The sequence below is a fragment of the Saccharopolyspora sp. NPDC045839 genome, assembly GCF_056431645.1.
The window spans coordinates 176159-233329 of record NZ_JBWKKH010000007.1 but is presented as its reverse complement, the minus strand read 5'-3'; the positions used below and the strand labels follow the sequence as shown (position 1 = coordinate 233329).

Sequence of the window (57171 nt, the reverse complement as noted above, 5' to 3'; positions counted from 1 at the left end):
GACGTCCAGGCACAACTGGGTTCCTGACCCGAACGGACGCGGCCGGGGCGCAGCTGCAGCGCCCCGGCCGCGTCATGCCGGGCGTCAGGTGGCGGTCAGGCGGAGCCGGGGGCCGAGCTCCCTGGCCAGGCTGGCGGCCAGCGAGCGGAACGTGCGCACGGCCGGGTTGCGGTCGTCCGCGCGGGCGGCCAGGACGCTGTGCTCCGGCGGTGCGTCCAGCACCGGCACGCAGACCGTGCCCGGCCAGGGGTAGTAGCGCTGGAAGGATTCCAGCGCCGATCCGGCGCCGCGCCCGGCCGCCGCCGTGGTCAGGACCTCGTGCGGGGTCACGGCGTGCGAGCTGCTGCGGTGCGGCGACAGGCCGCCGCGCGCCTCGGCGAAGTAGAGGTAGTCGGAGAACTGGCGCGGGGTGTGGTCGGGCAGCGCGACGAACGGCAGGTCGAGCACGTCGGCCAGCCGCACCGACGGTGCGTCTGCCAGCTCCCACGACGCGGGCACGACCACGATCCGCCGCTCGGTGGTCAGCACGTCCACCGCTACCCGCTCGTCGTCCGGCGCGGGCCGCACGAACGCCACGTCGACCTTGTGCCGCAGCAGCGCGGAGACGTGCTCGGTGAAGTCCAGCGCCACGAACTCGACCCGGATTTCCGGGCAGGCGCGGTGGAAGGCCTGCACCACCGCGGGGGTGAGCTCGGCCGAACCGTTGCTCATCACGCCGATCCGCAGCGTCGACTCGGCGGCCGCCTCGGCCACGTCCGCGACCGCGGCGTCCATCGCCGCCAGCAGCGAGCGCGCGTGCCCGACGAACCGTTCGCCGGCCGGGGTGAGCCGCACCGGGGAGCGGTCGAGCAGCCGCACCCCGAGTTCGCGCTCCAGTTGCTGGACGTGCGCCGTCACGGACGCGGGCGACCGGAACAACCGCGTCGCGGCCTTGCCGAAGTGGCCTTCTTCGGCGACCGCCAGGAACGACGCCAATCGCCGCAAATCCATGCCTGCAGCGTACGAAGCGCGGGAAGGGGCGGCACCGGCCCGTTTTGCCCCAGGGCGCGTGCGAAGCGCCGTGCCGAGCCGGCGTTTTCCGGCAAAACGGGCCAAAGCGCGGCGGGTTTCCGCAGCGCGGAAGGAATGGCGAGGCGCAGATCACGGCCGCGTTCACGAATCCTGAACGGCCGGTGCGGTCGCACGTTCGACCGGCATAGAACCGATGCCGTGCGGAACAAGTGGTTGCCTGCCGCGTTCCTGCTGACCGCGGCGGGCTGGGGCGCGAATCAGTTCTCCTCGCTGCTCGGCGGTTACCAGTCCGAGTTCGGGTTGTCCGGGCAGGCCGTGACCGGCCTGCTCGTGCTCTACGTGGTCGGGCTGCTCCCCGGGCTCCTGCTGGGCGGCCCGATGGGCGACCGGTACGGCCGGCGACCGGTCGTGTTCGGCGCGATCGCCACCAGCGTGGCCGGGACAGCCGCGCTGATGGCCGGGGTGATCGCCACGCCTTGGCTGGTGGTGGGGCGGCTGCTGGCCGGGGTCAGCACGGGAGCGGTCCTGGCTGCGGGCAGCGCCTGGGTGCGGGACCTGTCGCACCCGCCGTTCGGCATCGCCGTCGAGGACGGCGTGGGGGCTCGTCGCGCCGGGGTGCTGCTGTCGCTGGGGTTCAGCGTGAGCGGGCTGGTGTCCGCGCTGATCGCGCAGTGGGGGCCGAACCCACTGGTCATCTCCTATGTTCCGCACCTGGTGCTGAGCGTCGCGGGCCTGGCGCTGGCGCTGTCGTGCCCGGAGACGCGGCCGCGCGAGGTCCAGCGCAGCTCGCAGGCCAGCGGCATCCGGGACCCGCGGTTCAGGCGGTTGGTGCTGCCGGTCTCGCTCTGGGTGTTCGTCGGGCCGACGGTGGCATTCGGCGTGCTTCCCGCGCAGGTCGCCGCCGAGGTTCGCGGGTTCGAGCTGGTCTACGCCGGAGTGGCGGCGCTGCTCGCGCCGGGGTTCGGGGCGGTGGTGCAGCCCCTGGCCCGGCGCGTTGCGCAGCGAGGTGAGCGCGCACCGGCGATCGTCGGGCTGCTCGCGATGACCGCCGGGCTCGCGTTCGCGGCCGTCGCGGCGTGGCTGGTGCGGCCGTGGCTGGGGCTGTTCGCGGATCTCCTGCTGGGCATCGGCTACGGCTTCTGCGTGACCTTCTGCCTGACCGTGGTCGGCCGCATCGCGCCACCGTCCGCCCTGGCCAGGCTGACCGCGGCGTTCTGGGTGATCGCCTACCTCGGCTTCTGCACGCCGCTCGTGGTCAGCCTGCTGGAGCCCGTCGTCGCGGTGCCGGTGGTGTTGGCGGTGCTGGGCGGCCTGGCGCTGGTCACCTGCGTCGTGGTGTCAGCCGGCGACCAGCCCGACCGAGATGGTCAGGAACGCCGCCGCGCTGACCACATCGAGCGACTTCGCGACGCTGGGGTGCTGTAGCCGGGTGGCGATCTTGGCGGCCCCGAGCACGATCGTGAGCTCCCAGATCGCCGCCAGCACCAGGAAGACCACGCCGAGCAGGACCAGCTGCAGCGCCGGTTGCGCGGCGGCGCCGACGAACTGCGGCAGGAACGCCAGGCTGAACAGCAGCATCTTCGGGTTGGTGAGGTTGCTGAACAGGCCGCGCAGGTAGGGGTTCGCGGCATCCGGCGGGGCAGTGGTGAGCGTGCCCGCGGCGGATTCCTTCCTGGTCAGCCACAGCCCGCGGATGATCGTCGCGGCCAGGTAGACCAGGTAGGCGGCGCCGATCCACTTCAGGACGGAGAGAACCGCCGGGTTGCTGGTGATCAGCGCGCCGAGCCCGGAGATCACCACCGCGACCTGGATGATGCTCGCGGTGTGGATGCCGGCGAGCGCGAACAGTCCCGCCCGGCGGCCGGAGTTCAGCGACGTGCGCAGCAGCAGGAAGACATCCACGCCGGGGGTGAGGATGACGACCATGCTGGCGAGCAGGAATGCGGGCAGCGGGGTCAGGTCCAGGAGCACAGCGTTCCTCCTTCGCGGCGGCATGCGGCAGCAGTGATCACTTGATCGGTCGTAGTTCTGTCACCTGTTCAGGCGCAATTCGCGGGCACGGCGCTGTGTGCGTTCCGGACCTGCGATGGATCGGGAAGGATGAGTGGCCGCCCGTAGCGGCCTGGGCCATAAAATTTCCCGATGTCATCCATATTAACGAAATATTTTCCTGCTGACGTGTGAGTTGCGCCTCGTGATGTTCCGGTATCGGGGTGACTACGGTGTGCGCTCGGCAAGATCGGCGACGGCTGGAGGCACGACGTGGGGCGTGGCAGTGAGCGCAAGACCGGAGCGGCACGCGGCGGTGCGCTGCTGCGCCTCGTGGTCACCGGCGCGGTGACGGCGCTGGCCGGCCTGCACCCGGTCGCGGCGAGCGCCGAAGAACGCCCCGAAGCGCGGGTGCTGGGCGGCACCGATGTCGCGGCGGACGACGCGCCCTGGGCCGTGGCCCTCACCGACGAATACGGCCGCCAGTTCTGCGGCGGCACCCTGGTGAGCCCGATCAAGGTGATCACGGCAGCGCACTGCGTGGTCTCGCCGATGACAGGTGCCAAGCGGGCCCCGGAGGATCTTCGGGCGATCGCGGGGCGCACCGACCTGCGCACGGAACACGGCACGGTCGGCGAGGTCGAGGGGATCTGGGTCCACCCCGGCTTCCGGGACTACACCAGCGGCGACGACGTGGCGGTGCTGACCCTGCGGACGCCGATGCCGCAGCGCCCGCTGGAGATGGTGGGCGCGGGCGAGACGGAGCCGTACCGGACGGGCAAGATGGCCCGGGTCTACGGCTGGGGCCGGACGAGCGAGTCGGGGCCGCCGTCGGACACCCTGCGCTCGGTGGAGGTGCCGGTCACCACCGAGGAAGCGTGCCGGAAGGCCTACCCGAACTACGACGGCCGGAGCATGTTCTGCGCGGGATTCCCGGAGGGCGGCACGGACGCCTGCGGGGGCGACTCGGGAGGCCCGATCGTGGCGGACAACCGCCTGATCGGCGTGGTCTCCTACGGAACGGGCTGCGGCCGGCCGAACTCGCCGGGCGTGTACACGAGGCTGTCGAGCTACAGCGGCGAGCTGTGATCGCGGGAATCTCGGTTGAACGATCCTGCGGCCTTGCCGCAGGATCCGGGATGTGAAAGATCAGGAAAACCCGTACCGCGCCGTCCGGGCGCGGTATTCGGAGTCCACCATCACCGTGTACCAGGCGTATTCGCCGGCAATCGCGGAAGCGGCCCTGGCGGCGGGGAAGTTCGTGCCGCCGTTCAAGCGCGAGCGGATGACGTGGATCAAGCCGTCGTTCCTGTGGATGGCATACCGGTGCGGCTGGGCGACCAAGCCGGACCAGGAGCGGGTGCTGGCGGTGGAGATCACCCGGGAAGGCTTCGAGCGGGCGCTGGAACACGCGTGCCTGAGCCACTACGAGCCCGACGTCCACGGCAGCCGAGAGGTGTGGACGGAGGCGAAGCGGGTGAGCCCGGTCCGGATCCAGTGGGACCCGGAACGCGACCTCCACCACCGCCCGCTGAACTACCGGTCCATCCAGATAGGACTAGGCGGTGAGTCGGTCGACCACTACGTCGACGACTGGACCGTGTCGATCGAGGACAGCACGCCGCTGATGCGGAGGACGGCCGAGCTCGTGGCGGCAGGGGACCTGGAAGCGGCAGAAGCAATGCGCCCAGTGGAGACGCCGTACCCGCTCCCAGAGCACATCGGCCGCCGCCTCGGTGCGATCCGATAGTGCTGCGCCTTTCGACGCGGCGGAAGTGTTCTTCTGGGCAGCGCGGGGTTTCTTAAAGATTGTATTTTTCGCGAATTGCCTGCTCTTCCTTGGCTTGGGTGATCAAGAAATCGCGCAAGCTTGGCCAATTGCGGCGTGGGCTGTCGTCGTTTTCGATGTACAGAAAAACAGGACCCGATGGTTCACCTGGCTCCATCCAGTAAAGCTCACCGCCCTGGTGCATGCCAAGAAAGACTGATCCAGGCTGGACCAGGTGTGCGGCACCGCATTCTTCCAAAAGTTCGTGCATCTCATCGGCGAGCTGCACGATGCTGGGATAGAAGAAGTCCGTTCCGTGGAGCAGGTCCCCGGCCCTTCGCCCCATGGTCAGCAAGAAATCTTGGTACTGCGCGGGAAGGTGCTCAACTCCTGCGGTCTTCCGTACCTCCTCTACCTCGCTGGTAGTGCACGGCACGATGTTCTCGGGTGTGGCCATGCCGCTGGAAATGAGCAAGCTCGCCAAGTCTTTCATGTTTTCCGGAGTCTGGCTGTCTGTCATGGTCCTTGCTATCGCCCTAGGTCGGAGGTGGTTACTTCAATTCCAGGAAATGCCCGTCGGAACTGCTCGATGACGCCCTGGCAGGACGTGCAAACCGGACGTTCGGAGGTTATATGTATCCTTCCGCTCGCGGAAGGATCAAGGTTTTGCGCTACGTGTTCGAGGATCTTGTGCTCCGCGTCAGAGGCGCGGGCTGCGTCGAATCGAGGGTTCTCAAACATCGGTACGGCGCCGGGGTACTGGTGTGCCCTGCTGGTGCCGATCAACTCGCCGGACGACCCATTGATCTCGTAGTCGGCCACCGCGATGTTCCGCCCCTTGCCAACTTTGTGTTCCTCTCGATAGTTATCGATCTTCTCTTCGCAAGACATGAGCCCCAGCGGGTCCATGCCGGTCAGTGGGTTCGGTGCGTACCCGTAATGTTTGGGACCTGCAGCCAAGCCCAACGGATCGCTGCTCGCGTAGCGCCCCGTCTCCGCAGCGTAGTGACGCTGGAAGTTGTAGTTGAATCCGGTTTCGGGGTCATGGTACTGGCCGGGGAAGCGCAGTGGGGTGTAAGCGCCTGTGCGACTTTGGTCCGTTGTGTTGCCCCACAGGGTTGTTCGGTGAAACCAGGCGATGCCGCCTTGGTCGTTGATCAGCTCGGTGGGAGATCCGACGAGGTCCGTGACGATGGAGTAGAACTGCTCGTCCACCCACTGCTGCGGGGCGTGGCGCAGTGGTGATCGTTCGGTTTGGGTGATCGGCCGGAAGGTCCCGGGCTCGTAGTTCCAAACGGTGACGCGGCGGTCGCCGAGTTGGGGGCCGTTCGGCACACCGTCGGTGTGCGCCTGTTCGGCCAGGACCAGGCCGTCCCAGATGAACTCGGTCTGCTCGACCACTTGCGTACCGTCGGAGGTCAGGCGTTGCTTGGCGACGCGGCGACCGAGGGGGTCGTAGCGGTATCGCCAGCGGGAGCCGTCCGGGGTGAGAACCTCGATTAGCCGGTCATCGGAGTCCCAGAAGTACCGCCACGTTTCGGGCTTCTGGGACAGGCGTTTGCGCTGCCGGAGCACGACCCGGCCCTGCGCGTCGTGTTCGTAGCGGACGTTTCCCGTGCGGCGCACGAGGGTTCCGTTGTACTCCCGTTCGCCCATTGCTTCGGCGTCCGGCGAGCCTTGCGGCACCGGCCAGGAGGCGTTCGCGATGTTGCCTGCGGAGTCGTAGGCGTAGCGCTCGGTCCAGCCCGCACCTTGGACGACAGTGACCCGACCTACCTGGTCGAGTTCGAACGTGCGTGGGCCGGTGAGCTGGTCGTCGATTCCGGTCAGGTAGCCGTCCGAGCGGTAGGTGTACGTCCGTTGCTGGATGGGCCGGCCACCAAGTCCGTTTAGTTCCTGCGACAGCAGTTGGTGGTTGGCGTCCCACACCTGGGACAGGACGGTGTTCGGGCCGAGGGCTCGTTGGATCTCTTGGCCTGCCGCGTCGTAGCCGAAGCGGAGGGTGCGGCCGGAGATGTGCAGTGCAGTTGGGCGGCTGTTCGCGTCGTATTCCCAGATGCTTTCCGCGCCTGATGGTGTGCGGCGGTGGGTTCTCCTGCCCAGCGCGTCGTAGGCCGAGGAGACCGTTCGGCCGTTGATCGTTTCGGAGAGGACTCGTCCGAGCGGGTCGCGGTGGAAGGTGACCTGTGTGTCGGTGTCCAACGCTTCGACGAGTCGACCCAGCTCGTCGTAGGTGTACGTCGTCGTCTTCGAGCTGTCCCGGCGCTCGATGACGTTGCCCAGCGCGTCACGTGCGAAGTAGGTGACCTCTCCTGCGCCGTTGGTGCGTTGGAGGAGTTGCCCAGCCGCGTCGTGCTGGTAGGTGACGACTCGGTCGTTGAAGTCGGTTTCGCGGACCACGTTTCCGGCCGGGTCGTAGTCGTAGCGCCAGACCAGCCCCTGCTCGTTGGTAACGCCGATCAGGCGCAGTTCCGTGTCGTAGGTGAATTCGAGGCGGGTTCCGTCCGGCTTGACCTCGACCGATGGAAGGTCGAAGTGGGTGACTTCGGTGTGCGTCTCCTGCTTCAGGGCGTTCACGTGGGTGCGGAGGTTGCCCTCGCCGTCGTAGATCCACCGCTCGGTGGCCCCGTTCGGCAATGTGCGCCACGCTGGTTTGCCTTCGACCGTCCAGCCGAACCGGGTGGTTCCGCCCAGCGGGTCGACGATCGCCCTAACACGGCCGAAGGCATCGCGCTCGTATCGCGCGGTGCTGCCGAGCGGGTCGGTCACCGACGACGGCAGCCCGGCTGCATCTGTTTCGATTCGTCGGGTGCTTCCGAGCGCGTCGGTTGCAGCAGTGAGACGCCCGTCCTCGTCGTAGCTGTAGCGCGTGACCGCCCCCAACGGGTCAACGATGCTGGTCAGGTTGCCGCGTTCGTCGTACTCGCGGCGGGAGATCGAGCCGTCCGGGGTGATGACGGTGATCGGCAGGCGGAGGTCGTTGTATTCGAAGCGGGTTTGATCGCCGTCCGGGCGGGTGACCGCGACGAGGTTCTCGGCGTCGTCGTAGGCGAAGCGGACGGTGCGGCCGAGTGGGTCCGTCCGGGAGACCAGGCGGTCGTAGGTATCCCACTCGGACAGCGTTTCTCCGCCGAGCGGGTCGATTTCGCGGACCACCTGGCGCTTTTCGTTCAGGCGGAACGTTGTGACGTGGCCGAGGGAGTTGGTGAGGCGGGTGACTCCTTCTTCGTACTCGAACGTTCCCGTCAGGAAGCCGCCGGAGCCTTCCGTGCCGATGCAGCGGCCTTGGCGGTCGTAGGTGTAGCGATACCAGTGGGCGTTTCGGTCCGTCCAGCTGGTTATCCGGCCCGCTTGGTCGTACTCGAACTTCAGCGGTAGGCCCGAGGCGTTGACCACGCCCGTCAGGCGCTGGTCGGTGTACTCGTAGCGCATCAGCAGGAGGTCTTCGCCGTTGTCCGCTTCGCGCAGGTAGAGCGCCGTGATCAGGTCGTTCTCGGACTCGACCCGGATTCGGTAGCCGCCCGTGTGGCGGATCTCCACCGGCGTGCCGGCGTCGTGGTCGAACTCGATCCGGTTGCCGTTGCGGTCGGTGATGCTGGTCAGCGGGAGGACGCGGTTTCCCGGCGCGAAGTGGTAGCGCCTACCGGACTCGATCTCGGTCAGCGTGTAGCCGTCGTCTTCATGCCTGGTGAGCGTGTTGCGCGAGCCCTCGAACCGGACGGTCGAACCGACCGCGGGATTCGGGCCGAACAGGAGTTTTCCGTCTTCGGCGGCGAAGGACACGCCCGCGCTGCCGACCTCCAGGCGCTGGTCCAGGGTGGACGTCCAGGACGGGCCGAAGTGCAGTCCCACCCGGTACGAGGACAGGTGTGTCCGCTTCAGCACCAGCGGGAGAACTGCCGCGATCTCCACATCGGTCTGCGGCAGGATCATCTCTCCGGTGGCGACGTCGATCGGGTCGTTCTCGCACTTCCGGTTGCCCTCGTCGCGGTTGGGGGTCTCCGGGTCGTCGGTCTTGTTCTGGAGATTGCCGTCTTCGCTCTTGGACTTCGGGTTGTCCGGCGACGTGCCGTCCGGGCTTGAGGACGTGCTGTCGGGAGAGGTGCTCGACGGGGACGTGTCGGGGGAGTTGGGGGTGGCGTCGGGTTTGGGGCTCGGGGCGTCCACGCTGGACGGGCTCGTGCCGGCCGGGCCGTCGACCTTTCGGAGGCCCTTCAGGGCGTCCTTGATGCCTTCCCAGATCTCGTCGAGCTTCTTCAGCAGCGGCTGCAGCTTGTTCAGGGAGCGGGTCAGCTTGGTGATGACGTCCGAGATCTTGCTGACCCACTTGGCGATCAACCCCGCCGCTTCCGCGACCACCGCCGGGGTGCCGATGCCGAGGGTGCCGCCGATTTCCGCGATCCAGCGCGGAATCCGGGTGATCAGCGCCGCCACGCACTCGGCGACCAGGTCGCGCACCAGCTCGCGGACGATGCCGACCAGCACGCCGACGATCTCGACGACCGTGCTGATCGTGTTCGCCGCGCCGCCCGCCGCCTTGATCTGCTCGGCCTGCTTCGTCGTGGCGTTCTTGTAGGCGTCGGCCGCCTCACCGGTCCAGGTGCCGGTGATGTTGTTGACCTCGTTGGTGAAATCGGCCGCGACCTGCTCCACCGACTTCGCGACGTTGCCCCACGTCTGCGCGTAGGCGGAGATCTGATCCGGGTCGCCGGCCAGCCAGTCCAGGGCGTCCGACAGCGGCTTGACGTGCTCCATCAGCCAGGACACCGCGTACGAGACCAGCGTGCCGACCGGGTCCATCACCATCGACAGCGCTTCCAGGCCCGCGCCGGCCGCGCCGAGCGCGATCTCCGACCAGGAACCCGATTCGATGCCGGACTGGAGGTCGCCGACGGACTCGAGGATGCCGATGCCGCTCACCGCGGTGGTGGAGTCCTCACGCTGCGCGACCAGTGGGTTGTCCGCCATCGTCACACCTCCCAGCCGGAGAAGCCGTCGGCGTTCGCCTGGTCACCGGATTCGTAGGTCTGCGCGGTGTCCTTGACGTTGCCGGCCTGGTCGCTCATGGACTCCGACGCGGTGGACAGGGCGTCGACCCCCGGCTGCGAGACCGCCTGCACGATCGGCACGAAGAACGAGCAGATCACCCCGTAGGCCTCGGTGCCCATCGTGACCTGGTTCGCCGCGTCCAACGCGGTCTTCAGCTGATCGGAAAGCGCGTCGAGCTTGCTGGCGTGCGACCGGAGTTCCTCCGGCGACACGTCGAATGCGTTCGTCATCGTCATCCCCCAGGCGACGGTCAGCGCAGGTAGGAGTCGTCCTCGAAGTCTTCGTCGTCGGGTGGCCGGCGCTCCGCACCGTCCTCGGCCTCGGGATCGGGGAAGCGCTCCCGGTACGCCGACACGACCGCGTTGACGGTCTCGGTGTCGTCGCCGACCGTGGCCGACATGACCTCGGCCACCTGGTCCCGGATGCCCGCCTGGGCCTGCCGCATCGTCGTCAGCACCGACTCCGCCAGACCCGCGCCGGACATCCGGCGCGCGTCGTCGGTGATCTGCAGGTCGGTGACCGCGCCGGCGCTGTCGACCGTCACCCGCACCACCCCGTCGCGGGACTCCGCGGTGGCCTTGACCGCCGTCACCTCCTGCTGCATCTGCTGGTAGCGGTCGGCCTTCGCCTGGATGCCGGCGGCCCAGCGCCTGATCTCCTCCTCGGTTCGCGCGCCGTCGACGCCGAAGACAGGTTCGCTCACGAAATCCCCCATGACCGCTCGGTTCCCGATCTCGCGCAGGCTAGCCGCGGCGTCGGCGGCGGGTCAGCGCTTCGGTGCGAAACTGGCCCGAACAGAGCAGCGCCCGCCCACCGTCGGCAGGAGTGGCGTTGACTACTCCCGGTGCTGGTGGATGAGGGTTTTGAGACCTCGCTGTGATATCCAGGTAAGGGTGACCCTCCAGCCGCTCGCGACCGCCGTCCACCGCGCCTACACCGCGGATCTGGACGCCGAGGACTTCTACCGGATGCTGCGCCTGCGCGTCGACGTGTTCGTCGTCGAACAGGAATGCCCCTACCCGGAGCTGGACGGTCGCGACCTGGAGGAGACCACTCGCCACTTCTGGATCGACTCCGCCGACGGCTACGTGCTCGGCTACCTGCGGCTGCTGGAAGACCCCGACGGCACGTTCCACATCGGCCGGGTCTGCACCGCCAAGAGCGCGCGCGGGCTGGGGCTGGGGCGCAAGCTGATGCGCGCCGCGGTCGCCGAGGTGCAGCACACGCCTGCCGTGCTCGCCGCCCAGGCCCACGCCAAGGAGTTCTACCGCTCCTTCGGCTTCGTCGAGGACGGCGAGGAATACCTCGAGGACGGCATCCCGCACGTCGACATGCGCCGGGAGCCCCGCCGGCGGGCGTGATCGGCGCTACTCGGGATTTGACCTCCGCCATCCGGGCTGTCGCGCTCCCCGCGTCCAGAGCCTGTTTCCACCGCTACATCACCGACGGGCTGCACGCCGCCCGCCGGTGACAGTGGACGGCGTTTTCGCGCGAGATCGCCACCCCGCGGGCCCCGGCCGCAGTGGTGCTGGTCTCGTCGCCGCCGCGGCCGGTTGGTCCGCCGGGCCGGTTCTGCGACGATGCACCTTGATCCGAATGCAAGGGGTGCGCCAGGAAGCCGGTGGGAATCCGGCACGGTCGGCGCCACTGTGACCGGGGAGCGGCCCTCCCTCGCGAGCCACCGGGGAGACCTGGGAAGGCCGGAGGGGCGCGGTGATCCGGGAGTCAGGACACTGCCGCCCCTTGTTCCCGCCACCGGGGCGTCCGAACCCCGAGGAAGGAACACCGGCATGACCGCTGCCCCGCGCTTCCCCTTCTCCGCCGTCGTCGGCCACGACGACCTCCGGCTGGCGCTGCTGCTCAACGCCGTGCACCCGGCCATCGGCGGCGTGCTCGTCCGAGGGGAGAAGGGCACGGCGAAGTCGACCGTGGTGCGTGCGCTGGCGTCGCTCTTGCCGCCGCTCGACGTGATCACCGGCTGCCGCTTCGGCTGCGCCCCGCAGGCCGCCGACCCGCAATGCCCGGACGGCCCGCACGGCTCCGAAGCCGCGCAACGACCCGCCCAGCTCGTCGAACTCCCCGTCGGCGCCACCGAAGACCGGTTGATCGGCTCGCTCGACCTGGAACGCGCCCTGACCGAAGGGGTCCGCGCCTTCCAGCCCGGCCTGCTCGCCGCCGCGCACCGGGGCGTGCTCTACGTCGACGAGGTGAACCTGCTGCACGACCACCTCGTGGACCTCCTGCTGGACGCCGCGGCGATGGGCCGCGCGCACGTCGAGCGGGAAGGCGTTTCGGTGTCGCACGCGGCGTCATTCCTGCTGGTGGGCACCATGAACCCCGAGGAGGGCGAGCTGCGCCCGCAGCTGCTCGACCGGTTCGGCCTCACCGTGCACGTCGCCGCGTCGCGGGATGTGACGACCCGGACCGAGGTGGTGCGCCGCCGCCTGGCGTTCGAAGCCGACCCGGCCGGGTTCGCCGCGAGGTGGGCCGACGCCGACGCTGAACTGGCCGAGCGGATCGCCGCCGCCCGCGCCCGGGTGGACTCGGTGGACCTCCCGGACGCCGAGCTCCGCCGGATCTCCGCGCTGTGCGCGTCCTTCGACGTCGACGGCATGCGAGCCGACCTCGTGCTGGCGCGTACCGCCACAGCGCACGCGGCCTGGCGCGGCGCCGAGGCGGTCGCCGAGGAGGACGTCGAGGCGGCGGCCCGGCTCGCGCTGCCGCACCGGCGCCGCCGCGACCCGTTCGACGAGCCCGGCATCGACGAGGACCAGCTCCAACAGGCCCTGTCCGAGGCGGCGGAGCACGCCGACGACGGCGACGACGAACCGCCGGAGGGCCCGGACGGCGGCGGTCAGCCGCCGGAAGGGCCCGAAGGACCCACCGGGCCGGACGGCGGAGCCGACGGCTCGGAGGAGCGCAGCGACGACCGGGCGCCCGCGGAGCGGCCGCCGGCGGCGCCGGCGCCGGCGTTCCAGGCGCGGCTGCTGGAGGTGCCGGGGCTCGGCGACGGCGCGCCGGGGCGGCGGTCGCGGTCCCGGGCGCGGAGCGGCCGGACGACGGGGGCATCCACTGTGGAGGGCCACGGCATCCACCTGGCGGCCACGCTGGCCGCCGCGGCGCCGCATCAGGTCACGCGCGGGCGCAGCGGCCCCGGGCTGGTGCTGCGCGGCGACGACCTGCGGCGCGCCATCCGGGAGGGGCGCGAGGGGAACCTGGTGCTGTTCGCGGTGGACGCGTCGGGATCGATGGCCGCCAGGGAGCGGATGTCGGCGGTCAGCGGCGCCGTCCTGTCGCTGCTGCGGGACGCCTACCAGCGGCGCGACAAGGTCGGCGTGGTGACCTTCCGCGGCGACTCGGCGGAACTCGCGTTGCCGCCGACGTCCTCTGTGGACATCGCGGCCGCGCGGATGCGCCGGCTGCGCACCGGTGGCCGCACGCCGCTGGCCGACGGATTGCTGCGCGTGCACCGGGTGGTGCAGACCGAGCGGATGCGGGACCCGCAGCGCCGGGCCCTGGTCGTGCTGCTGACCGACGGAAAGGCCACCGTGCCGCTGGATTCCGGGCTCACCGGGCGGATTCGCACGCAGCGCGCCGTCGATGACGCGCTGCGCTCGGCGGGCCTGCTCGCCGAGGCCGGCGTCGCGTCCGTCGTGGTGGACTGCGAGAACGGACCGGTCCGGCTCGGCCTGGCCGGCCGGCTCGGGGCCGCGCTGGGCGGTCCCTGCCTGCGGCTGGAGGAGCTGTCCGCGGACAACGTCGCCGGCGTCGTCCGCGCGGTCCGGGACGAGCGGCCCCGCGCCGCTTGATCTCGTTTTGATTACGAGATCCGGCGTTCCGTCTTCTGGCCCACCCGACCGATTGGTACGGTGACGCCGTCCACCTGACCCCCAGGGGTGGACCCGCAAGATGCCCCCGCGCTCCCGGTAACCCCCAGGCCGGTCGAGTGCGGGGGCTCTTTTAATCGCGCCTCACGCGGCCCGGTCGCCGACCGGGGACGCGACGACGCGGGTTTGGTAGCGGTGGCGGCAGGCGGCGGCGACGATCAGCAGCGGAACCGCCGTGGCGGCGGCGATCCCGAAGATCAGGCCGTACGAGCCGCGCTCCGCGAAATGGCCGGCCGCCGCCGATGCGGCCGCGCTGCCCAGGAACAACGCCGACGCGAACAACGCCACGGCGGTGCCCCTGGCCTCCGGGGCCACCGAGGTCACCCAGGTCTGCAACGACGAGTGCATGAACGACCAACCACCGCCGAGCAGCAACGCCGTGACCACCACCGTCGCGATGCTCGTGGTGGCGGTCACCACCAGGTAGCCGACGAACATCGAGGCGCCGCCGATCGCGATCAGCTGCCAGACCGCCAAGCGCCGCCCCAACACCTTCACCAGCCGGGAGAACACCCACACGCCGACGCCGTACGCGGCGGTGGCGAGCCCGGCCACCGCGACGTCCACGCCCTCGTGAACCAGTGCCGACGCCAGGAACGTCATGGTGCCCAGCAGCACCGCGCCCTCGACGAAAACCAACCCGAAGACCAGCAGAGCCCAACGATTCGTCAGCACCGCCATCAGGTGGCTGCGCACACCCTGGGCCTGAGCCCGCTCCGGCTCCGGCAGCTTGCGGAGCAGGACGACGCAACCCGCGGCGCAAACGGCAGGAAGCGCGAAAACCGCGCGCCAGTCCAGAAAACCGGCCAGCAGTCCACCGACGGCGGTCGCCAGCGCCGTGCCCATCGCCGAGGCCGCCATCAGATCGGAAAGCGCGCCCTGCCGGTGCTCCTGCGGCACGGTGTCGCCGACGTAGGTCAGTGACGCGGGGACGACGGCCCCCATGCACGCGCCGGTGACCACGCGCGCCACGACCAGCGCGGTCAGGTTCGGCGCCAGTGCGGAAACCACCCCGCCCGCCGCGGCGGCGAGCATCGTGCCGCGCATGACCGGTAGCCGGCCGAAGCGGTCCGACAGCAAACCCCACAGCGGCTGGGAAAGGCCGTAGGCGAGGAAGTAGCCGCTGGCGACGGCGACCGCCGCGGCCAGCGGCTCGTCCATCGCCAGCGCGATCAGCAGCAGCATCGGGGTGACCGCGAAGCGGTCGAAGTTGGAGATCAGCGCGGCGAAGGACAGCGCCAGCGGCGGCCTGGTCGGCATCGGGCGACTCCTCGCTGACTGGGACGACCATCCATGATCGTCGCCTGCACCGTTCCAGAGCCCCGTGAGCTCGGCCACCATCGAATCGGTGGCATTAGGCCATTGGGGGCGATCAAGCGGGTGAGGTATTGCGGATTTGTCTCGTATCAGCGTTCGCGCACGGGGTGCGGTGCTAGGTTCGGTCGCGCTGCGGGGAAAGACGAACTTCTGGGGAGAAGCGATGACGGGGTCGATTGGATCGGCGGCGGCCGGGCTCGCCGCCACGAACGACGCCATGCAGGGCATCATCAGCGCGGCCAACAGCGGCGGCTTCCAGGTCACGCCGGAGGCAGGCGACGAGCTGATCAGGGTCTTCCAGGACTTCCAGGACGGCGCGCTGCTGGATATTCAGAGAGAGCTGTCCAACCTGAAGTACCGGACCCCTTTGGGCGATAGCCCAGCAGGTCAGGCTATCGCCGACTTCAACGAACAGGTTGTAGCGGGCGGCGACGGTCGTTCCTATGAAGAACTGATCTTGCAGATGAAAGAGCGAGTGCCGCAAGTGATCGAAGCGATCAAGAAGGGCATTCAATCGTACCGGGAAGTCGACGAGGGCAACGCTGGCAACGTTGGCGTGCGGGATTGAGAACGGGGATTGCTCAGGTGCGTAGGTCGTTGACGAAGTCTGTGATCGCCGGAGCGCTCGCGCTGTTGGCGCTGGCTGCCGCGGGCTGTGGATCGTCGGGCACTGGCGGAACCGGCGACGGTTCAGGAGAAACCGGGGAGAGCGCATCGCCGACGAGCAATGCGGCAGCAGCCATCGATCCCTGCCAGACGTTGAAGTCGGCCGATACGGCAAAGCTGGGCGTCAAAGGTCCTGGCACGCCCAAGCGCTACGCGGGCGCTCCTGGCTGTGATTTCAAGCTTGCTGTAGGTGGCATTTCCGTGGTGGTGAACAGCGACAAGTCGGTGGACGAACTGAACCTCACCGAAGGCAAGGTCGATGCCGTCTCTGCCGCAGGTGTGGACGGCAAGCGCGTCCGCGAGCTCGTCGGTCCGGGAGACTGCGGGGTGTTCTTCCCCCTATCTCCAAAGGAATCCATTGCGATTAACGCCACCGCGCGCGACACCGAAGCGGCGTGCCAGGCGGCGCAGGATGCTGCGCCGTTGGTGCTGGCGAATCTTCCGAAGAACTGAAGCATTTGCGTAGAACTTAAAAAGGTGGATCAAGGGGGAAGTCATGACGTCGCCACCGGGTGGTGGGTCGGAATACATCGCCGATCACGAGCACTCCGCGTACGAGCAGGGGAAGCAGGAGTACGCGGGCGCGTCCAACGTGCCGATCATCGGCGATGTGCTGACGGACGTGCTGTCGAAGGCCAAGGCCACGGCGGAAGCGTCGAAGTACGGGCAGGAGCAGGCCAAGGCCCTGTCGGTCGACCAGGAGCTTCGCGAGAAGCCCGGTTCGCTGGGGAACACGCACTACCTGTCCTTCGAGCACAAGGAGATGGACCGGTTCGTCCGGGAGAACTTCGATCCCGCCGCGGTGCACGACATCGGTCGCGTCTACCACGGTCACGGGGCGAAGTTCCTGGAGTTCGCCGAGCAGATCCGGCAGGCCGCGACCAAGACGGAGCACACCTGGCAGGGCGAGGCCGGTGACGCAATGCGGAAGCACGTCACGCAGCTGGCCGACCACATGTCGCACTCCGGCAGCGCGGCTCAGCTCACCGCCAACCAGGTCGGCATGCAGGCCGAGGCGGCGGAGCGGGCGCGGAACTCGATGCCCGAGGTCGTCGAGTTCGACATGAAGCAGGAGCTGAAGAACTACTTCTCCGACCCGAACCCGTTCACGGCCCTCAGCCGGGCCAACGACATCGTGGAGAAGCAGGAGAAGAGCCAGGCCGCTCACCAGGAAGCGGCCCAGGTGATGTCGAAGATGGAGACCAACTTCGGGACGGCCGCGGCGCAGACGCCGGCGTTCGTGCCCGCCCCGCGCGGGCCCGAGGAGCCGCCCGGCACGTCGCAGCAGACGCAGAACACGATCGGTTCCATCAACCCGTCGAGCACGCCCGCGTCGACCCAGTCGGCCTGGACCGGCCCGAACACCTCGACGCCGCAGTACAGCCCGCCCAGCGCGCCGAACGTCCCGCCGAGCAGCACGAACGCGGTGTGGCAGCAGAGCCCGCCGGCCACGCCGCCGTCGGACACCCGCTGGAATCCGAACACCGGCCAGTGGGAGCGCCAGAACCCCTACAACGGGCGGTGGGCTCCGCTGCCGCCGAACCAGCAGCGCCCCGGCCCCGGCGGGCCCGGTGGCGGACGCCCGGGCGGCGCCGGTGGCATGGGCGGTGGCCGCGGCGGCGGACTGGGAGGTGCCGGCCGGGTCGGAGGTGCCGGTGGCGGCCAGCTCGGCGCTGGTGGTCGTGCCGGAATCGGCGGCCTGGGGGCCGCCGGTGGTGCGAGTGCCGGTGGTGCCGGAGCCGGTGGTGCGGCCGGTGGTCGTGGTGGTGCCGGGATGGCCGGCGGCGGCGCGGCCGGTCGCGGCCAGGGCGGCAAGTCCGAAGAGGACGACGAGCACGAGAGCAAGTACGTGGTCGACACCGATGAGGCCTGGGACGACCTCGGGTTGCCGAAGGTCGCGCCGCCGGTGTTCGGCGAGTAGCCCGCCCGCGTTCGAAGTTTCGCGCGATTCCCCGAGGAACACCGGTTCCTCGGGGGATCGAGGCGTGCCCAGAAGGGGAAGAGATGATCGAATCGTTCACGCTTTCCGCGGAGGCGGCGGACGTCCTCGGCGAGGATCTGCGGGTCGACCTTAGGCAGTTCCCGTTCGAGATCCCGCACTTCGCCGCCACGCTCGACGAACGCGCCCGGCTCCGCAAGGACGTCTGGGGTGGGCTGGAGCAGCGCCGGCTGGCCGATCGCGGCCGCGCCGAACCGGAGGTGGAGCAGGCGCTGAACCTGCTGCACCGCCCGGAGATCGGCGTCGCGGTCACCTCCTACGACGGCAAGTCGGACGCCGTCTACCGGGCGCGCGTGGCGGTGGCCGGGCGGGTCGGGGTGCTGGCGGTTCAGGAAGAGCAGGGCCTGCGGATCGAGTTCATCGACGTCCGCGGCCTCGCCCGGGTCTGCGTCGGCCTGCTGCCGGAGGTCCCGGCCGGCAAGCTCGACGCGGGGACGATCGCCGCCGACGGCGAGCCGAAGCCCCAGCCGGTGCGCGAGGCGGAGCCGGATTCCTGGCTGGGCTCGGCGCAGCCGGGCGCGTCGCGGCGAGGCGGCGGGGACCTGCGCAAGGTGGAGAAGATCATGGCCCTGCCGACGCGGCGGGTCGGCTACTTCGTGGTGACCGGCCGGGACGGCGGCGGGCAGCCGGTCCGGCTCCCGGCGATCGGCTGGCGGGACACCGAAGAAGGCCGCTACAGCGTCACGACGCGTCGCAACAACGACGGCGAGCGCTGGAACACCTTCGGCCCGGCGGACAAGCAGCGGCTGGCCCGGTACCTCGACGAGCAGCTCGCGGCCTTCCGGCCCGCCCGCTGAGATCGTTCGGGACGAGTCGGACGGTGCCGGGGCGGCCCGTTAGGGTCGGGGCATGCCTCAGGGACAGCCTTCGACAGTGCCGAACGACGGGTTGACCACTCGCCAGCGCCGCAACAGGCCGCTGCTCGTGGTGCACACCGGCGATATGAAGGGCAAGTCCACCGCTGCCTTCGGGCTCGCCCTGCGCGGCTGGAACCAGGGCTGGTCGATCGGGGTGTTCCAGTTCGTCAAGTCGGCGAAGTGGCGGGTCGGCGAGGAGTCGGCGTTCCGCGCCCTGGGGCGGTTGCACGACGAGACCGGCGAAGGCGGGCCCGTCGAGTGGCACAAGATGGGCGAGGGCTGGTCGTGGGCCCGCAAGAAGGGCAGCGAGGAGGACCACGCGGCGGCGGCGCTGGAGGGCTGGCGGGAGATCGCCCGCCGGATCGGCGAGCAGAGCCACGGCCTCTACGTGCTGGACGAGTTCACCTATCCGCTGCACTGGGGCTGGGTCGACGTCGCCGAGGTCGTCGAGACCCTGCGCGACCGGCCCGGGCACCAGCACGTCGTGATCACCGGCCGCTACGCCCCGCAGGCCCTGATCGACGCCGCCGACCTCGTCATGGAGACCACCAAGGTCAAGCACCCGATGGACGACGGTCAGAAGGGCCAGAGGGGCATCGAGTGGTGACCGATTCCTCGCACGCCCGGGTGGTGGTGGCCGCACCGGCATCCGGGCAGGGGAAGACCACCGTGGTGACCGGGCTGCTCGGCGCGCTGCGGCGGCGCGGGACCGGGGTCGCGCCGTTCAAGGTCGGCCCGGACTACATCGACCCCGGCTACCACCGGCTCGCCGCCGGCCGCCCGGCCCGCAACCTCGATCCCGTGCTGGTCGGCGAGGAGCGGATCGCGCCGCTGTTCCGGCACGGCGCCGCCGGCGCCGAACTGTCCGTCGTGGAAGGCGTGATGGGCCTGTTCGACGGCCGCATCGGGCCGGGCGAGGGGATCGCCGCCGGATCCACGGCGCACGTCGCGCAGCTGCTGGACGCGCCCGTGGTGCTGGTCGTCGACGCGAGGGGCCAGAGCCACAGCCTCGCCGCGCTGCTGCACGGTTTCCGCAGCTACCGCCCGGAGGTCCGGATCGGTGGCGTGATCCTCAACCGGGTCGGCTCGCAGCGGCACGAGCAGGTGCTCCGCGACGCCGCCGACAACGCCGGCCTCCCGGTGCTCGGCGCGATCCCGCGCGCCGATGATCTCGCCGTCCCATCGCGCCACCTCGGCCTCGTCACGGCCGCCGAGCACGGCGGCGAGGCCGTCCGCGCGGTCGAGGCGATGACCGAAGTCGTTGCCCGGTCGGTGGATCTCGACGCGGTGTGCGCGTTGGCCCGCTCGGCTCCCGGGTTGCCCGGCGCCGCCTGGAACCCGCGCGACGAGGTGCACCCGCAGGCCGGGGCCGTGGTCGCGGTGGCCGGCGGGCGGGCGTTCACCTTCGGCTACGCCGAACACGTAGAGCTGCTCGAAGCCGCCGGTGCCGAGGTCGCGGTCCTCGACCCACTCCACGACGAGCGGCTGCCGGAACGCACCGCGGGCCTGGTGCTGCCGGGCGGCTTCCCCGAGCAGCACGTCGCCGATTTGTCGGCGAATACCGCGCTGCGCAAGGAAATCGCGGCTTTCGCCGCCACGGGGGCGCCGATCCACGCGGAATGCGGCGGGCTGCTGTACCTGGCGGAGGAGCTGGACGGCCACCCGCTGTGCGGCGTGCTCGACGCGCGGGCGCGGATGTCGCCGCGGCTGACGCTGGGTTACCGCGACGCCGTGGCCGCCGCCGATTCCGTCCTGTTCGACGAAGGCGCCCGGGTGAGCGGCCACGAGTTCCACCGCACCGTCCTGGAGCCCGGCAGCGGCTCGCGGCCTGCGTGGGTGTGGCGTGCGACGGGCGCGCAGCGGGAAGGGTTCGTCGACGGCGGGGTGCACGCCTCGTACCTGCACACCCATCCGGCCGGGCAGCCCGAAGCGGTGCGGCGGTTCGTGGCGCGGTGCGCGCGGTGAGGCTCGTCCGTCCGGCGAGCCGGGGATGCTGACCCCGGCCGCGCTGCGCGAATTCCGCGGAACGGGAACCGTTTTCGTCCCGGGGGCCGCCCGGGCGCAGCGGCTGCGTGATCAGGACGGCACCGTGGCTTTCCCCACCTCCGAGGATCCCGCCGCGCATTCGGCTTCCAGCCGTCCAGCGGTGGGTCACGCACGGGCCGGGAGAGCCGGTTCACGCACCGTGATCCAGGCGATGCGGGACGTGACCGCGCTGCGGGTCGCTTTGCGGTCACGCGGTACGGTCGTTGCCTGCGAAGGCGGCCGGTGGCTCGGCGAGCCGCGCGCCGCGATCGCCGAATGCGGAGCCCCGGAGCGCTCGGTCCGCGCCGAGCACCTCGGCGCGCGGGGCGCGCGAGTGCTCCCGCCGTCCGATGTGTCCGAAGTGGACGATGCACCGTACCTGTCCACCGTGGTAGTACTTCCACCCCGAGGCGGAAGAGGAGAACAATGCTGACTGGCCGGATCTCGTTCATCGGTGCCGGGCCCGGCGCGGCCGACCTGATCACGGTCCGCGGCGCCCGGCGGATCGCCGAGGCCGACATCGTGGTGTGGACCGCGAGCCTCGTCGCGCCGGAATGCATCCAGGAGCACGCGCGCAGCGACGCGGAGCTGATCGACTCCTCCCGGCTGACCCACGAGCAGGCGCTGGAGATCTACCGCCGCGCCGAGCGGGACAAGCTCAACGTCGCCCGGGTGCACTCCGGCGACCCGTCGCTGTGGGGCGCGGTCCAGGACCAGCACGACGCGTGCGCGCGGATGAACGTGGAAGTCGAGATCGTGCCGGGCGTTCCGGCGTTCTCCGCCGCCGCGGCCGCGGTCGGGCGGGAACTCACCGTGCCGGAGGTCGCCCAGTCGCTGGTGCTGACCCGGCTGGAGGGCGGCAAGACGCCGATGCCGGAAGGCGAGAAGGTGCGCGAGTTCGCCAAGCACGGCACCACGATGGCGCTGTTCCTGTCCGCGTCGCGCGCCGCCCAGCTCGTCGAGGAACTGTGCGCCGGCGGGTACCCGGAAGACACCCCGGTGCTGGTGGCCTACAAGGTCTCCTGGCCCGACGAGCTGTTGCTGCGCACGAACCTCTCCGAGCTGGAGAAGACCGTCAAGCAGCACAAGCTGTGGCGGAACACGCTGTTCATCGTCGGGAAGAGCCTCAACGGCAGCGGAACCCGCTCGCCGTACGCCGCGGGGCACTCCCACACCTACCGCCGCGCCGACCCGGTCACGCGCCGGGCGCTGCGGGCGGACCGTCCCACCCCGGTGCGCCCGCGCGCGGAGAACACCGAGCCGCGCGCCGAGGAACCCGGTGAGAACGCCCGCGTGCGCGAGTCCGACGTCGCGTGGTGGGCGGTGCGCAACTGGCAGGAGAGCGCGCGCGGCGCGGCGCGAGTCGCGTCCACCCGCACGGCCCGGCGGGTCGACGAGGCGCAGTCGCAGCTGTTCACCGAGGAGCCCGTGGCGGCCGCCGAACGGCCGGTCGATCCGGTGGCGCCGGTTCCGGCGGAAGCGGTTGGGAGCGAACTGCCCGTTGACGTGGGTGAACAGCCCGTTCGCGCGGAAGCCGCGGAGGCGAAGCGGACATCCGCCGCGCGCACCACGACGACCCGGGCCACCGCGAAGGCCACGCCCGCGAAGCGGGGGGCGAAGGCCGCAGCCGCGAAGCGGGCGAAGTCCGCGTCCGCCACGACGGCGGCGAAGGCGAAGCCCGCCGCGAAGCGCAAGCCCCCGGCGAAGCCGGATGAGCAGGGCGAATAGCGAGGCGAAGCTGCCGTCCCCGGCGAGGTCGTGATGCACCCGCGGGGTCCGAATTGGACATCGGGTGCCCCGGCCGCCCACCGGTCATGCGAGATGTGACAGCGGGCCGGGCCGTTCTCGGCGTGTGCGGACCGGCTCTGCGCGCCGGTGGCAGCAGTATTGAAGCGGATCAGCCAGTAATGCGGCCGTCGGCCGCGTGTCCGGGTCGCGCGGGCTTCCGGGACGAACACGCGGTGGCGGCCGCCGGAGCGAGGTGGGTGACGTGGCAGTCACGGTGATCGGGGTCGATGGTGGCGACCTGCCGAAGGGCAGCGCCGAGGTGCTGGAGTCGGCGCGGCTCGTGGTGGGCGGCAGACGGCACTTGGAGGCGCATTCGCCGGAACACGCGCGCAAGCTCGAACTCGGGCCGCTGGAACCGGCGCTGAACGCGCTGTCGTCGCTGTCCGGCGACGAGAGCGGCGTCGTGCTGGCCTCGGGCGATCCCGGTTTCTTCGGTGCCGTCCGCGCGCTGCGCGACCGCGGCATCCGGTGCACGGTGCTGCCGTCGGCCTCCAGCGTTCAGCAGTTGATGGCGCGCGTCGGCCGGTCCTGGGACGACGTCGTCGTGGTCAGCGCGCTCGGCAGCGACCTCTCCCAGGCGATCAACGTCTGCCGCGCGCGGCCGGCCGTGGTGGTGCTGACCGCGCCGAAGGCGGGCCCGGCCCAGATCGGCTCCGGCCTGGCCGGCTGGCGGCGCACCATGATCGTCGCCGAGGACCTCGGCGGGCCGAACGAGTCGGTGGTCACCCTCGAACCGGCGGAGGCGGCGAAGCGCAGCTGGCACGAGCCGAACATCGTGCTCTCCCTGGCCGATCTCGACGACGTGCCGCAGCGGGGCTGGATCGCGGGCGGCGAGCCGGTGCCGCCGGCGACCGGGTGGGCGCTGTCCGAGGACGAGTTCTCGCACCGCGACGGCATGATCACCAAGGCCGAGGTGCGGGCCGTGGCGCTGGCGAAGCTCGCGCCCCGGCCGGGCACGCTCGTCTGGGACGTCGGCGCGGGTTCGGGCTCGGTGGCGGTGGAGTGCGCCCGGATGGGCGCGGCGACGATCGCGGTGGAGTCCGACGAGGCGCAGGCGGTGCGGCTGATCACCAACGCCGCGAGCCACGGCGTGGACGTCCGGGTCGAGGAGGGCTCCGCGCCGCAGGTGCTGCGCAACCTGCCGCGGCCGGACGCGATCTTCGTCGGAGGCGGCGGCACCGAGGTCGTCACGGCGTGCGCGCACGCCGGGGCGTCCCGCGTCGTGGTGGCGCTGTCGGCGCTGGACCGGGTCGGGCCGACCCGCGACGCGTTGCGCGCGGCCGACTACGAGGTCGAGGGCGTGCAGCTGTCGGCCGCCCGGCTGGCGGAACTGCAGGACGGCGCATCCCGCCTGGAAGCGGCCGACCCGGTCGTCCTGATCTCGGGCTACCGGAAACAACGCTGACCCCACGCCGTCCCGCTGGGGCCGGGCTCCGTCGGGCCGCAATTTCAATGGAAATCGGACCTTCGATTTCAATGGAAATTGCGGACCATCGGCGTGTCGAGCCACGACACGCCGATGGCTGTGGACAACTTCCGCAATTTCAATGGAAATCGGAGACGTGATTTCCATTGAGCGTTTTCATCCTCGACGGCCCGTAGCCGCGGGTCGCAAAGCTGCACGTCGATGGGGTGTCGCATGCGCAGTAGGCGCATAACTCATCTACGGCACTGGCACCGCCGCGGGTTCACTGTGCCCACCCCCTCCGGGGTTGTCCCGGCGAGGACGGCCCTGGCGTCGTGTATTGGCATGCATAAGGGTGGGCGCCCGCAGTCCGGGAGCCTTTGAGGTTCCGTCGCCCGCACCGCCACGCGAAACGAGGTTGGAAAACCTCAATCGAAATCGCGGTGGCAGGGGTCTGGCCCGTGCGAGAGGGCGCCGTGCGGGTGGCACCATGCTGAGGCGTTCGTGAAAGCAGTCGACCAGGTTGAGGAGTGCCAGTGATCGGTCTGTTCGCGGTGACCGCGGCGGGACGGCGGTCCGCCGCCGAACTGGCCGGGCGGCTGGGGCCGGACGCCGTCGTCGCGGACGGGCCGATCGCGCCCGCCGTGCGCCGCCTGTGGGACCACCTGGACGCGGCGGTGTTCTTCCTGGCCAGCGGCGCGGCGGTGCGGCTGGTCGCGCCGCTGCTGCGGGACAAGCACAGCGATCCCGGGGTGGTCTGCGTCGACGACGAACGCCGCTTCGCCATCGCCCTGACCGGCGGTCACGCCGGGGGCGCGCTCGCCGAGCAGGTCGCCGACGTGCTCGGCTGCACCCCGGTGGTCACCGCCGCCTCCGACAGCACCGGCACCACCCCGCTGGACGAGCTCGTCGACCAGCTCGACGCCACTGTGGACGGTGACCTGGCGGCCTGCGGCGGCGCGATCCTCGACGGCTGGTCGGTCCGCCTGGTCAACCCGCACGGCTTCCCGCTGCCGGCGCTGCCGCCCAACGTTTCCGCCCACCCCGAAGCGCCGCTGTGGACGGTCGTGATCGACGATCGGCGCCCGACGGAGGACGAGGAGCGGACGCTGCGGCTCATCCCGCGCACGCTGGTCGTCGGCGTCGGGGCCGCCCGCGGCGTCTCGCGGACGGCGGTGACCGAGACGATCGCCCGGCTGGACCGCGAGCACGGCCTGGACCCGCGGGCGATCCGCGCGGTCGCCAGCGTCGACCTGAAGGCCGACGAGGACGGCATCCTGGAGGCGGTGCAGGACCTGGGCTTCTGGCACTCCGACGGCGGCGAGGAGCTGTCGCTGCTGACCTATCCGGCGGAGGCGCTGGCAGGCATCGAGGTGCCCAACCCCAGCGAGGTGGCGAGCGCGGCGGCGGGCACGCCCTCCGTCGCCGAGGCATCGGCGCTGCGCGCGGCCGCCGAGCTCGGCGGTGGGGCGCCCGTCGAGCTGGTCGTGCCCAAGATCAGGGGCGACGACGTGACCGCGGCCGCCGCGCGCATCCGGCCCCGCGGCCGGCTGGCGATCATCGGCATCGGCCCGGGCAACCCCGACCTGCGGACCCCGCGCGCCGACGTCGAGCTGCGCCGCGCCTCCGTGGTCGTCGGCCCGGACGAGCACGTCGACCAGGTCCGGCACCTGCTGCGCCCCGGCACCGAGGTGCGCGCCACCGGCGGCGCCGAGGCGGTCGCGCTGGCCCGGGAGGGGCGCGCGGTGGCGCTGCTCGGCGGGTCCGCGATGGCGCTGGAGGAGGCCGGTGCCGACATCGAGTTGGTCGGCGTGCCCGGCGTGACGGCGGCGCTGGCCGCGTCCGCACTGCTGGGCGGGCCGCTCGGGCACGACCACGCGCTGATCAGCCTGTCCGACGCGCACACGCCGTGGGAGGTCATCGAGCGCCGCGTCCGCGCGGCGGCGGAGGCCGACCTGGTGGTGTGCTTCCACGACCCGCGTTCGGGGGACCGGCGGCTCGGCCGCGCCCTGGAGGTCCTGGCGGAGCACCGCCCGGGGACCACGCCGGTGGGCGCGGTCCGCGGGGCCGGTCGCGCCGGGGAGCGGGTGTGGTGCGCGCCGATCGCCGACTTCGACCCGGCGGAGGCGGACGCGTCCACCACGGTGGTCGTGGGCACCTCGCGGTCCACAGTGGTCGATGGCCGGATGGTGACCCCGCGGGGACCGGCCGACGCCCACTGACACGCCTGAACGACCTGCGGGAACCCTACCCGGCCGGTGCCTGAGAGTTCTTCCAGAGTTGTTCCGCCGGCTCACCCGAAGGCGCCCGGTTCCGAGTGACCACGTCCCACCGTGCCCCCGTTACCGCCCCCCGCGATCCGTCCGGCGAGGACAGGTTGGACGTGCACGGGTCGGGCATCCCGGAGGCCACCGCTGCGGAAGATCATCTCCAGGGGCACTGGGAGCCGCTGGTTTTGGTGGGGTGGGCGTGCGAAGCTGGCTGGGATGAGCGGGCACATGTCTCCCGAGGAGTTCCGGGAGTTCGGCAGGCAGGTCGTCGACTGGATCGCCGACTACTACTCCGGCGTCGAGCGGCATCCGGTCCGGTCCCAGGTGGGGCCCGGCGAGGTCCGGGCGCAGCTCCCGGCGCACCCGCCCGAGCGGGGCGAACCGTTCGAGCGGGTGCTCAGCGACCTCGACGCCGTACTGGTGCCGGGCGTCACGCACTGGCAGCACCCGAACTTCTTCGCCTACTTCCCGGCCAACGCCACCGGCCCGTCGATCCTCGGCGACCTGCTCTCCAGCGGGCTGGGCGTGCAGGGCATGGTGTGGGCGACCAGCCCGGCGTGCACCGAGCTGGAGACCGTCGTCGTGGACTGGATGGCGGAGCTGCTGGGCTTGCCCGAGCACTTCCGGACCGACGCCGTCGGCGGCGGGGTGATCCAGGACTCGGCGTCCAGCGCCGCGCTCGTCGCCTGCCTCGCCGCGCTGCAGCGGGTCAGCGACGGACAGGTGGCGAGCCGGGGCATCACCCGGCGGCACACGCTCTACGTCTCCGCGCACACCCATTCGTCCCTGGAGCGCGCGGCGCGGATGGTGGGCGTCGGCGGGGACAACGTCCGGATCGTCGACGTCGACCCGGACACGCTCGGCATGGACCCGGAGCACCTCGACGCGCTGATCGCCGAGGACCTCGCCGCCGGCGCGGTGCCCACGCTGGTGTGCGCGACGATCGGCACGACCTCGACGACGGCGATCGACCCGGTCCGCGCGGTCGGCGAGGTGTGCCGGGCGCGCGGGATCTGGCTGCACGTGGACGCGGCGTACGCGGGCGTTGCCGCGGTGTGCCCGGAACTGCGCTGGATCAACGATGGCGTCGCCGACTTCGCCGATTCGTACTGCACGAACGCGCACAAGTGGTTGCTGACGAACTTCGACTGCAGCCTGCTGTGGATGGCCGACCGGCGGCCCATGGTCGACGCGCTGTCGATCCTGCCGGAGTACCTGCGCAATCCGGCGACGGCGTCCGGTGAGGTGATCGACTACCGGGACTGGCAGGTGCCGCTGGGCCGCAGGTTCCGGGCGCTGAAGCTGTGGTCGGTGCTGCGCTGGTACGGGGCGGAGGGGCTGCGCGAGCACATCCGCGCCACCGTCGGCCTGGCCCAGGAGTTCGCCGACCGGGTCCGCGACGACCCGCGGTTCGAGCTGCTGGAGCCGCATCCGCTGGGCCTGGTCTGCTTCCGGCCGCTGTTCCCGGAGCTGTCCGCCGAGGACGCCAACGACCGGGTCTACCGGCTGATGGAATCGCTGAACGACTCCGGCGAGCTGTACCTGACCCACACCAAGGTGGACGGCCGGACGCTGCTGCGGCTCGCGGTCGGCTCGCCGCAGACCGAGCGGCGGCACGTGCTCGCGGCCTGGAAGCGGATCCAGGAGGCGATGGGCTGACCTGCCCGCGAGCAGCGCGTGCCCGATCAGCACGAGCACGTGCACCGGAGCCGGCCAGTCGCCGGCCGAGGCGGTCTGGAGGGCGTGGAGCGCGGCGCCCGGCGCGGTGAGGTCGCCGATCGGTTGCAGCGGGCCCGGAATCGCGGCCAGCGGCAGGCCGGGCAGCAGCAGCGCCGCAGCGAGGGCCGAACCGGTGCGGCGCGGCAGCGCCGCGGTCAGCAACCCGCAGCTGAGCAGAGCGAGCGCGGTGAGCGCGCCTGCGACTAGGAGGGCCCTCGGTGGCTGCATGATGGCCGTGGCGGCCAGCGACAACCCGGCGAACGCCACCAGGTGAGCGAGGAAGGCGGCAACCGGTTCGGTGCACCGCCGCAGGTTGGCGGCCGCGAGCACCAGCGCGACGACGATGGCCGCGGGGAGCCCGATCGAGGGTGCGAGGAGGCAGGAGAGGGCCGAGGCGATCGCCAGCGGTTGCCGGGGTAGCCTCGCCAGCTCCGTGCCGACGCGGTTCCCCAGGTCATCCACAGTGGACGAATCTTCGCTGATTGCCATGGCCTCGACGCTAGGAACGCAGCGTGCCTGCGGGTATGCGTCCTGCTGCCGTTCGAGGGGGGCTTCCGGCCCGTTCGGGAGTAGAGCTAGCTCTACCCCCACGCGGAAGGCACGGGCAGTGCCTTTCCGCCGGTGCCGGAGAAGATGGACTTATGCGAAATCGGGCACGACAACGTGCGACGACCGCCGGGCGAGGGCTGGTGCTCCTGCTGCTGGCGCTGCCGGGGCCGCTGCTGTTCGTGCTGTACCTGTTCGGTCTGGGCGTGGTGTCGATCGGCCTGCTGTCGCCGGGGGAGTGGTTCATCGGACGCTGCCGGGCGGCAGCGAACCTCGGGCGGCGGCTGGCGCGGGACTGGGGCGGCGTCGAGGTGCCGGTGCCGTACCGGCCTGCCCCGCCGGAACCGCAGCCGGACGCCGAAGGCTGGTACCGGCACGACAAGGCGCTGTACCGGAAGCCGCGCATCCCGCGCTACCTCGCGCGCGTCGTGTGGTTGGCGGAGGACCCGGCGACGAGCCGGGACCTGAACTGGATGCTGCTCAACACGGTCGTCGGCGCGGTGCTGGGCCTGCTGGCGGTGCTGGGCGGCCGGGCTTTCCTGCGGGCGCACGGGCTTTGGGTGCGGATGCTGTTGAGCCCGGTTCGGCCGTGCCGGTGGTGGGAATGGATCGTGCGCGGGTTGCACGGCCTCTGGCACCTGGCGGTTCTCGGCCTGCTGGCCGTGGTGAACCTGCTCGCGGGCGTGGTCCTGGTCGTCCTCTTCGTCCTCACCCACGTGCTTGGCGCGTTCCTGTGGTGGCCCTGGTGCAATCGGGTCGCCCGGCTGCTCGCGGGTCTGGGCCGCAGCCTCGCCGGGAAGTGGTCCGGGGTCCCGGTGGACGAGGTCTACCTGCCCTTCATCGCACCCGTGCCCACGTCCGACGGGCTCTACCGGGCCGGCCGGATGCTGCGGAAGTCGCCGCGGCCCGCGATCAGGCGGGCCCGCTACCGCCAGGCGATGACCGATCCGGCCAGCCCGCGAGACCTGCTGTGGCTGCTCGGCGACGGCCCGGTCACCGCGGCGCTGCTGGCCCCGCTCGCGGCGTTGTGCTGGGTCTTCGGCTGGGGCTTCTGGATCCCGTTCTGGGTCCGGGTCGGTGGCCTGTTCTTCGACGTCGGGCGGCCGTGGGCGGAGCTGCTCGCCCCGGCGAAGTGGCTCGCGGAAACCCCGCTGGCCGGGTTCCCGCTCGGGCTGGCCGCCGGGGCGGCGGTCGTGGCGCTGGCACCGCCGCTGGTGCGCCTGCACGGCCGGTGGACCCGCCTGCTGCTGGCGCCGACCGGGAAAACCCTGCTGGCGCAACGGGTTCGGCGGCTCGCCGAGACCCGCGCCGACGCGACCGAAGCCGAGGACACCCAGCTGCGCCGCATCGAGCGCGACCTGCACGATGGCGCCCAGGCCCGGCTGATCGCGCTGGGGCTGAAGCTCGCCGCCGCGGAGCGGCTACTGGACAGCGACCCGCAGCGGGCCAGGGAGCTGCTGGGCGAGAGCAAGGCCGAATCCGGCCAGACGCTCTCCGAACTCCGCGCCCTGGTGCGGGGAATCCGCCCGCCGGTGCTCACCGAGCGAGGCCTCGTCGACGCCGTGCGCGCGCTGGCCCTCGACCTGAGCGTGCGGATCGAGGTGTCGGCGGACCTGCCCGGGCGATGCCCGTCCGCGGTGGAGTCCGCGGCCTACTTCGCGACCCGGGAGCTGGTCGCGAACGCGCTCAAGCACGCCGGGGCGGACGAGATCCGCGTCGAGCTGGGTTACCAGCGGGAGTCGCTGCGGATCGTCGTGACCGACGACGGCTCGGGCGGGGCCGACCCGGACCGCGGCAGCGGGCTGCGGGCATCCGGCGCAGGCTCGGTACGTTCGACGGAACATTGCACCTCAGCAGCCCGCCCGGCGGTCCGACCCGGGCGACGATGGAGATCCCGTGCGCGTTGTCCTCGCAGAAGACCTCTTCCTCCTCCGGGACGGCCTGACCACCCTGCTCGCCGCGCACGGCTGCGAGATCGTCGCCGCCGTGGAGACCGGTCCCGAGCTGGAGCGGGCGCTGCTGGAGCACCGGCCGGACGTGGCGGTGGTCGACGTGCGGCTGCCGCCCACCCAGACCGACGAGGGGCTGCGGGCCGCGCTGGTCGCCCGGCGCGAGATCCCGGGGCTGCCGGTGCTGGTGCTGTCCCAGCACGTCGAGCAGCTCTACGCCCGCGAACTCCTGGCCGATGGCACCGGCGGGATCGGCTACCTGCTCAAGGACCGGGTGTTCAACGCGGAGCAGTTCATCGACGCGGTGCGCCGGGTCGCCGCCGGCGGCACCGCGATGGACCCGGAGGTGATCTCCACGCTGGTCGCCCGGCGGACCACCCCGCTGGAGCGGTTGACGGAGCGGGAGCGCGAGGTGCTGTCGCTGATGGCCGAAGGGCGCTCGAACGCGGCGATCGCCGGGCAGCTGTTCATCAGCGAAGGCGCGGTGAGCAAGAACATCGCGAGCATCTTCGGGAAGCTGGGCCTCGAGACCTCCGACGACACCAACCGCCGAGTGCTGGCGGTGCTGGAATACCTCAAGCGGTGAGGGGTTCGTGAGCGCTGTTGCACGGCTGCCGGAGGCGTTCTGCGCGCCGTTTTCGCGTGAAACCGGCGTTCGCCACGCCTGAGGGCGCCGGTTTCGCGCGAAAACGCCGCCCCGCACCACGCCGCCGCTTCGAGGGCAGAGTGCCGTACCGCATCCCTGCGCCGCATCCGGAAGAGCGTCTGCCGCAGCCGAAAGCGCTCACGTCGCGGCGCGCGCCTCTGCGAGTTCTCGGGACTTGGGCTCGCGGGCCGGGTCGGGCCTGGTGCCGAGCACGCACGCCACGGCTCCGAGGGCCATTCCCAGCGCGGCGGTGAGGGACGGCGTTTCACCCAGGATCGGCCAGGACAGCAGGGCGGATACGGGCGGGACGATGCAGAACAGGGCGCTCGCCCGGCTCGCGCCGCCGACCGCGATCGCCCGCAGGTAGAACGCGGTTCCGGCCACCGATCCCGCCAGGACCAGCCACAGCAGCACCCCGGTGGCCTGCCCCCAGTGCGCGACGTGACCCTGCTCGAACACCGCGATCACGCCGACCGCCAGCGCCGCCGCGCCCGACTGCACGGCGCCACCGGCCCGGACGTCGACCCCGGTGCAGTACCGCTGCTGGTAGAGCCCGCCCGCGGAGAAACCGAGCAACCCCAGCAGGGTGAGCAGGATTCCCGGGTTCACCGCGCCGTCGGCGAGCACCTGCCCGCCGAGCGTGACGACGACGGCGAGCACGCCGAGGACGAGCCCGATCATGCGGATCCGGCTCAGCCGCTCGCCCAGGAATCCGGCCGCGAGCGCCGCGGTGAGCACCGGGTTCATGGCGAGCACCAGCGCGGTCACCGATGCCGGGACCCCGACGGCCATCCCGCCGTAGCACCCGGCGAACTGCGCTCCGCTGGTGAGGATCCCGGCGACGGCGGTGTGCCCGAACCGCTTGCCGCCGGGCCAGGCCGCGCGGGAGCAGACCGCGATCGCCGCGAACACCGCCGCGGCCAGCGCGAGCCGCACGGAGGTCAGGAGGAACGGGGGAGCGGCGCCGACGCCCAGCTTCCCGGTGGGGAAGCCGCTGGCCCAGATGACGACGATCGGTGCCGCCAGCGGCAGCGGGATCGAGCGGGTGCCCTTCATGATCCCAGCCTCGCCCGCCCGGCCCGGCCGCGTCCAACAACGATAAGTGATCGCGATCGATTTCAATTGCTGATCGGTTAGGGTGGCCGCATGAGTGCCGTACTGGACATCGTCGCGTTGCGCAGCATGGTCGCGGTCGCCGACTGCGGCGGGTTCCACCGGGCCGCCGCCGCGCTGTGCCTGACCCAGTCCGCGGTCAGCCAGCACCTGCGCAAGCTGGAGCGGGTGCTGGACCGGAAGCTGGTGGTCCGGGAGGGGCGCCAAGCCAAGTTCACCGCGTCCGGAGAGCTCCTGCTGGCGGAGGCGCGGCGCATCCTCGACGCGCACGACGAGGCGCTGCGCCGGCTCGGCGCGGAGGAACGCCGCACGCTCGTCTTCGGCTCCACCGAGCACGCCGCCGACCGGCTGCTCCCCGAGCTGGCGACCCGGATGCGAGCCGCCTTCCCGGGGTTCGAGGTGCGGTTCCGGCTGGACCGGACGGCGCGGCTCGCGGAAGCGGTGGATCGCGGCAGCATCGACATCGCCCTGCTGATCGACCGGTCGGTCGGCGGGCGGAGCCGGGACGCGGGCCGGCTCCGGCTGGACTGGTACGCGGCACCGGACTGGGCGCCGCCGGGCCCCGGCGAGCCGCTGCCGATGGTCGTCTTCGACGAGCCCTGCATCATGCGGCGGCTCGCGGTCGACGCGGTGACCGGGATCGGCCGGCACCCGGACCTGGTGTGCGAGGCCGCCGATCTGGCCGGGGTGCTCGCGGCCGCGCGGTCCGGCCTCGGCGTCACGCTGCTGCCCTCGGCGAAGCCGCGCCTGGAAGGGCTGGTGGTGCGCGCCGACCTCCCGCGGCTGGATTCCGCGCCGCTGCGGGTCCGGGCCCGCCCCGGACTCGACGACGACCTCGCGGACCTCGTCGCGAAGACGGCGCGCGAGGTGGTCGAAGCGCATTCGTGAGACATGCCGGAGGACGCCCCCGACGGATCGGAGACGCCCCCGGCTGCGCGTCAGGCGGGCAGGTGCACGCGGCGGTGCAGCCGCTCACCGATGTCGCTGGCCGCGTTGTCCAGCAGCTTGTGCGCCAGTTCGAACAGGGCGCGGGCGATCGCGATCTCGTCGCCGATCTGCGGTACCTCCGGGTCGTCCGGGTGGCGGCGCGCGGTGCCGTGCCCGTGCAGCGCCTGACCGCTGGGGGTGGTGAACCCGACGTCGGCGGTGGTCTTCGCGCCCGCCTCCACGACCTGGAGGTTCAGCGTGATGGTGTGGGTCTCGTTCATGGTCGTCTCCTGTCCCCGTCGGCCCGCGTTCCCGCAGGCCCTTGAGGTCGCCGTAGCCCAAGCATGCGCTGGCCGACCGGAGCGGCGGAAGACCGGTGTTCACCCATCCGGGTCACCCCGGCCGGCCGCGCAGACCGGTACGCGCGACGTACCCAACCGGCCCTCGTCGCCAAACGAGGCGCGTCGCCGCGATCGGCCTGCGCCGCTCGGTCCTGGCTCCGCCGCTCGCTCCAGGTCGCTGCGCCGGCTCGGAAGCGAGTGCGGCGTTTTCGCGCGAAACCGGCGCCTGCCAGGCGTGCGAAACGCCGGTTTCGCGCGAAAACGGCGCTCGACTGACGCGCCGCCGCCCGGACGTGATCGACTTCACCCGGGGTTTGACCTCGGGTCGCGGGGCAGGCAAGGATACGGCCGCCGACAGTGCAGGAACCCGGTGCGAATCCGGGACGGTCCCGCCACTGTGACCGGGGAGTGGGCCCCACTCGTTGCCACGGCTGCGTGCAGCTGGAAGGCAGGGGTGCCGCGTCGATCCGGGAGTCAGGAGACTGCGCGCCGGCCCCGCGCCGCGCCGCGGCGTGCGGACACCGAGCCCCTCGGGCGGGAAACCCAGGAGGTCGGATATCCCATGTCTCGGGATGCCGAAGAGAGCCGGCCGCAGGCCGGTTGGGGCGCCATCGAGCGCCGGAAAGCAGCGGTCGTGCTGGCCGCCGTCGGAGTGCTCCACCTGGCTGGTTGGGGCGCGTACCTGCTGCAGCAGCAGGAGTTCGACGCAGTGGGAGGGCTGGCCGCCGCGGGAATGACCGCATACCTGCTCGGATTGCGCCACGGGTTCGACGCCGACCACGTCGCAGTGATCGACGACGCCACGCGGCTGCTGATGCAGCGCGGCAGGCGACCGGTGTCGACCGGCATGTGGTTCGCCCTCGGGCACGCCAGCGTCGTGCTCTTCCTCGCCGTCGCGGTCGCATTCATCGCCGGACCCGCCGCGCAGCAGTGGGCCGAGGAGGCCGGCGTGCGGATCGCCACGGCGGTGGACCTGATCGTGATCACGGTCCTGACCGCGCTGGCCGTGCTCAACGCGCTGGTGCTGCGCGATGCCCTGCGGCTGCTGCGCCGTGCCCGCCGCGGCGCGGTCGACGAGGCCGAGGTCGAGCTGGTGCTCGGGCGGCGCGGCCTGCTCGCCCGGGTGCTGCGGGGGCGGATGCGCAACGTGGCCCGCTCCTGGCACCTGTTCGGCATCGGGCTGCTGTTCGGGCTCGGCATGCAGACCGCCACCGAGATCACCGTGCTCGCCATGGTCTCCCCGACCGAGCACCTGTCCGCGATCGCCGTGCTGAGCCTGCCGCTGCTGTTCGCCGCCGGAATGTGCACAGTGGACAGCGTGGACGGCATGCTGATGTCCCGGGCCTACACGTGGTCGCTGGCGCGGCCGCTGCGGCGGTTGTGGGTGAACGTGACGACCACCGCGCTGACGGTGGTGCTCGCCGCGGTCGTCGCGCTGGTCGTCCTCGCCGGGTTGCTCCAGGAGCTCGGCGTGTCCTTCGCGGAGCCCATCGCGGCCATCGGCGACCACTTCGAGCTGCTCGGCTATCTGACGCTGGCCGCTTTCATGGCAGTATGGGGCGGCGCCGCGCTCTGGTGGAAAGTCGCCGCCCGCGGCGGCGACGCGGAACGCGCGTGACCGGCGTCCACCGGCTGTGCCAGGTGGCGCCCCGCGGTCAGGCCGGTGATCGTGAGCCACGACGAGGTGGCCTACCGCGTGGCTGCGCCCCCGAGCACAAGGCCCCGGCGAGTTCGCCGGGGCGGAGCCGACATGGACTACGGACATGACCAAGCACACTGAACAGCACTACTTCGCCGGGCTCGACCTCGCCGGGAAGCGGGTGGTCGTCGTCGGCGCGGGCACCGTCGCGCAGCGCCGGGTCCCACGCCTGATCAACTCCGGTGCGCTGGTCGACGTGATCGCGCCGGAGGCGACCCCGGCTGTCGAGGCGATGGCCGAGGCGGGCGACCTGACGTGGCACCGGCGCCCCTACGCCGACGGCGACCTGGAAGGTGCTTGGTACGTCGTGGCGTGCGCGACCGGGGCCGAGGTGAACGCCGCGGTCGCGGCCGAAGCCGAGCAGCGCCGCATCTTCTGCGTCCGCGCCGACGACGCCTCGCAGGGGACCGCCGTCACGCCCGCGGTGGCCCAGCACGGCGGGCTGCTGCTCGGGGTGCTGGCGGGCGGCGACCACCGGCGCTCCGCCGCCGTGCGGGACGGGCTCGTGGAGGCGTTGCGCACCGGTGTGGTCGACGAGCGGTCCGAGCCGCCGGCGCCGGGCGTCGCGCTCGTGGGCGGCGGCCCGGGCGACCCGGACCTGATCACGGTCCGCGGGCGCCAGCTGCTGGGCCGCGCGGACGTGGTGATCACCGACCGCCTGGCGCCGCGCGAGCTGCTCGAAGAGCTCGGCCCGCACGTGGAGGTGGTGGACGCCTCGAAGATCCCCTACGGGCGGGCGGCCAACCAGGACGTCATCAACTCGCTGCTGATCGAGCACGCCAAGGCCGGCAAGTTCGTGGTGCGGCTCAAGGGCGGCGACCCGTATCTGTTCGGGCGCGGGTTCGAGGAGCTGCTGGCGTGCGTCGAGGCCGGGGTCGCGGTGACCGCGGTTCCCGGGATCACCAGCGCTTTCGCGGCTCCCGCCGCGGCCGACGTGCCGGTCACCCACCGCGGCGTCGCGCACGAGGTCGTGGTCGTGTCCGGACACGTCGGGCCGCACGACGAGCAGTCGCTGGTGGACTGGCCGGCGCTGGGCCGGCTGCGCGGCACCCTGGTGCTGATGATGGCGGTCAAGCGGATCCGGGAGTTCGCGGCGGTCCTGATCGAGCACGGCCGCGACCCGAAGTCGCCGGTCGCGGTGGTGCAGGAAGGCACCACGCGCAACCAGCAGACGCTCCGCACCACGCTCGGCGAGGTCGCCGGCGCCGTGCGGGACGCGGAGATCAAGCCGCCCGCGGTGATCGTCGTCGGTCCGGTGGCGGACCTCGCCCCGGAGTCGCGCCGGTAGCGCCGGAACCCCGCAATTTCCATTGAAATTGGACCTTCGATTTCAATGGAAATTGCGGGACGCCGGTTCCGGGGCGGGGTCTCGTGGTACCGGCCCGCCCCGGAACCGGGTTGTCAGCGCTGGCCGGGCCCGTCCTCCAGATCGCCTTCGGCCTGCAGGTAGACGTCCTGCAGCGCCTGCAAGGTGTCCGGGTTCGGCTCCTGCCACATCTGCCGGTTGGCAGCCTCCAGCAGCCGCTCGGTGATGCCGTGCAGCGCCCACGGGTTGGACTCGGTGAGGAACCGCTGGTTCTCCTCGTCCAGCACGTAGGTCTCGGCGAGCTTCTCGTACATCCAGTCGGCCACGACGCCGGTCGTGGCGTCGTAGCCGAACAGGTAGTCCACCGTCGCCGCCAGCTCGAACGCGCCCTTGTAGCCGTGGCGGCGCATCGCCGCCAGCCACCGCGGGTTGACGACGCGGGCCCGGAACACCCGCGACGTCTCCTCGGTCAGGGACCGGGTGCGGATCGAGTCGGGGCGCGTGCTGTCGCCGATGTAGGCCGCCGGGGCCTTGCCGGTCAGCGCTCGGACCGTGGCGATCATGCCGCCGTGGTACTGGAAGTAGTCGTCGGAGTCGGCGATGTCGTGCTCGCGCGTGTCGGTGTTCTTCGCCGCCACGGAGATCCGCTTGTAGGCGCTTTCCATGTCGGCGCGGGCCGGTTCGCCGTCCAGCTCGCGCCCGTAGGCGAAGCCGCCCCACACCGCGTACACCTCGGCCAGGTCGGCGTCGTCGCGCCAGTTCCGGCTGTCGATCAGCGGCAGGATCCCCGCGCCGTACGCGCCCGGCTTGGAGCCGAAGATCCGCATCGTGGCGCGCCGCTGGTCGCCGTGCTCGGCGAGGTCTGCCCGCGCGTGCGCCCGCACGAAGTTCTGCTCGTCCGGCTCCTCGAGGGCGGCGACCAGGCGCACGGCGTCGTCGAGGAGCGCGACCACGTGCGGGAAGGCGTCCCGGAAGAAACCGCTGATGCGGACCGTGACGTCGATGCGGGGGCGGCCCAGCTCGTCGAGCGGGATCACCTCCAGCCCGTTGACCCGGCGCGACGCCTCGTCCCAGGTCGGCCGGACGCCGAGCAGCGCCAGCACCTCCGCGATGTCGTCGCCGGACGTGCGCATCGCGCTGGTGCCCCACACCGACAGGCCGACCGAGCGGGGCCAGTCGCCGGTGTCGGCGCGGTAGCGGTCGAGCAGGGATTCCGCGATCGCCCACCCGGTCTCCCAGGCCAGGCGGCTGGGCACGGCCTTGGGGTCGACCGAGTAGAAGTTGCGGCCGGTGGGCAGGACGTTGACCAGCCCGCGCAGCGGCGACCCGCTGGGACCTGCGGGCACGTACCCGCCTTCGAGGGCGTGCAGCGTCGCGGTCATCTCGTCGGTCGTCGCGGCGAGCCGCGGCACCACCTCGGTCGCGGCGAACTCCAGCACCCGCACGACCGCGTCCTCGGCGCTGCCGAGGACCTCCCGGCAGACCTCCGGCGCCGAATCCGGGCTCCAGCCGCGGTCCTCCATCGCCTGGGCCAGGGCGTGCGCGCGGGTCTCGACGTCGTCGACCTGCTCCCGGGCCGCGCTGCCGTCCTCGGCGAGCCCGAGAGCTTCCCGCAAGCCGGGCAGCGCGGCGCTCTGCCCGCTCCACATCTGGCGCGCGCGCAGCATCGCGAGCACGAGGTTCACCCGGGCCTCGCCGGCCGGGGCGTCGCCGAGCACGTGCAGGCCGTCGCGGATCTGGGCGTCCTTGACCTCGCAGAGCCAGCCGTCGACGTGCAGTAGCATGTCGTCGAATTCCGCATCGTGCGGCCGTTCGTCGAGCCCGAGATCGTGGTCGAGCTTGGCGGCCTGCATCAGCGTCCAGATCTGGCTGCGGATCGCGGGCAGCTTCGCCGGGTCCATCGCGGAGATGTTGGCGTGCTCGTCGAGGAGCTGTTCCAGCCGGGCGATGTCGCCGTAGCTCTCCGCGCGGGCCATCGGCGGCACGAGGTGGTCGACCAGGGTGGCGTGCACCCGGCGCTTGGCCTGGGTGCCCTCGCCGGGGTCGTTGACCAGGAACGGGTAGATCAGCGGGAGGTCGGCGATCGCGGCGTCCGGGGCGCACGAGGCGGACATGCCCGCCGTCTTCCCCGGCAGCCATTCGAGGTTGCCGTGCTTGCCCAGGTGCACCATGGCGTGGGCGCCGAACTCGTCGATCAGCCAGCGGTAGGCCGCCAGGTAGTGGTGGCTCGGCGGCAGGTCCGGGTCGTGGTAGATCGCGATCGGGTTCTCGCCGAACCCGCGCGGCGGCTGCACCATGAGCACGACGTTGCCCGCGCGGACGGCGGCGAGCACGATCTCGCCTTCCGGGTCCTGGGAGCGGTCGACGAACAGCTCACCCGGCGGCGGTCCCCAGTGCTGCTCGATCGCGGTGCGCAGGTCCTCGGGCAGCGTCGCGAACCAGCTCGCGTACCGGCGCGCGGGGATGCGGACCGGGTTGCCGCTGAGCTGCTCCTCGGACAGCCAGTCGCGGTCCTGGCCACCGGCGGCGATCAGCGCGTGGATCAGCGCATCGCCGTCCTGGTCCGCGACGCCGGGCAGCGCGTCGGGGCCGTCCTCGGGGCCGATGTCGTAGCCCTGCTCGCGCAGCGCCCGCAGCAGGCGGACCGCGCTGACCGGCGTGTCCAGGCCGACGGCGTTGCCGATCCGGGAGTGCTTGGTCGGGTAGGCCGACAGCATCAGCGCCAGCCGCTTGTCCTGCGGCGGCACGTGCCGCAAAGTCGCGTGCCGGACCGCGATGCCGGCGACCCGGGCCGCCCGTTCGCGGTCGGCCACGTAGACCGGCAGCCCCTCGGCGTCGTTCTCCTTGAAGGAGAAGGGCACGGTGATCAGGCGGCCGTCGAACTCGGGCACGGCGACCTGCGTGGCCATGTCCAGCGGCGACAGGCCCTCGTCGTTGTCCTCCCAGGCCTCGCGGGAGCTGGTCAGGCACAGCCCCTGCAGGATCGGGATGTCGAGTTCGGCGAGTGCGCCGACGTCCCACGCCTCGTCGTCACCGCCGGCGGAGGCCGTGGCGGGCTTCGTGCCGCCCGCGGCGAGCACGGTGACGACCAGCGCGTCCGCCCGGCCGAGCTGTTCCAGCAGCTGCGGGTCGGGGGCCCGCAGGGAGGCGCAGAACAGCGGCAGGGCCTGGCCACCGGCGTCTTCGATGGCCTCGCACAGCGTGTTCGCGAACGCGGTGTTGCCCGCCATGTGGTGCGCGCGGTAGTAGAGCACGGCGACGGTCGGGCCCTCGGTGCGCCGCGGGGTCCGTTCCAGCACGCCCCAGGTCGGCGTCTCCGCCGGCGGTTCGAAGCCGTGCCCGGTGAGCAGGATCGTGTCGGACAGGAAGCGGTGCAGCTGAGCCAGGTTGTCCGGGCCGCCGTGGGCGAGGTAGCGGTGCGCCTCGGCGCACACCCCGCCCGGCACGGTGGAGCATTCCATCAGTTCCGCGTCCGGCGCCTGTTCGCCGCCGAGCACGATCACCGGGCGCGGGCCCGCGAGCAGCGCGTCCAGGCCCTCTTCCCAGGCCCGGCGGCCGCCGAGCAGCCGCACGACGACGAGGTCGACGTCCTCCAGCAGCGGGGGCAGGTCGTCCACGCCCAGCCGTGCCGGGTTGCCGAGCCGGTACTCGGCGTCGGCGGCCCGCGCGCTGAGCAGATCGGTGTCCGAAGTGGACAGAAGTAGGATCATGCGGATCGCTCCTCGGCGTGGCGGCCGGCGTCGCGGGACCTGGGCGCGCGTGCGCAGTGCATGACGGCACCTCCCTCGGGGTCCTCGCCCCGGTTCGTAGGTCGCGGCGACCGGAGTCTCCTGGCTCCCGGATCAGCGCTCGCTCCGTCTTCCCGTCCAGTTAGGACAGTGACTTCCCTGGAGTCCGCTCCCCGGTGACAGTGGCGGGACCGCGCCGGATTCGCACCGGCTTCCTCCACCGTCGCCGCTGAATGCTGCGACCACTCTTCGCAACGGGGCGATCTTACGTCAAGCGGCGCGGGCATGACGCACGTCGCACCGCGCTTGTTTTGCGTCCGCAACTACCTGGGTCCGTAGTATCAGCCGGGTGTTGCACAGAGCCAGACCAGAACGGGACGCGTGTCCCGGCGCGCTGCGGGTGCACGAGGCAGCCGACGGCGGACTGGCCCGCATCCGAGTCCCGGGCGGCGTGCTCACGCCGCCCCAGGCCCGGGCGATCGCGGCGGCCGCGGCGCTCGGCGACGGCGGCGCGGAGCTCACCTCGCGGGCGAACGTGCAGGTGCGCGGACTGCCCGCGGGAGCGGAGGAGGAACTCGCCGCCGGGCTACGGACGGCGGGGCTGCTGCCGTCGGCAACGCACGAGCGGGTCCGCAACATCATCGGCTCGCCCTCGGCGGACGGCCGCGAGCTGGTCGACGTGCGGGCGGTGGCCCGGGAACTCGACGCGGCGCTCTGCGCGACGCCATCGCTGGCGGAGCTGCCCGGACGCTTCCTGTTCGCCGTCGACGACGGCAGCGCGGACGTCATCTCGCTCGGCGCCGATGTCGGCCTGCTCGCGGAGCGCGCCGACACCCTGGCGCTGGTGCTCGCCGGCGTGGATTCCGGAGTGCGATCGACCCCGGACCAGGCCGCCGGCGTCGCCATCGCCGCGGCGGAGGCGTTCCTGGCGGAGAAGGCCGAGCAAGGGCGCTCGGCCTGGCGGCTGGCCGAACTCGACGATGGTGCGCGCCGGATCGCCGAACGCCTCGGCGCCGTCCCGGCCGGGCCACTGCCGGCGAACCAGCCGGCGACGCATTCGCAGGTCGGCGCGGTGGAACGGCCCGGCGGAACGGTCGCGGTGGTGGCCGGGGCACCACTGGGCCGCCTGTCGCGGGACCAGCTGGATATCATCACCGCCGCGTCCGACGCCGCGGGCGAACTTCGCCTGACGCCGTGGCGGACCGTCGTCCTGCCCGGCTTGCGGCCGGACGAAGCCGGTCGGTGGCTCTCCGGCCTCGGCGCGCACGGCCTGCTCGTCGATCCGTCCTCGGCCGGTGCCGGGGTGACCGCGTGCGCCGGTCGTCCCGGCTGTGCGAAGGCGCGGGCTGATGTCCGCGAAGACGCCCGGCGCGCGGTGCGAGCCCCGTCCGGCGGCGCTCTGCCGGTGCATTGGTCGGGTTGCGAACGGCGCTGCGGCCGACCGCAGGGGCGCGTCGTGGAAGTGCTGGCGACCGGTGCCGGCTACGAGGTCGGTCTCGACGGCGAGACGCGGGCATCCGGCGCCGATGTCGACCAGGTATCCGCCGCGCTCGTCGCGGCACGGAGGACAGTGTGAACGAGAACAACGGGGCGACCCGCTATCGCGGGGTGCCCGAATACGTCCGGGAAGGGGCGGAGATCTACCGCCGCTCCTTCGCCACGATCCGCGCGGAAGCCGCCCTGAGCGGCCTGCCGCCGGAGGTGGCCGGGGTAGCGGTGCGGATGATCCACGCCTGCGGCATGGTCGACCTGGTCGACGACCTGGCGTACTCGGCGGACGCGGTGCTCAACGCGCGCGCGGCCCTCCGCGCCGGTGCGCCGGTGCTGTGCGACGCCGCGATGGTCGCCGCCGGCGTGACCCGGCGCCGCCTGCCCGCGGACAACGACGTGATCTGCACGCTGTCCGACGATCGGGTCCCGGACCTGGCTCGCGAGCTGGGCACGACGCGCAGCGCCGCGGCACTGGAGCTGTGGCGCGACCGGCTGGCGGGCTCGGTCGTCGCGATCGGCAACGCCCCGACGGCGCTGTTCCGGCTGCTGGAGATGATCGAGGACGGCGCCCCGAAGCCCGCCGCGGTGCTGGGGCTGCCCGTCGGCTTCATCGGTGCCGCGGAATCGAAGGAGGCGTTGGCGGCGCACCCCGCCGGGCTGGACCACCTGGTGGTGCACGGCCGCCGCGGCGGCAGCGCCATGGCGGTGGCCGCCATCAACGCGATCGCGAGCGAGGAAGAGTGAGCAGCAACGGCAAGGGCACGCTTTTCGGCGTGGGTCTCGGTCCCGGCGACCCGGAGCTGGTGACGGTCAAGGCCGCCCGGCTGATCGAGCGGGCCGAGGTGATCGCGTACCACAGCGCCCGGCACGGCAGGAGCATCGCGAGGTCCGTCGCCGAGCCGTACCTGCGGCCGGGGCAGATCGAGGAGGCCCTCGTCTACCCGGTGACCACCGAGACCACCGATCACCCGGGCGGCTACCAGGGCGCCATCGACGAGTTCTACGCGGACTGCGCGGCCCGGCTCGCGGCGCACCTCGACGCCGGGCGGGACGTCGTCGTGCTCGCCGAGGGCGACCCGCTCTTCTACGGCTCCTACATGCACATGCACAAGCGGCTGGCCGGGCGCTTCCGCGCCGAGGTCGTCCCCGGCATCACCTCGGTCAGCGGCGCGTCGGCGGCGCTCGGGCGCCCGCTGGCCGAGCGCGACGAGATCTTCACCGTGCTGCCGGGCACGCTCCCGCCGGACGTCCTCGCCGAACGGCTCGCCACGACCGATGCCGCCGCGGTGCTCAAGCTGGGGCGCACCTTCGAAGGCGTGCGGCAGGCGTTCGAGAAGGCGGGCCGCCTGGACGAGGCCTGGTACGCCGAGCGCGCGACCACGGATCGGCAGCGCTTGCGGCCGCTCGCGGACGTCGACCCGGAAACCGTCCCGTACTTCTCGCTGGCGCTGCTGCCCGGACCGGCGAATTCGGACACCGCGATCCACGCCGCCGCTGCGGCCGCCGACCGCGGCGCGGAACGGGGCGAGGTCGTGGTGGTCGGGCTCGGACCCGGCGGCCGCGAGTGGGTGACGCCGGAGGCGCAGGCGGCGCTCGCCGCGGCCGACGACCTGGTCGGTTACGCCCCGTACCTCGCCCGGATCCCGGACAACCCGCGGCAGCGCAAGCACGCGTCCGACAACCGGGTGGAGGCCGAACGCGCGGAGTTCGCGCTGGAGCTGGCCAGGCGCGGGTCGCGGGTCGCGGTGGTCTCCTCCGGTGATCCCGGGGTGTTCGCGATGGCCAGCGCGGTGCTGGAGGTCGCGGCGGAGCGATCGGACGTGCCCGTGCGGGTCCTGCCCGGCATGACGGCGGCGCAGGCGGTGGCCAGCCGCGTCGGCGCGCCGCTGGGCCACGACTTCTGCGTGCTGTCGCTTTCCGACCGGCTCAAGCCGTGGGAGGTGATCGTCGAGCGGCTGCGCGCCGCGGCGTCGGCGGACCTGGTCATGGCGATCTACAACCCCGCTTCGCGCAGCCGGACCTGGCAGGTCGCGGCCGCCCGGGACGCGGTCCTGGAGCACCGCTCGCCCGACACGCCGGTGGTCATCGGCCGGGACGTCGGCGGCCCGGCGGAGAGCATCAAGGTGGTGCGCCTGGCCGACCTCGATCCGTCCGATGTGGACATGCGGTGCCTGCTGCTGATCGGCTCGTCGACGACGCGGCTCGTCGACGGCGCCGACGGGCGCGACGTCGTGTTCACGCCGCGGCGCTACCCGGCGTGATCTCGTTGGCGCAGCGCGGAATCGAGCCAGGCGACGGCGTCCTCGACGGTCTCCGCCGAGTGCGCGGCGGGCTGGGGCGGCCGCTCGACCACCACCACCGGCAGCCCGAGCTCGCGGGCCGCGGTGAGCTTCGCGCTCGTCATCGAACCGCCGCTGTTCTTGGTGACGACGACGTCGATGCGGTGCTCCCGCAGCAGGGTGCGCTCGTCGTCGACCGTGAACGGCCCGCGGGCGAGCAGCACCGTGGTGCGCGGCGGCAGCGGCGGTTCCGGCGGATCGACGGTCCGCACCAGGAACCGCAGGTCGAGCGCGGCGAAGTGCGCGAGGCCCTGCCGGCCGGTGGTGAGGAAGATCCGTTCGCCCAGCTCGGGCAGCAGCTCCGCGGCCGCGGCCAAGGACGACGCCGCCCGCCAGTCGTCCCCTGGACCCGGCCGCCACGCGGGACGGCACAGCACCAGGATCGGGCATCCCGCGCGTTCCGCTGCCGCCACGGCGTTTTCGGTGATCGTGCCGGCGAACGGGTGGGTGGCGTCGACGACCGCGTCGACCTGCTCGCGCCGAATCCAGTCGGCCAGCCCGTCGACACCGCCGAAGCCGCCGACGCGCACCTCGCCCGGCGGCAGCTGCGGCTCGCGGACCCGGCCGGCGAGCGAGGACGTGACGCGCAGGTCCGGCCGCTCGGCGAGCCGTTCGGCGAGCTTCCTGGCCTCGCCGGTGCCACCGAGGACGAGCACGCGGGTCATCCGACCCGCCCCGTTGTCGCTGCGAACCGCATGAGGAGCATTCTCCCGGTATGAGCGGGCGAGGGGAGGGATCGGGCCTCCGGTACGGCTGGACGACGGGGGCCTGCGCCACGGCGTCGACGGCGGCTGCCTACACGGCACTGCTGACCGGGACGTTCCCAGATCCCGTCGAGATCATCCTGCCGAAGGGGCATCGGCCGGCCTTCGCGCTCGCGCGCGAGCGGCTGGGCGACGGCTTCGCGACGGCAGGCGTGATCAAGGACGCCGGCGACGACCCCGACGTCACGCACGGCGCTCTCGTGTCGGTCACGGTCCGCCCCGCGGAACCGGGGCAGGGCGTGGTGTTCCGGGCGGGGGAGGGTGTGGGCACCATCACCAAGCCCGGCCTGCCGCTGCCGGTCGGCGAACCGGCGATCAACCCCGTGCCGCGGCAGCTGATCCGCGACGTCGTCGCGCGCGTGGCCGAGGAGCACGGCGGCAGCGGCGACGTCGTCGTCGAGGTGTCCGTCGACGACGGGGCGGAACTCGCCCGGCACACCTGGAACCCGCGGCTGGGGATCCTGGGCGGACTGTCCATCTTGGGCACCACGGGCGTCGTCGTGCCGTACTCGTGCTCGGCGTGGATCGACAGCATCCGCCGCGGCGTCGACGTCGCCCGGGCGGCAGGGCTCGAACACGTCGCCGGGTGCACGGGGAGCACCTCGGAGAAGGTCGCCGCGGAACTCCACGCGCTGCCCGGCGAGGCGCTGCTCGACATGGGCGACTTCGCCGGCGCGGTGCTGAAGTACCTGCGGCGGCACCCGGTTCCCCGGCTCACGATCGCCGGCGGCATCGGGAAGATCTCCAAGCTCGCCGACGGGCACATGGACCTGCACTCCAAGCGGTCCCAGGTCGATTTGGCCTCGCTCGCCGGGATCGTGCGCGACGCGGGCGGCAGCGGCGAACTGGCCGCCCGGATCAGGGGCGCCAACACCGCGCTCGAAGCGCTGCAGCTCTGCCTCGCCGCGAGCCTCCCGCTCGGCGATCTCATCGCCGAGCGGGCACGGGCGGTGTGCCTCGAAACCCTGCGCGGGGCACCGGTTTCGGTGGACGTGGTCGTCATCGACCGGGCGGGCACCATCGTCGGCCGCACCGAGGCGTAGCGCGCGGGCCGCCGTAATCCGGTGGTGCTCGGAGCGGAAGTCGGGAAGGCTCGCGCGCATGGTTTCGGTATTGCAGAACGTGGCCATCGACTGCGCGGACGCCTACGAGCTCGCCCGGTTCTGGAGCGGTGTGACGGGCCGTCCGCTGCATCCGGAGTGCGAGCCGGGTGACACGGAGACCGAGGTGATGCCGGGTTCGCAGCACGGCGACGCCCGGTTCCCCCGGCGACGGACGGTTCCGCACTCGGCCGCGTGGGTTCGCGGTGGTCGACCGGGACGAACTCGCGCGCATGTCCACCGCATCTCGTGCGACAGCGGCGTCCCCGGCCTCAGGCCCGCAATTTCCATTGAAATCGAACCTTCGATTTCAATGGAAATTGCGGACCACCGGGGGTCCAGGTCCTAGTCGCGGCAGCGGGTGGCGGAGTAGAGGTGGCTGTCGGGGAACTCCGACGCGGTCAGCACCTGGCCCACCACGACAACGGCGGTTCGCACGATGCCCGCGGCGCGCACGCGTTCCGCGATGTCGGAAAGCGTTGCGCGCAGGACGATCTCGTCCGCGCGACTCGCGTTCGCGACGACGGCCACGGGGCAGTCCGCACCGTAGTTGGGCAGCAGCTCCTCGACGAGCTGCTCGATGCGGTTGACCGCGAGGTGCAGCACCATCGTCGCCCGGCTCCGGCCGAGCGTGGCGAGGTCCTCGTGCTCGGGCATCGGTGTCGCACGCGCGGACGTGCGGGTGAGCACCACGGTCTGCCCGACCCCCGGCACGGTGAACTCCCGCTTCAGCGACGCCGCCGCGGCCGCGAACGCCGGCACGCCCGGCACCACCTCGTAGGGGATCCCGGCCGTGTCGAGCCGGCGCATCTGCTCGGCGACGGCGCTGAACACCGACGGGTCCCCGGAGTGCAGCCGCGCCACGTCGAGCCCGGCCCCGTGGGCGGCCAGCATCTCGGCGAGGATCTCGTCCAGCGTCAGCTTCGCCGTGTCCACCAGCCTGGCGTCGGCCGGGCAGTGCGCCAGCAGCTCCGCCGGCACCAGGCTGCCCGCGTACAGGCATACCGGCGACGAGGCGATCACGTCGCGGCCCCGCACGGTGATCAGGTCTGCGGCGCCCGGCCCGGCACCCACGAAACGCACTGTCATCGCTTGCTCACCGCCCACTGCGTCACCGGCATCGCCGGTCGCCAGCCGGTGTAGCCACCGATCGGCGCCGCGCGCTCCACCGAGATCCGGACCAGCTCACCGCCGTGGCGGCCGTACCAGTCGGTCACCAGCACCTCCAACTCCAATGTGACCGCGTTGACCACCAGCCGGCCGCCTCGCCGCAGGGCGGCCCAGCACGCCTCCAGCACGCCCGGTGCGGTGCCACCGCCACCGATGAAGATCGCGTCGGGTTCGTCCAGCCCGTCCAGCGCGCTGGGCGCGGCTCCGGTGACGACCTGGAGGCCGGGAACGCCCAGCGCGCTCGCGTTCGTCGCGATGCGCCGTGCCCGGTCCTCGCGGTGCTCGATCGCGATCGCCCGGCAGGTCGGATCGCTGCGCATCCACTCGATCGCGATGCTACCGGCGCCCGCACCGACGTCCCACAACAACTGCCCGGGGGTCGGGGCCAGCCGTGCCAGCGTGATCGCCCGCACGTCGCGCTTGGTGAGCTGCCCGTCGTGCTCGAAGGCGTCGTCGGGCAGACCTGGTGTGCTGGACAGGAGCTTCGCCTCGGGAGCTGGGCGGCACTCGACCGCGATCACGTTGAGCGGACTCACCGCCGGCCGGTCCCAGTCGTCCGCGGTGGAACTCGTCCTGCCCTCCTGCACGCCGCCGAGATCGGACAGCACCGTCATGCTGCTCGGTCCGTAACCGCGGGCCCGCAGCAGTGAGGCCACCTCGTCCGGCGTGCCGCCGTCGGAACTGAGGACCAGCAACCGGTTTCCCGGCTGGAGCCGGGGGTGCAGCAGCTCCACCGGCCTGCCGACGAGGCTCACGACGGCCGTTTCCTGCAGCGGCCAGCCCATTCGAGAGCAGGCCAGCGACAGCGATGACGGGTGCGCAACGATCCGCACCCGATCCCGGCCCAGCAGCTTCACCAGGGTCGCGCCGACCCCGTAGAACATCGGGTCACCGCTGGCCAGCACGCAGATCGACCGGTCGGCGTGCTCGGCGAGCAGGCCGGGCAGCGCGGGCAGCATGGGCGTGGGCCAGGTCACCCGCCGCCCGTTCGCTTCGGGCACGAGGTCGAGCTGCCGCGAGCTGCCGAACAGCACGTCCGCGGAATCGACGATCTCCCGGGCGTGCGGCGACAGACCCGCTGCGCCGTCGGCCCCGATGCCCACGACGTGGACGAGCTCCGGCTTCTCCTGGTGAACGGTCACCGCACCACCTCACCACGTCGCCGCTAGACCGTGCCGAGGACCTTCGTCACGGAGATCTCGATCACCACGCGGGACGGGTTGGGGCGGGGCTTCTTGTAGCGCTGCTCGTACCGGGCCTCCGCATCGGCCACGGCGCCGGGATCGTCCCGCACCACGGCGCGACCCTCCAATGTGGACCAGCGCCGCCCGTCGACCTGGCAGACCGAGGCGGGCACGCCCGCCGGCCCGGCGGCGAGGATCTGGCGCACCTTGTGCGAGGTGCCCGAGGAGATCACGCGCGCGACCGCCGACTCGACGTCGAGGGTCACACCCACCGGAACCACGTGCGGTGTGCCGTCGCGGCGCACCGTCGTCAGCGTGCACAGGTGCCGTTCCTGCCAGAACTGCAGGAAATCCTCGCCCTTGCCGTCCAGCGGCGACTTCTGGCCCACCGGTTTCCCTCCTGCTCGGGTTGGCGACCCGTGTTCACGAGCGCCGCAGCCGCGCGTCACCCCCGGCGCGCACCGCCGCGGTCGTTGCGGGTGCCGTGGCCCCGCCGGGCACCGCGCCCGGACGGACCGTGCGCGCCTTCGGCGCTGCGGCCGCTGTCGCGGCGCACCTGGCCGTTGCCCTCCGCGCGGCGCGGCCTGCGGCTCGCCCTGGGCTCGCCGACCTCGTGCTCGGTGCGCCGCTTCGCGCCTCGCGGCGCTTCGCTCTGCCTCGCACCGCGACTGCGCGGCGCACCGCTCTGCTTCGCGGTCCTGCTGCGCGGCGCTTCGCGCCGCTTCGGGTCGACGATGGCGACGCCGTCGGGTTCGCGGGCTCCGGTCAGGCGCGCCAGTTCGGCGTCCTCCGGGCGGACCGTCGTGGTCGTGGCCGTGACCCCGGCCTGGTTCGCCATCGTCCGGAAGGCCTGCTTCTGGTCGTCCGTGACCAGGGTGACGACGGTGCCGGTCGCACCCGCACGGGCGGTCCGGCCTGCTCGGTGCAGGTAGTCCTTGGGGTCGGCCGGCGGCTCGACGTGCACCACCAGGCTGACGTCGTCCACGTGGATGCCGCGCGCGGCGACGTTCGTCGCCACCAGGGTCTCGGTCTCGCCGGTCTTGAACTCGTCGAGGATCCGGGTGCGCGCGTTCTGGGCCTTGCCGCCGTGCAGCGCCCCGGCCCGGATCCCGACCGCGCGCAGCTTCTTCGCGAGCCGGTCGGCGTGGTGCTTGGTGCGCACGAACATGATCGTGCGGCCCTCGCGGGCCGCGATGCGGGCGAGCACCGCCTGCTTCTCCACCGCGGACACCAGGAGCTGGTGGTGCTCCATGCTGTCCACGCTCGCCGCCGGGGGTGCCAGCGAGTGCACCACCGGGTCGGTCATGTAGCGCTCGACGAGCTTGTCGACGTCGCCGTCCAGCGTCGCGGAGAACAGCAGGCGCTGGCCGTCGGCCGGGACCAGGTCGAGCAGCTCCCGGACCTGCGGCAGGAAGCCCATGTCCGCCATCTGGTCGGCCTCGTCGAGCGCGGTCCGCTCCACTTCGGACAGCACGCAGGTGCCCTGGCGCACGTGGTCGGCCAGCCTGCCGGGCGTCGCGACCAGCACGTCCACGCCCCGGCGCAGCGTGTCGGCCTGCCGGGTGAAGGAGGTGCCGCCGACGACCTCGCGGACGTAGAGGCCGAGCGCCTTGGCCAGCGGCTTGAGGGCGTCCGTGACCTGCGTCGCCAGTTCGCGGGTCGGCACCAGCACCAGCCCGCGCGGGTGCAGCGGGCGCGCGTTGCCCTCCTGCATCGCCAGCAGCGGCAGGCCGAAGGCCAGCGTCTTGCCGGACCCGGTCTGGCCCCGGCCCAGCACGTCCCGTCCGGTCAACGCGTCCGGGATGGTGGCCGCCTGGATCGGGAAGGCCTCGACCATCCCGCCGTCGGCCAGGGCGCGCACCAGCCGCTTGGGCAGCCCGAGCTGGTCGAAGGGCGCCGGGTCGACGGCTGTGACGCCGACCTCGTCGAACAGGCTGCGCTTCGGCGCCGGCTGCTGGGACTGCGGGCGGCGCCGGCGGGGCCGCCGGGACGAGCGCGCGGGCGTGTTGTACGAACTTGATGGCACGAAGAGACTCCCGAGATGCGGCACGTCACGGGGAGGCTTCGCGGAGACCGCGTGCGATCGCAAGGACGAGCCCGGCGCATTCGCGCCGATAGATGTGGATTCCGAGTCCGTCGACTCGTGGTCGGCCGGGGGGTTTCCCGGCCCGGTTCAGCGCCGAGTCTAGCTGATCACGCGCGGTCGCCGGTGGCTGGCGTGCGCGGCGGCCGGACCCGGCGCTGAGACCGCGGTCACATCACATTTCCCGCTGTGGCAAGGAGAACCGTCAGTTCCTCGGGATTCGCCAGGTGCTCGTCGGCGCCGCGGGCGCGGAACCAGCCGGCGATGTTGTCCGCGTCACGTCGCAGGAATTCGAGCCCCCGCGGATTCGCCGCGAGATCGACCGCCTGCGGCAGGTCGATCAGCATCAGCCTGCCGTCGTGCACGAGCACGTTGTACGCGGACAGGTCGCCGTGGGTGTAACCCTGCTCGGCCAGCACCACGAGCGCGTCGACGAGTTGCAGCCAGAGCTCGTCGAGCTCGTCCGGCGTCGGCCGCAGCGCCGCGAGCCGCGGAGCCGCCGTCCCGTCGGCGGAGCCCAGGAACTCCAGCAGGACCTCGGTGCCGACGCGCTGCACGGGGTAGGGCACCGGCACGCCGGCCAGCCACAGCGACGACAGCACGGCGAACTCCGCCACCGCCCACTGCTGCGCGATCATGCCGCGCCCGAACGAGCTGCGCTGCTGCATCGCCCGCATCTCGCGGGACTTGCGCATCTGCCGGCCTTCGAGGTAGCCCGCGTCGCGGTGGAACATCCGGTGGTCCATGTCGCGGTACCGCTTCGCCGCGAGCAGGCAGGAACTCCCGCCGGGCAACGACCTGCGCAGCAGGTGCACGTCGGCTTCCTTGCCGGTCTTGAGCACGCCCAGCTCGTGGTCGACCGCGGCCAGCTCGGTCACCAGCCAGGGCGGGTGCGGCTCGGGGCCGCGCTCCCCGGTGTCCCAGGTGGACCAGCGGTCGGCGCCGTCGGGCAGCGGTTGTGGTTCTGGCTCGTCGCGCAGCGCGGCGAGCAGGGTGCGTTCCTCCTCGGTGAGCCGGCCGCGCCGCATCGGCTCGTCGTCGAAGCGGCGCTTCTTCGACTGCTTCGGCTTGCGGTTCTTGATCGGCTTCGTGATGCGGATGAAGTCCGGGTCGTACTCGTCGTACGCAGACAAGATCTGGTGCTCCTCAAGCGGGACCTCCGCCGGGCACCGGTGTTTCAGCGCACGCGTGGCGGAGAGAGGCGGGTTCGGGGGTAGCTGCGCGGAATATGCACGCGCGCGAAGGTCACAAAGGCCACCATGTCGAACCTCCCTCCAGCTTTCCGAGCCATGTCAACCGGCCGAAGCAAGTCTGATCGATCGACGGCCGCCGCCGCAACCGAATTTCCGCGCCCGGAAAGTCAGGCCCGGACGACGACGCAGAGCCCGCGCGCACCCTCGCGTTCCACCTGCAGCCCGGCATCGGTGGCCACGTCGAGGACGTCCTCGAGCGCACCGGGCTCCGCGGGCGTCCGGGCCAGAGCCCGGGCCAGCTTCCCCTTGTGCGACTTGTTGTGGTGGCTGACGACTTTCCGCTTGCCCGCCGAGTCTTCGGACAGCACGCGGACCGTGACGGCGTTCGGCACCTTGGCCAGCGCCGAGTACGCGCCCGACCGCAGGTCGACCACCAGCGCGTCGGCGTCGGCGAGCACCGGCTCCAGCACCGGGCGCCACACGCTGCGCAGCGTCCCGAACCCGGGCAGCGCGCTGCCCCCGGACAGGCGGTAGGCGGGGATCGCGTCGGTGCCCCGGACCAGCCCGAACAGCGCCGAAGCGACGGCCAGCCGGGCATCGGCCCGTGCGCGCTCGGCGGCCGACAGCGACCGGACGTCCAGCGCGTCGTAGAGCACCCCGGTGTAGCGTTCGAGCGCCGGAGCAGTGGGCGAATCCCACAGCTCTGCGTTGCGCTCGACCTCCTCGACCTGGCGCTCCGACAACCCCAGCGCGGTCAGGCTGGCGGGCACGTCATGGGCCAAAGTGGACAGTGCCTCGATCAGCTTCCGCCGGGTGGGCGTCAACTCCGGATGGGACAGGGCGTCCAAGTCCAGCGGCGCGCCCGCGCCGCCGGCGGCCTTGGTCTCCGAAGGAGGAAGCAGAACCAACACCCCACCAGGCTAAGCGGTCCCCAGGCAAGGCCGACGAGCCCGGTGCGCAGCGCCTCACCGCCGAGGTCACGCAATTTCCATTGAAATCGAACCTCCAATTTCAATGGAAATTGCGTACTGGTGCTGCAACGCGGCCTGGATCCTCGCAACGACCTGGTCGAAACCCTCCCGGAGCTGGTCGTTCGTCACGACGATGACGACCCACCCGAGACTCCTGAGACGGTTCCGCCGGATCTCGTCGCGCTTGATCTGCGCCGGGTCCGCATGCCATCCCCCGTCGTACTCGACCGCGACCCGGGCGGCTTCGAAGGCGAGGTCCACGCGCGCGACGAATCCATCACCATCGAATACCTCCAGCTGCGGAACCGGGCGTAGTCCGCGCAGCGCGAGTTCGACGCGGAGGATCGACTCCGGCACGGACTCCGCGCGGCCGTCGAGATGTTCGAGCCGCATACGCGCCCGGACGATTCCATGATCCTTCCTGCCTACCAGGAAGCCCGCGATCTCCTCGATCGTGATGCTCCCCGCGTGCAGCAGTGCGTCGCAGTACGCGACGGCTTGGGACATCGAGCGCTGCTTCAGGACGTCGAACGAAATGCGCGGAAATCCCGCCACCCCGATCCCGCGCCACGACGAATGCTCGAAGTCGAGGGCTCGGGCAGCGGTGCAGCGGAGTCCTTGCCTGCGAAGCATCCCGTCCTCGCGGGGCACGATCACTTCGACCGGCGCCCTGAAGTCCGCGAGCGGCACGCCACGCAGCGTCGCAGCGGATCGGCCGGTGATCACCGAGCCGCTCGGCAAGGTCATGGCCGCTGCGGCACATTTGAGCTCGTGCGTCAGCTGGGTGTCGCAGGTGGTGTAAACCCCGTGCAGCACCTTGCGGAACGCGCTGCCCCGCAACTGCCAGTCGGTGAGACCCGCGGCGATGGCCTCGGATCGGAGGAAGAGCTTGTGGGGGGTGTCGCCGATTTCGGGAGGGAACGGTTGGAGTGCCATGTAGATATAGAGGCGCGAGACCCTCGATCAGATACACCTCGTCGAAAATATGTGGATAGGTCGAGCCCCTTGTGGATAACTTCCGCAATTTCAATGGAAATCGAAGGTTCGATTTCCATTGAAATTGCGGGACCTCGGGTCGGGACGGGTGACGTCAGGCGGGGGAGACGTCAGGCGGGGGTGACGTCAGGCGGGGGAGAGGGTCAGGCGGGCGAGAGGGTGCGGTCGGCGGTGGCCGGTAGTGCGGACAGGCCGTGGATGATCGACGTCGGGCGGCGGACCACCGCGCCCGCCCGGCGCAGCCCCGGCAGGCGGGTCGCCAGGCAGCGGAACGCGATCTCCGCCTCCAGCCGGGCCAGCGGCGCGCCCAGGCAGTAGTGGATGCCCGAGGAGAACGCGAGGTGATCCGCCCGGTCCGGGCGGGTGATGTCGAACCGGTCCGGGTCGTCGTGCACCGCCGGGTCCCGTCCTGCCGACGCCAGCACCGCCAGCACCGGCGTGTCCGCCCGGAGCCGGCGACCGGCCAGCTCCACCGGCTCGTGCGCGATCCGCATCGTCACCTGAACGGGTGGATCCCAGCGGAGCGTCTCCTCCACCACGGCCGACGCCATGCCGGGATCGGACCGCAGCAGATCCCACTGCTCCGGGTGCTGCAGCAGCGCGAGGGTGCCGTTGCCGATCAGGTTGACCGTCGTCTCGAAACCGGCGACCAGCAGCAGGTCGCACAGCTGCACCAGTTCGGCGCCGGTCAGCTTGTCCTGGTCGAGGGCCGCGACCAGGTCGCTGACGATGTCCTCGCCGGGCTCCGCGCGGCGCTGCTCGATCAGCCCGGTGAACATCGCGTCGAGCTCGCCGAAGGACTCCCGCATCTGCCGGAGCTGGCGGGCCGATCGGACCCCGTCCAGCGCGCCGGCCAGCACCGTGCCGTGGTGCGCCAGCCGCTGCGCGTCCAGCGGCGGCAGCCCGAGCAGCTCGCAGATCACCCGGATCGGCAGCGGCCCGGCGAAGTCCCGCACCACGTCGAACTCGCGGCGCTCGGCGGCCCGGTCCAGCAGGTCGTGGGCGATCTGCTCGATGCGCTCGCGGTAGGTCTCCAGGCGGCGCGGCCGGAAGGCCGGGGCGGCGAGCTTGCGCAACCGCGAATGATCGGGCGGATCGAGCTCCAGCAGCGAGAGCTGCAGGTCAACGGCGGCGGCCGTCGGGTCGCCGTAGGAGCCGTCGCTGGTGCGCACGCCGAACCGCCGGTCCCGCAGCACCTCGTCGCACAGCTGGTGGGTCGTCGCGACCAGCACCCCGAGCTTGCTGCGCACCAGCGGCCCCTGCTCGCGCATCTGCCGGTAGAGCGGGTAAGGATCGTCCCGCCACGGGGCGTGCAACAGGCGCGCCATCGGGTCGCCGCGCACGGCGAAGAGCCAGGTCAGCGCCCCCTGCGCGAGCAGGCGCGTGCGGAGGCTCCACTCCGTTAATCGGCCGTTGTCGCTGCGGGCCTGCTGAGCGGACATCGGACCCCCTACGTGAAACGGACACCTCGTTCGAGGTAACCGCACCCGCGGCGGCCCCACAATGGGCCAACCGGATCAGTGTCCGCTGGCCACGCAGAACTCGTTGCCCTCCGGGTCCCGGAGCACGGTCCAAGCCAGGCCGCCGGGCCCCTCGTGCTCGCCGACCTCCGTGGCGCCCAGCTCGACGAGGCGGCGCACCTCGGCCTGCCGGTCGGTGGTGCCCAGGTCCACGTGGACCCGGTTCTTCCCGGCGCGCGGCTCCGGCACCTGCTGCAACCCGAGCGCCACCCCGCCCTCCTGGTTCGCGGCGAGCATCACGAACTCGCCGACGTCTAGGACGACGGAGGTGTCCAGGGCCTGCGTCCAGAAGTCGGCCAGCTTCCGGGGCGATGCGCAGTCGATCGTCACCATGCCGATGTTCAGTGCCATGGCGCGGAAGATAGGCGCCGACCCCGACAGCCGCCGGGCGGCGCGGGTAATCCGCTGGTGGTGACCCCGGGGTGGGTCGCTACCCTGCGGTTGACGTATCGGGCCGGACGAGGAGCTAGTAGCCGTGATCACGAGGATGTCGACGTTGTTCCTGCGTACCCTGCGCGAGGATCCGGCCGACGCCGAGGTGCCGAGCCACAAGCTGCTCGTCCGCGCCGGCTACGTCCGCCGGATCGCGCCGGGCATCTACTCGTGGCTGCCGCTGGGCCTGCGGGTGCTGCGCAAGATCGAGGAGGTCGTGCGCGAGGAGATGAACGCGATCGGCGCGCAGGAGATCCACTTCCCCGCGCTGCTGCCGAAGGAGCCCTACGACGCGACCAACCGCTGGACCGAGTACGGCCCGAACCTGTTCCGGCTGAAGGACCGCAAGGGCGGCGACTACCTGCTCGGTCCGACGCACGAGGAGCTGTTCGCGCTCACCGTCAAGGGCGAGTACAGCTCCTACAAGGACTACCCGGTCATGCTGTACCAGATCCAGACGAAGTACCGGGACGAGGAGCGGCCCCGCGCCGGCATCCTGCGCGGCCGCGAGTTCGTCATGAAGGACTCCTACTCCTTCGACCTGGACGACGAGGGCCTGGCGAACTCGTACCAGCTGCATCGCGACGCCTACATCCGGATCTTCGACCGGGTCGGGCTGCGCTACGTGATCGTCGCGGCCACCTCCGGCGCGATGGGCGGTTCGGCGTCCGAGGAGTTCCTCGCCGAGAGCGAGACCGGCGAGGACACCTTCGTCCGCAGCACCGAGTCGGGCTTCGCCGCCAACGTCGAGGCCGTGGTCACCCCCGCACCGCCCGCCGAACCGGTCGAGGGCAAGGCGGCCGCCGAGGTCCACCACACGCCGAACACGCCGACCATCGAGACCCTGGTCGACTACCTCAACGCCAACACCGACCGCAAGTTCACCGCGGCCGACACGCTGAAGAACGTGCTGGTCAAGACCCGGCAGCCGGGCTCGTCGGACTGGGAGCTGCTGGCCGTGGGCGTGCCCGGTGACCGCGAGGTCGACATGAAGCGGCTGGAGGCGTCGCTGGAGCCCGCCGAGGTGGCGCTGCTGGAGGAGGCCGACTTCGCCGCCAACTCGTTCCTGGTCAAGGGCTACATCGGCCCGAAGGCGTTGCAGGACAACGGCGTCCGGTACCTGGCCGACCCGCGCGTGGTGACCGGGACGGCGTGGGTCACCGGCGCCGACAAGACCGACCACCACGTGGTGGACCTGCTGTGCGGCCGGGACTTCACCCCGGACGGCACCATCGAGGCCGCCGAGGTCCGCGAGGGCGACCCGTCGCCGGACGGCCACGGCACCCTGGTCGCCGCGCGCGGCATCGAGATCGGCCACATCTTCCAGCTCGGCCGCAAGTACGCCGACGCGTTCTCGCTGGACGCGCTCGGCCAGGACGGCAAGCCGAAGCGCATCACCATGGGCTCCTACGGCGTCGGCGTGTCGCGGCTGGTGGCCGCGATCGCCGAGCAGAGCCACGACGAGGTCGGCCTGGTGTGGCCGCGCGAGGTGGCGCCCGCCGACGTGCACGTGGTGATCGCGGGCAAGGACGAGATCATCCGGGAACGCGGCGAGGCCATCGCGGCCGAGCTCGACGCGGCCGGCGTGCAGGTGATCCTGGACGACCGGACGGTGTCGCCGGGCGTGAAGTTCGCCGACTCCGAGCTGATCGGGGTGCCGACGGTCCTGGTGGTGGGCAAGGGCCTGACCAGGGGCGTCGTCGAGGTCCGCGACCGCCGCTCCGGCGACCGCGCGGAGGTCGAGGCGGACAACGCGGTGCAGCACCTCATCGAGGTGGTCCGGGGCTGAGAGGCCCGCTTTCGCTGGTAACGGGGCCGTGGGGGTTTTTGGGTGTGTACAGAAACGCACAAGACCCACACAACCCCACCCCTCAGGTGGGGGCCAAAAACATGGGAGGACCACGGCTGGGGCTGGGAGGGTCT

General features: G+C 71.8%; 49 protein-coding genes, 1 pseudogene and 3 riboswitches (1 of these 53 running past the window's edge). Of the genes and pseudogenes, 28 read left to right on the top strand and 22 right to left on the bottom strand.

Annotated elements, in window-relative coordinates; all coding sequences use genetic code 11:
• Positions 1-27 carry the final stretch of a S1 family peptidase gene (locus AC07EQ_RS13110; protein ID WP_478388195.1) on the top strand. 780 nt of this gene lie to the left of the window's left edge, so 27 of the gene's 807 nt are visible here — the last part of the coding sequence; its start codon lies beyond the left edge, outside the window; the stop codon is at positions 25-27.
• 57 nt (positions 28-84) lie between these two features.
• Here AC07EQ_RS13110 and AC07EQ_RS13105 read toward each other — a convergent pair whose 3' ends face one another.
• Entirely contained in the window at positions 85-990 is a 906-nt protein-coding gene (locus AC07EQ_RS13105) for a LysR family transcriptional regulator (protein WP_478388194.1), read from the bottom strand.
• A gap of 219 nt (positions 991-1209) precedes the next feature.
• On the opposite strand from AC07EQ_RS13105, the gene AC07EQ_RS13100 reads away from it, so the two are divergent.
• On the top strand, positions 1210-2436 hold the full coding sequence (locus AC07EQ_RS13100) for an MFS transporter (RefSeq protein ID WP_478388193.1): 1227 nt from the start codon (positions 1210-1212) through the stop codon (positions 2434-2436).
• Here the strand turns inward: AC07EQ_RS13100 and AC07EQ_RS13095 are convergent.
• Entirely contained in the window at positions 2350-2982 is a 633-nt protein-coding gene (locus AC07EQ_RS13095) for a LysE family translocator (RefSeq protein WP_478388192.1), read from the bottom strand. The two genes, AC07EQ_RS13100 and AC07EQ_RS13095, sit on opposite strands and share 87 nt — an antisense overlap.
• A gap of 291 nt (positions 2983-3273) precedes the next feature.
• Between AC07EQ_RS13095 and AC07EQ_RS13090 the strand changes: the two genes are divergently transcribed.
• Together AC07EQ_RS13090 and AC07EQ_RS13085 are read left to right on the top strand one after the other, a co-directional pair.
• Positions 3274-4089, top strand: a complete 816-nt coding sequence (locus AC07EQ_RS13090; RefSeq protein ID WP_478388191.1) for a S1 family peptidase — start codon at positions 3274-3276, stop codon at positions 4087-4089.
• A 52-nt stretch (positions 4090-4141) separates the two neighbouring features.
• Positions 4142-4750, top strand: coding sequence for a DUF4291 domain-containing protein (locus AC07EQ_RS13085; RefSeq protein WP_478388190.1), 609 nt, complete (start codon positions 4142-4144; stop codon positions 4748-4750).
• Positions 4751-4802: 52 nt separating this feature from the next.
• Here AC07EQ_RS13085 and AC07EQ_RS13080 read toward each other — a convergent pair whose 3' ends face one another.
• From AC07EQ_RS13080 to AC07EQ_RS13065, 4 genes are read right to left on the bottom strand one after another with little or no spacing between them, the layout of a single operon-like run.
• Positions 4803-5288, bottom strand: coding sequence for an SMI1/KNR4 family protein (locus tag AC07EQ_RS13080; protein ID WP_478388189.1), 486 nt, complete (start codon positions 5286-5288; stop codon positions 4803-4805).
• 8 nt (positions 5289-5296) lie between these two features.
• Entirely contained in the window at positions 5297-9736 is a 4440-nt protein-coding gene (locus AC07EQ_RS13075; RefSeq protein WP_478388188.1) for a DUF6531 domain-containing protein, read from the bottom strand.
• Positions 9737-9738: 2 nt separating this feature from the next.
• Complete coding sequence (locus AC07EQ_RS13070) at positions 9739-10047, bottom strand: type VII secretion target (protein ID WP_478388187.1); 309 nt, start codon at positions 10045-10047, stop codon at positions 9739-9741.
• A 20-nt stretch (positions 10048-10067) separates the two neighbouring features.
• A complete protein-coding gene (locus AC07EQ_RS13065; RefSeq protein ID WP_478388186.1) occupies positions 10068-10520 on the bottom strand; it encodes a YbaB/EbfC family nucleoid-associated protein in 453 nt (150 codons plus the stop codon).
• Between the two features lie 190 nt (positions 10521-10710).
• Between AC07EQ_RS13065 and AC07EQ_RS13060 the strand changes: the two genes are divergently transcribed.
• Both AC07EQ_RS13060 and AC07EQ_RS13055 read left to right on the top strand, forming a co-directional pair.
• Positions 10711-11178, top strand: coding sequence for a GNAT family N-acetyltransferase (locus AC07EQ_RS13060; protein ID WP_478388185.1), 468 nt, complete (start codon positions 10711-10713; stop codon positions 11176-11178).
• A 225-nt stretch (positions 11179-11403) separates the two neighbouring features.
• A riboswitch (cobalamin riboswitch) is annotated at positions 11404-11575 on the top strand.
• A gap of 32 nt (positions 11576-11607) precedes the next feature.
• On the top strand, positions 11608-13626 hold the full coding sequence (locus tag AC07EQ_RS13055) for a putative cobaltochelatase (protein WP_478388184.1): 2019 nt from the start codon (positions 11608-11610) through the stop codon (positions 13624-13626).
• Positions 13627-13788: 162 nt separating this feature from the next.
• On the opposite strand, the gene AC07EQ_RS13050 is transcribed toward AC07EQ_RS13055, so the two are convergent.
• Positions 13789-14964 carry an MFS transporter gene (locus AC07EQ_RS13050; protein WP_478388183.1) on the bottom strand — a complete coding sequence of 392 codons (1176 nt, stop codon included), beginning with the start codon at positions 14962-14964 and terminating at the stop codon, positions 13789-13791.
• A 220-nt stretch (positions 14965-15184) separates the two neighbouring features.
• On the opposite strand from AC07EQ_RS13050, the gene AC07EQ_RS13045 reads away from it, so the two are divergent.
• The 11 genes from AC07EQ_RS13045 (at position 15185) to AC07EQ_RS12995 (ending at position 27957) form a co-directional block, all read left to right on the top strand.
• Complete coding sequence (locus AC07EQ_RS13045) at positions 15185-15589, top strand: hypothetical protein (protein ID WP_478388182.1); 405 nt, start codon at positions 15185-15187, stop codon at positions 15587-15589.
• Between the two features lie 29 nt (positions 15590-15618).
• The gene (locus AC07EQ_RS13040) at positions 15619-16140 is read left to right on the top strand and encodes a DUF3558 family protein (RefSeq protein WP_478388181.1); all 522 of its coding nucleotides are present in this window, start codon (positions 15619-15621) and stop codon (positions 16138-16140) included.
• A 43-nt stretch (positions 16141-16183) separates the two neighbouring features.
• Complete coding sequence (locus tag AC07EQ_RS13035; protein ID WP_478388180.1) at positions 16184-17608, top strand: PPE domain-containing protein; 1425 nt, start codon at positions 16184-16186, stop codon at positions 17606-17608.
• Positions 17609-17691: 83 nt separating this feature from the next.
• Entirely contained in the window at positions 17692-18483 is a 792-nt protein-coding gene (locus AC07EQ_RS13030; protein ID WP_478388179.1) for an ESX secretion-associated protein EspG, read from the top strand.
• 52 nt (positions 18484-18535) lie between these two features.
• Positions 18536-19150, top strand: coding sequence for a cob(I)yrinic acid a,c-diamide adenosyltransferase (gene cobO, locus AC07EQ_RS13025; protein WP_478388178.1), 615 nt, complete (start codon positions 18536-18538; stop codon positions 19148-19150).
• A complete protein-coding gene (locus AC07EQ_RS13020) occupies positions 19147-20508 on the top strand; it encodes a cobyrinate a,c-diamide synthase (RefSeq protein ID WP_478388177.1) in 1362 nt (453 codons plus the stop codon). The genes cobO and AC07EQ_RS13020 overlap by 4 nt, the downstream gene beginning before the upstream one ends.
• 486 nt (positions 20509-20994) lie before the next feature.
• The gene (gene cobM, locus AC07EQ_RS13015; protein WP_478388176.1) at positions 20995-22296 is read left to right on the top strand and encodes a precorrin-4 C(11)-methyltransferase; all 1302 of its coding nucleotides are present in this window, start codon (positions 20995-20997) and stop codon (positions 22294-22296) included.
• A 262-nt stretch (positions 22297-22558) separates the two neighbouring features.
• Complete coding sequence (gene cbiE, locus AC07EQ_RS13010; RefSeq protein WP_478388175.1) at positions 22559-23761, top strand: precorrin-6y C5,15-methyltransferase (decarboxylating) subunit CbiE; 1203 nt, start codon at positions 22559-22561, stop codon at positions 23759-23761.
• Between the two features lie 536 nt (positions 23762-24297).
• Complete coding sequence (locus AC07EQ_RS13005) at positions 24298-25983, top strand: cobalamin biosynthesis protein (RefSeq protein ID WP_478388174.1); 1686 nt, start codon at positions 24298-24300, stop codon at positions 25981-25983.
• A 276-nt stretch (positions 25984-26259) separates the two neighbouring features.
• A complete protein-coding gene (locus AC07EQ_RS13000; RefSeq protein ID WP_478388260.1) occupies positions 26260-27690 on the top strand; it encodes a pyridoxal-dependent decarboxylase in 1431 nt (476 codons plus the stop codon).
• 18 nt (positions 27691-27708) lie between these two features.
• Positions 27709-27957: a hypothetical protein gene (locus AC07EQ_RS12995; protein WP_478388173.1), complete on the top strand. Its 249-nt coding sequence runs from the start codon at positions 27709-27711 to the stop codon at positions 27955-27957.
• 1264 nt (positions 27958-29221) lie between these two features.
• Here the strand turns inward: AC07EQ_RS12995 and AC07EQ_RS12990 are convergent.
• Positions 29222-29644, bottom strand: a complete 423-nt coding sequence (locus tag AC07EQ_RS12990; RefSeq protein WP_478388172.1) for a hypothetical protein — start codon at positions 29642-29644, stop codon at positions 29222-29224.
• Here AC07EQ_RS12990 and AC07EQ_RS12985 point away from each other — a divergent pair.
• Positions 29538-29774, top strand: a pseudogene (locus AC07EQ_RS12985) (histidine kinase); the annotation flags it as partial. The gene AC07EQ_RS12990 and the pseudogene AC07EQ_RS12985 sit on opposite strands and share 107 nt — an antisense overlap.
• Here AC07EQ_RS12985 and AC07EQ_RS12980 read toward each other — a convergent pair.
• Positions 29718-30140 (bottom strand): hypothetical protein, encoded by a 423-nt coding sequence (locus AC07EQ_RS12980; RefSeq protein ID WP_478388171.1) that lies wholly within the window; start codon positions 30138-30140, stop codon positions 29718-29720. The pseudogene AC07EQ_RS12985 and the gene AC07EQ_RS12980 overlap by 57 nt on opposite strands.
• A gap of 52 nt (positions 30141-30192) precedes the next feature.
• On the opposite strand from AC07EQ_RS12980, the gene AC07EQ_RS12975 reads away from it, so the two are divergent.
• On the top strand, positions 30193-30831 hold the full coding sequence (locus AC07EQ_RS12975; RefSeq protein WP_478388170.1) for a response regulator transcription factor: 639 nt from the start codon (positions 30193-30195) through the stop codon (positions 30829-30831).
• 198 nt (positions 30832-31029) lie between these two features.
• On the opposite strand, the gene AC07EQ_RS12970 is transcribed toward AC07EQ_RS12975, so the two are convergent.
• Positions 31030-31947 carry a DMT family transporter gene (locus tag AC07EQ_RS12970; protein WP_478388169.1) on the bottom strand — a complete coding sequence of 306 codons (918 nt, stop codon included), beginning with the start codon at positions 31945-31947 and terminating at the stop codon, positions 31030-31032.
• Between the two features lie 90 nt (positions 31948-32037).
• Between AC07EQ_RS12970 and AC07EQ_RS12965 the strand changes: the two genes are divergently transcribed.
• Positions 32038-32892, top strand: a complete 855-nt coding sequence (locus tag AC07EQ_RS12965) for a LysR substrate-binding domain-containing protein (RefSeq protein ID WP_478388168.1) — start codon at positions 32038-32040, stop codon at positions 32890-32892.
• Positions 32893-32942: 50 nt separating this feature from the next.
• Here AC07EQ_RS12965 and AC07EQ_RS12960 read toward each other — a convergent pair whose 3' ends face one another.
• Positions 32943-33212 carry a DUF1876 domain-containing protein gene (locus AC07EQ_RS12960; RefSeq protein ID WP_358575349.1) on the bottom strand — a complete coding sequence of 90 codons (270 nt, stop codon included), beginning with the start codon at positions 33210-33212 and terminating at the stop codon, positions 32943-32945.
• Positions 33213-33632: 420 nt separating this feature from the next.
• Positions 33633-33757, top strand: a riboswitch (cobalamin riboswitch).
• A 77-nt stretch (positions 33758-33834) separates the two neighbouring features.
• Between AC07EQ_RS12960 and AC07EQ_RS12955 the strand changes: the two genes are divergently transcribed.
• Together AC07EQ_RS12955 and cobA are read left to right on the top strand one after the other, a co-directional pair.
• The gene (locus AC07EQ_RS12955; protein WP_478388167.1) at positions 33835-34890 is read left to right on the top strand and encodes a HoxN/HupN/NixA family nickel/cobalt transporter; all 1056 of its coding nucleotides are present in this window, start codon (positions 33835-33837) and stop codon (positions 34888-34890) included.
• A gap of 145 nt (positions 34891-35035) precedes the next feature.
• Complete coding sequence (cobA, locus tag AC07EQ_RS12950; protein ID WP_478388166.1) at positions 35036-36259, top strand: uroporphyrinogen-III C-methyltransferase; 1224 nt, start codon at positions 35036-35038, stop codon at positions 36257-36259.
• A 113-nt stretch (positions 36260-36372) separates the two neighbouring features.
• Here cobA and cobN read toward each other — a convergent pair whose 3' ends face one another.
• On the bottom strand, positions 36373-39987 hold the full coding sequence (cobN, locus tag AC07EQ_RS12945) for a cobaltochelatase subunit CobN (RefSeq protein WP_478388165.1): 3615 nt from the start codon (positions 39985-39987) through the stop codon (positions 36373-36375).
• 94 nt (positions 39988-40081) lie between these two features.
• Positions 40082-40268, bottom strand: a riboswitch (cobalamin riboswitch).
• 86 nt (positions 40269-40354) lie between these two features.
• Here cobN and cobG point away from each other — a divergent pair.
• From cobG to AC07EQ_RS12930, 3 genes are read left to right on the top strand one after another with little or no spacing between them, the layout of a single operon-like run.
• Positions 40355-41581: a precorrin-3B synthase gene (gene cobG, locus AC07EQ_RS12940; RefSeq protein WP_478388164.1), complete on the top strand. Its 1227-nt coding sequence runs from the start codon at positions 40355-40357 to the stop codon at positions 41579-41581.
• A gap of 32 nt (positions 41582-41613) precedes the next feature.
• Entirely contained in the window at positions 41614-42240 is a 627-nt protein-coding gene (locus AC07EQ_RS12935) for a precorrin-8X methylmutase (protein ID WP_478388259.1), read from the top strand.
• Entirely contained in the window at positions 42237-43757 is a 1521-nt protein-coding gene (locus tag AC07EQ_RS12930; RefSeq protein ID WP_478388163.1) for a precorrin-2 C(20)-methyltransferase, read from the top strand. Before AC07EQ_RS12935 ends, AC07EQ_RS12930 begins: the two co-directional genes overlap by 4 nt.
• Here the strand turns inward: AC07EQ_RS12930 and AC07EQ_RS12925 are convergent.
• A complete protein-coding gene (locus AC07EQ_RS12925; protein WP_478388162.1) occupies positions 43745-44500 on the bottom strand; it encodes a cobalt-precorrin-6A reductase in 756 nt (251 codons plus the stop codon). The genes AC07EQ_RS12930 and AC07EQ_RS12925 overlap by 13 nt on opposite strands.
• A 50-nt stretch (positions 44501-44550) precedes the next feature.
• Here AC07EQ_RS12925 and AC07EQ_RS12920 point away from each other — a divergent pair, with 50 nt between their 5' ends.
• Together AC07EQ_RS12920 and AC07EQ_RS12915 are read left to right on the top strand one after the other, a co-directional pair.
• Positions 44551-45642, top strand: a complete 1092-nt coding sequence (locus AC07EQ_RS12920) for a cobalt-precorrin-5B (C(1))-methyltransferase (protein ID WP_478388161.1) — start codon at positions 44551-44553, stop codon at positions 45640-45642.
• A gap of 58 nt (positions 45643-45700) precedes the next feature.
• On the top strand, positions 45701-46048 hold the full coding sequence (locus AC07EQ_RS12915; protein WP_478388160.1) for a VOC family protein: 348 nt from the start codon (positions 45701-45703) through the stop codon (positions 46046-46048).
• Here the strand turns inward: AC07EQ_RS12915 and cobM (AC07EQ_RS12910) are convergent.
• The 9 genes from cobM (AC07EQ_RS12910) to AC07EQ_RS12870 all read right to left on the bottom strand — a co-directional run bounded on the left by cobM (AC07EQ_RS12910) (position 46045) and on the right by AC07EQ_RS12870 (position 55167).
• Positions 46045-46788 (bottom strand): precorrin-4 C(11)-methyltransferase, encoded by a 744-nt coding sequence (gene cobM / locus AC07EQ_RS12910; protein ID WP_478388159.1) that lies wholly within the window; start codon positions 46786-46788, stop codon positions 46045-46047. The two genes, AC07EQ_RS12915 and cobM (AC07EQ_RS12910), sit on opposite strands and share 4 nt — an antisense overlap.
• On the bottom strand, positions 46785-48011 hold the full coding sequence (gene cbiE / locus AC07EQ_RS12905) for a precorrin-6y C5,15-methyltransferase (decarboxylating) subunit CbiE (RefSeq protein ID WP_478388158.1): 1227 nt from the start codon (positions 48009-48011) through the stop codon (positions 46785-46787). Before cbiE (AC07EQ_RS12905) ends, cobM (AC07EQ_RS12910) begins: the two co-directional genes overlap by 4 nt.
• 23 nt (positions 48012-48034) lie before the next feature.
• Positions 48035-48442, bottom strand: a complete 408-nt coding sequence (locus AC07EQ_RS12900; protein WP_397531472.1) for a pyridoxamine 5'-phosphate oxidase family protein — start codon at positions 48440-48442, stop codon at positions 48035-48037.
• 56 nt (positions 48443-48498) lie between these two features.
• The gene (locus tag AC07EQ_RS12895; protein ID WP_478388157.1) at positions 48499-50079 is read right to left on the bottom strand and encodes a DEAD/DEAH box helicase; all 1581 of its coding nucleotides are present in this window, start codon (positions 50077-50079) and stop codon (positions 48499-48501) included.
• Between the two features lie 227 nt (positions 50080-50306).
• On the bottom strand, positions 50307-51269 hold the full coding sequence (locus tag AC07EQ_RS12890) for a serine protein kinase RIO (RefSeq protein ID WP_478388156.1): 963 nt from the start codon (positions 51267-51269) through the stop codon (positions 50307-50309).
• A gap of 227 nt (positions 51270-51496) precedes the next feature.
• Positions 51497-52240: a peroxide stress protein YaaA gene (gene yaaA / locus AC07EQ_RS12885; protein ID WP_478388155.1), complete on the bottom strand. Its 744-nt coding sequence runs from the start codon at positions 52238-52240 to the stop codon at positions 51497-51499.
• A gap of 66 nt (positions 52241-52306) precedes the next feature.
• Complete coding sequence (locus tag AC07EQ_RS12880) at positions 52307-53236, bottom strand: endonuclease domain-containing protein (RefSeq protein WP_478388154.1); 930 nt, start codon at positions 53234-53236, stop codon at positions 52307-52309.
• Between the two features lie 203 nt (positions 53237-53439).
• Entirely contained in the window at positions 53440-54738 is a 1299-nt protein-coding gene (locus AC07EQ_RS12875; RefSeq protein WP_478388153.1) for a cytochrome P450, read from the bottom strand.
• A gap of 75 nt (positions 54739-54813) precedes the next feature.
• Positions 54814-55167, bottom strand: coding sequence for a VOC family protein (locus tag AC07EQ_RS12870; RefSeq protein ID WP_478388152.1), 354 nt, complete (start codon positions 55165-55167; stop codon positions 54814-54816).
• Between the two features lie 124 nt (positions 55168-55291).
• On the opposite strand from AC07EQ_RS12870, the gene AC07EQ_RS12865 reads away from it, so the two are divergent.
• Positions 55292-57037 carry a proline--tRNA ligase gene (locus tag AC07EQ_RS12865; protein ID WP_478388151.1) on the top strand — a complete coding sequence of 582 codons (1746 nt, stop codon included), beginning with the start codon at positions 55292-55294 and terminating at the stop codon, positions 57035-57037.
• The last annotated feature ends 134 nt before the right edge of the window (positions 57038-57171 follow it).

Coding starts and splice junctions, on each gene's coding strand:
- AC07EQ_RS13105 (WP_478388194.1), bottom strand. CDS start 990: ATGGATTTGCGGCGATTGGCGTCGTTCCTGGCGGTCGCCGAAGAAGGC.
- AC07EQ_RS13080 (WP_478388189.1), bottom strand. CDS start 5,288: ATGACAGACAGCCAGACTCCGGAAAACATGAAAGACTTGGCGAGCTTG.
- AC07EQ_RS13075 (WP_478388188.1), bottom strand. CDS start 9,736: ATGGCGGACAACCCACTGGTCGCGCAGCGTGAGGACTCCACCACCGCG.
- AC07EQ_RS13070 (WP_478388187.1), bottom strand. CDS start 10,047: ATGACGAACGCATTCGACGTGTCGCCGGAGGAACTCCGGTCGCACGCC.
- AC07EQ_RS13055 (WP_478388184.1), top strand. CDS start 11,608: ATGACCGCTGCCCCGCGCTTCCCCTTCTCCGCCGTCGTCGGCCACGAC.
- AC07EQ_RS13050 (WP_478388183.1), bottom strand. CDS start 14,964: ATGCCGACCAGGCCGCCGCTGGCGCTGTCCTTCGCCGCGCTGATCTCC.
- AC07EQ_RS13045 (WP_478388182.1), top strand. CDS start 15,185: ATGACGGGGTCGATTGGATCGGCGGCGGCCGGGCTCGCCGCCACGAAC.
- AC07EQ_RS13035 (WP_478388180.1), top strand. CDS start 16,184: ATGACGTCGCCACCGGGTGGTGGGTCGGAATACATCGCCGATCACGAG.
- AC07EQ_RS13030 (WP_478388179.1), top strand. CDS start 17,692: ATGATCGAATCGTTCACGCTTTCCGCGGAGGCGGCGGACGTCCTCGGC.
- cobO (WP_478388178.1), top strand. CDS start 18,536: ATGCCTCAGGGACAGCCTTCGACAGTGCCGAACGACGGGTTGACCACT.
- cobM (WP_478388176.1), top strand. CDS start 20,995: ATGCTGACTGGCCGGATCTCGTTCATCGGTGCCGGGCCCGGCGCGGCC.
- AC07EQ_RS13000 (WP_478388260.1), top strand. CDS start 26,260: ATGTCTCCCGAGGAGTTCCGGGAGTTCGGCAGGCAGGTCGTCGACTGG.
- AC07EQ_RS12990 (WP_478388172.1), bottom strand. CDS start 29,644: ATGCGGCGCAGCTGGGTGTCCTCGGCTTCGGTCGCGTCGGCGCGGGTC.
- AC07EQ_RS12980 (WP_478388171.1), bottom strand. CDS start 30,140: ATGTTCCGTCGAACGTACCGAGCCTGCGCCGGATGCCCGCAGCCCGCT.
- AC07EQ_RS12970 (WP_478388169.1), bottom strand. CDS start 31,947: ATGAAGGGCACCCGCTCGATCCCGCTGCCGCTGGCGGCACCGATCGTC.
- AC07EQ_RS12965 (WP_478388168.1), top strand. CDS start 32,038: ATGAGTGCCGTACTGGACATCGTCGCGTTGCGCAGCATGGTCGCGGTC.
- AC07EQ_RS12960 (WP_358575349.1), bottom strand. CDS start 33,212: ATGAACGAGACCCACACCATCACGCTGAACCTCCAGGTCGTGGAGGCG.
- AC07EQ_RS12955 (WP_478388167.1), top strand. CDS start 33,835: ATGTCTCGGGATGCCGAAGAGAGCCGGCCGCAGGCCGGTTGGGGCGCC.
- cobA (WP_478388166.1), top strand. CDS start 35,036: ATGACCAAGCACACTGAACAGCACTACTTCGCCGGGCTCGACCTCGCC.
- cobN (WP_478388165.1), bottom strand. CDS start 39,987: ATGATCCTACTTCTGTCCACTTCGGACACCGATCTGCTCAGCGCGCGG.
- AC07EQ_RS12925 (WP_478388162.1), bottom strand. CDS start 44,500: ATGACCCGCGTGCTCGTCCTCGGTGGCACCGGCGAGGCCAGGAAGCTC.
- AC07EQ_RS12920 (WP_478388161.1), top strand. CDS start 44,551: ATGAGCGGGCGAGGGGAGGGATCGGGCCTCCGGTACGGCTGGACGACG.
- AC07EQ_RS12915 (WP_478388160.1), top strand. CDS start 45,701: ATGGTTTCGGTATTGCAGAACGTGGCCATCGACTGCGCGGACGCCTAC.
- cobM (WP_478388159.1), bottom strand. CDS start 46,788: ATGACAGTGCGTTTCGTGGGTGCCGGGCCGGGCGCCGCAGACCTGATC.
- AC07EQ_RS12880 (WP_478388154.1), bottom strand. CDS start 53,236: ATGGCACTCCAACCGTTCCCTCCCGAAATCGGCGACACCCCCCACAAG.
- AC07EQ_RS12875 (WP_478388153.1), bottom strand. CDS start 54,738: ATGTCCGCTCAGCAGGCCCGCAGCGACAACGGCCGATTAACGGAGTGG.
- AC07EQ_RS12870 (WP_478388152.1), bottom strand. CDS start 55,167: ATGGCACTGAACATCGGCATGGTGACGATCGACTGCGCATCGCCCCGG.